The organism is Wolbachia endosymbiont (group B) of Xanthorhoe designata (assembly GCF_964028585.1).
Lineage (GTDB): Bacteria > Pseudomonadota > Alphaproteobacteria > Rickettsiales > Anaplasmataceae > Wolbachia.
The window spans coordinates 1,095,761-1,153,431 of sequence record NZ_OZ034794.1; the positions used below are offsets into that span (position 1 = coordinate 1,095,761).

Sequence of the window (57,671 nt, forward strand, 5' to 3'; positions counted from 1 at the left end):
CAATACTTTTTCTGCTTTAACATTGTTATAAGCAGTGGCACCCATAATATTATTTCCTCGATTATAATGAAAAATAAAATCTCCTTTACCTACGTCTGGATGATGTTTAATTACTGCGTTTAGCTGATTAACTAAACGAAATTTATTGAGGAAATAAGAAAAAATAGGGTTAAGAATTTCAGATGCTGTTGCATATAAAATCGCATAGTTATGATTTTGCTGTTCATAGTATCGATCAAAAAATGAGCATCTCCATGATGACTTAAATTCTTCTAAACCTAAATACTTTGCTACATATTCAATAACAGTAAGGCCATTGCTAAAAATCCTCCTTAATAAAAAGGGGCATTAAGTTTCACGTTTCTTACAAAGGATAAGTTATTAGAATTTCAATAATTACACCATTATCAGATAAACTATCACCCAGAACACAAAAATTTTTACACTTTGAATTAGAGTTATTATTTTTATTTGCCATAACATTCAATATCTAATCATACTGCTCTATGAAGCCTATAAAAAAGAAAAATAGGGTAAAATTATAGAACTTTGGCTGAATTTTACCTATTTTTTGAGCAGCCCTTCTGCCTTAAAAGAAACCTCTAAGTTTTTTAGCACGGCTTGGATGTTTCAACTTACGTAGTGCTTTTGCCTCTATTTGCCTAATTCTTTCACGTGTAACATTAAAAATTTTTCCTACTTCTTCTAAGGTATGCTCCTTTCCATCTTTACCAAGGCCAAAGCGCATCCTTAGAATTCTTTCTTCTTTTGGTGTTAAAGTTGCAAGAACATTGGTCGTAATGCCACGCAAGTCGGCAAGTATTGCAGCATCCTCTGGTTTAGAAACTCGCTTATCTTCTATACAATCACCGAAGGTACTACTATCATCCTTTCCTGTTGGAGCTTCAAGACTTACCGGATCTCTTGCTATCTTCATAACTTTGCGTATTCTTTCTAGCGGCATCGCCAATTCTATACTCAATTCCTCTAATGTAGGCTCTCTACCCATTCCATGAGTCATCTTTCTTAATGCTTTGTTGATTTTACTGATAATTTCCACCATATGTACTGGTATTCTAACTACTTTAGACTGTTCAGGTATTGCCCTAGTGATTGATTGTTTTACCCACCAAGTACCATAAGTCGAAAATTTATACCCACGTTTGTAATCAAACTTATCCACAGCCTTCATAAGACCAATATTACCTTCCTGTATCAAATCAAGCAGATCAAGGCCTCTTTTTGAATACTTTTTAGCAATCGAAACCACCAGCCTTAAATTAGCCTTAATCATTTCTTGCTTTGCTTGAGAGACTTCTTGTTCATGTTTCTGTATTCTCTTGATTAGCTTCTTAAACTCCTGAACTTTATCTCCTTGTACATAACTCTTAATATTGCTTAAGGCACTAGCTATATACTCATAGCTATCGTTTATAAACCCTAAGAATTTATTTTTTAATTCACCTGTAAAAAGAGATTGATTTTCATTAATCTTGAGAAAACTTATTTCACTAAACTCGTGCTCTAAAAGCACATCATCATAAACATTATAAAAACTTTCTCTATCAATATCGTACTTTCTAGCTTCAGTAATAAGATTAGCTTCTTCAAGCGTGATTAGTCTATTTATTTCGTAAAGTTTTTGTGTAATTCTGGTAATAGCAGCATCACTAAACTGAATTTGTAATGCTACAGACCATATTTGATTATATAAATTTTCTAGCTCATTAGAGAAATCTTTAGAATTTTTTTTCAATACCAATGCTTCATTTGTTAAAGCAATGATCTCATCCAATGCCGTGATAACCTTTGGCAATAAATCACTTTCCATTTCAAGAACAGAAATATTTAAGTTAGCTGAACTTATGTCTTCACTCTCATTTCCCTTTTCATCATTAATTTTTTCCTCATCATTAACACAATCTCTAACATCTTCAGCTTCACTTTCTTCTTTGTCTACCATATTGAAATCAGAGTTATAAATTGCATCCAGATTTATAATTTCTCTCAGTAAAAAAGTTCCACCACTTAAATCATCACGCCATATTTTGATCATGTTGAATGCCACTGATGTTTCAATTATTGCACGTAACATGTTATGCTTTTCAGATTCAATTTTTTTTGCTATCTTAATTTCATCTGCTCGCGACAAAAGCTTTACAGAGCTCATATCTTGTAAATAAATCCTTACTGGATCATCATTTTGCACTAAAGTTGTAGTAGTATTCAACGATGTCTCATCATCATCAAGCTTATTACCATCATCATTAGAAGGAGCTTCTTCCTCATCTTCACTACTTTCGAGTATGTTAATTCCAGAGTCTTGCAATAAAGCTATAGTATCATCTATAAAATCAGGTGGAAAACTTTCATCTGACAACTTATCATTTATATCATCAAAAGTGATAAAACCGCCCTTTCTTATACTTTTAGTTACAAGATCTTTGATGATCTTTTTCCTATCTTCCGTACCATTAATAGTTGACATCATTACCTTTACAGTTTATAATTTTATTTCTTATTTATCAAATAAACTTACAATTAGCAAGCTTATAGTTTTATTCTTAATTTATAGTTACTTGCTACTTCATATAGTTTAAGATACTGTCAATTTATTCACACTCTTCTTAATCAACTAATCTCTCCATTCTTACTACTATGGACAATCCAACTGAAAATGTTGCAATTCCAACCACTATAGCAGTAAGCATTAAGACGTGAGGTATAGGATTGGTATATAAGTGAAAATTTGAAGTCAATATAGGAGGTAAAGAACTTTTTACATACCCTAAAGATATGTAAAACAACAAAACAGATGCTTGTAAGACACTTAATCCCATCATTTTTTTGATTAAGTTTTTATCATTTACAATGATATAGAAACCTAGCACCATTAATATAGTAATGCCTACATAATTATATAGAGTCATTGTTTTTTCTTGCGAGCAAAATTTATATATATGATTAACATGGAAGAAGAGACGGTAAGCAATACACCCAGCTCCACTAAGAAAATACCCAATTTTTGACCTGTTCTACTATCAGCTGACAATATACTATAGGATAAAAAATTTTGGCCAAATAAAACTGTTATAATACCAGCTCCTCCATAGGTTAAAATACCTAGTACGTTAGTAAATTTGATAATAGAGTAAGGTATTGCTTTTAAAGTTGTAGGTATATCAAATAACATAGAATATAATATTATCCCAGAAGCAATAATTATTCCCGCCTGAAAACCTCCACCTGGAGTATAGTCACCATGAAACTGTATGTATAAACCAAACAAAATGATAAAAGGTATCATCAAAAATGTTACTGCACTTAATACCGGATCTTTAATCACTTTCTTTCTCTTCTAATATTAACATTATACAAAGTGCAGCAGTAAAAACTACTATAGTTTCTCCAAATGTGTCATAGCCACGAAAGCTTGCTAAAACAGCTGTCACTATATTAGGAATACCAATAGCTTTTTCAGTATTTTCGACATAATAAGGAGCAACGTGCAAGTGAATTGGAGCATTATGACTGCCAAAATCTGGTAATTGAATCATAAAGTATGATAAACATGCAGTCAAAAATAACATAAAAAAAAGTGTTGTGGGGCTATGAGATAAATTTGCTTTGTAATTCTTTACCAAAGAGAGTGCTGCAAACGTAAAGACTGTGCTCAATCCTGCACCAACAGAAGCTTCAGTAATTGCAACATCTGGCGCATTCATAATCAAGTACATAAGTGCAATAAGTGCACTAAATACACACATTAGAACAGCACTTACAACCAAATGTTTCGAAAGAACTATAAAAACTGTAACCGTGAGTAACAGCAAAAGTAATATTAGATTCAGTATTTCTAGCATCTTAACCTTCCTTAATAGTCTTTACTTTTATAATAAGTACGCGCTAAAATATAACTGTTAGTTGAATTGGCTATCCATATTATAAAAATCAATAATATAATTTTAATAGTATTGATTGAAAATTCATTTTGCCAAGCAAAACCAATCAACAACAACATTGCACCACTAGAATCTGCAATACCTGCAGCATGTAGTCTAGTATAGAAATCAGGAAATACTACTACTCCTATGCTTGAAATGACTATTAAACAAATACCTAAAGATATGAGAATGGATGCTACCATAAATTATCAAAACAACATTAATCTCATTAGTGCTATAGTTGATATAAAGCTGATGCTAGCATATAGCAATGCTATATCAATTAAAAAAAAATCATTCAGAATAATTGATATTGCTGCTATGAGTAAAACTACCTGTGTTGATAAATTATTGAATGCTAAAACCTTATTGTATACATCACTTGACCTAAACACTATACAACATAACATTACACTCATACAGAATAAAAGCGCATAGATAGCAATACTAATCATTTATAAGCTATTATAACCTCTGCAGATTTCTAAATCGGTACTTCTTCATCACTATCTTGATCATCTATTTCATCATCTTGACTTTCTTGACTTATATCCAGACTCGCGTTAAGTTGATGATCAGAAAAATTTAACAAATTCGCTAGCTTACTTGGACTACTACTATAAGCATTATCTGTGTTTCCTTTCATGTGCTCCTTGCACCTTTTCACCAAAAGGTTAAACAACTCATGAGTATTCACCTTCTTTTCTGCTATTTCATATAAAGAAACTATCGTATCCTTATGATCTTTAAACTTAACCATTTCAACGGGATCGCTTGCTCCTGTACTCAAATCATGTGTTCTTTGACTTGCTAGCAGAACCAATTTAAAACGATTGTGTACCCGTTCTACACACTTTTCTACAATAGACTCAACCATAAAATACTACCTTGATAAGCTTTATACTATATCACAAAAAACAAGATGTCAACTTCGGATCTATTGAGATCCAATTCTACATTCTACTTTTTCTTCTTTAGCTTTTACTGATTGATTTTCTGTTATTGTAATTGTTATCTCATGATCAAGCTTTTTCAAAAAACCCAACAGTCTCTCTAAAGAAAAACCACTTGTCTTACCACTTTTAATTTGTGACACCTTTGGTTGATCAATACCAAGTTTCTCAGCCGCACAAGCTTGAGTCCAAGTATTTTTTCCTATAATTTTACTTATTATACCAAGCAAATTTTTTTTTATTGCTTCACTATCCAGATTGTTTAATGATATTGTTTCCATAATTTTTACTCTCACATACCAACTAGCTTTATTAAATATTATATCATAATATTTAATATACCAATATATTAATACTATATAATTTGTCAATAACTATCTGATACTCAAAATTTTAAATTGACTATAATTTTTATCAACATACTAGTAATTTCAAACTATTATTTTGTAAAAAACTTACTATTAAAGAGAATAAGTTGAAATTGCAAAGTTTAAAACACAGAAATAATCATTTTACAAACTCGTTTTAGAGACTGTACATGATCTCAAGAAAGGAATAAAGCAGGAGATAGAGTATGTAAATTATGAAAACAGAGCAAGATGAGTAGGAGAAAAACTGAGTAGAGTTCTGTAGAAAGAAACAAAATCAAGAAGATTTAGGATGTATTTTACATAGTGCTACAGGTCCTAAAAAGTGGCTTCAGTGAATCAACAATGTTTTCAAAATGGCAAGATTATTTTAATAAATGAAGTAAAAAACATAGCAGAAGTAAAGAAAGTGTTTTGAAACATATATAAAAAAGTAGTTGCAAAGAAACAAATATAGAGGATGTAACTGTAGAGATCTTTGCCGTATTGTCAAAAGGTAAGTCTCTAATACTCTTAGAGCCTGTTCATAATCTTTTCAGAAGCAAAGCAGCGAAAGCAAGAACGACCATTTGCAGGCTAGTGTTGAGTTTCCGCTCGCAATTTTTCCACAATCGCCTACATTTTTGCAACCAAGCAAAAGATCTCTCAACAACCCATCTTTTCGGCAATACGACAAAGGTGTGTAATTCGCTTCACCTCAACAGTTGCACCAATAGTTACTTTCATCTGTGTTGCAAAATTTTCTCCTGTGTAGCCAGCATCAACTAGTATATTTTTAACTTCAGATAGGTTTTCTTTAGCATTTTTAACCATTCTCACAGCGCTACTACGATCAGTTATTTCTGCCGTTGTTATATAAATTGCGTGGGGTAAACCTTGTGTATCTACCGCAATATGGCGTTTTATTCCTGAAACCTTTTTGCCTGCATCATAGCCTTTTTCTTCAGCAGTATCTGCATTTTTTACGCTTTGTGCATCAATTATGCAGAAGCTGGTTTTTTCTTTCCGACCATTGTTTTGTCGGACCACGCCAACTATTTTTTTTAATACCAGCTCCAGAACACTTTCTTTATTTGCATCTGCTTTTTCACTCCACTTCTTAAAATAGTCGTAACAATTCCGCCATTTTGGAAACTCTTTTGGTAACATTCTCCACTGGCAGCCACTTTTTAAGACGTATAACACTCCACAAAATACATGATATAAATCAAGTGTTCTTGGCTTTGTCCTCTTCCTGCAAGACTCCAGATCTGCTACAATAATCTCAAACTTTTCTCGACTTATATCACTTGGATATAAACTTCGCATATCCTACTTTATATACTTTATCCTCTCATTCTATCCCTTTTTTGAGATCACGTACAGGCTCTTATAGAAAAGTGTAGACAATTGTGATAAGCAAATTCAATACTAGCTTACAAATCGTCTTCTTGCTTCCACCGCTTTGCTTCTAAAAAGATTATGAATAGACCCTTATATCCGAAATTTATACCTCTATATTTTAATATAGGGATTCATTTTAATTTTTAAAGTTTCTATTTAATGAGAATGCTATATCATATTCGTAATTTAATTCAAATATTTGTTGCTTCTGAAATACTATTTGGTTAGTAAATAAAATCATGTCTAATACAGAAAAAATGAAAAAGGATGTTGCTGTAATTATGGGAAGCGAGTCGGATTATGGCACTATGGTGCATGCTATTAACCTATTAAAAGAATTGGAAATTTCACATGATGTATTTATAATATCCGCACATAGAACACCAGAGAGACTCTTTAATTTTACTAAGTCTGCTCAAGAAAAAGGCTTTAAGGTTATTATAGCTGGTGCAGGAGGAGCGGCTCATTTACCCGGTATGACTGCATCGCTTACTTATTTACCTGTTATCGGTATTCCTGTTCATAGCAAGCAATTAAATGGGCTAGATAGTCTATTATCTATAGTGCAGATGCCAAAAGGTGTTCCAGTTGCAACAATGTCTATAGGAGAGAGTGGAGCATGCAATGCCGCTATTACTGCTGCATCTATATTATCGATTTCTAATAGTGAAATTGCAGATAGATTAAAAAAATGGAGAGAGGAGCAAACTAAAGCAGTAAAAGAAAAACCAACATTATAATGGCAATAGTTCTTTTAGATACAAAAACCATAAATCGTATAGCAGCAGGAGAGGTAATAGAAAGGCCTGCAAGTGTGGTAAAGGAATTAGTGGAAAATGCAATAGATGCAAAAAGCTCAGAGATAGAAATTAGAATAGAAAGTGGTGGGCGTAACCTCATTACTGTGATCGATAATGGTAGCGGAGTAAAAAGGATGATTTAGAACTTGCGTTTATGCGCCATGCTACTTCAAAATTGAGTGATAGTGAATTGATAGAGATTAAGCATCTTGGCTTTAGAGGAGAAGCTTTGTCTTCAATTGCAGCAGTAAGCAGAATAAAATTATCATCTAAGGCAAGCAAAGCAGATCAAGCATGGTCTATAAGATATGAGGGGGGAGAAAAAATAGAAGAGCTTGTTCCTTATCCTTTATCGACAGGAACATATATTGAAGTACGAGATTTATTTTTTGCCACACCAAATAGACTAAAATTTCTCAAAACCGAAAGGGCAGAAACACAAAGCATTGTTGATATTGTAAACAACTTAGCAATGATCAATTATGGAATTGAGTTTACTCTTATCTCCGATAATAAGAAGCTTCTTAAGTATACTAAGCAGACCTCATTATTTAGCAGGCTATGCGAAGTAGAAGAAGAATTTCATGAAAACTCTTTGCAAATTAGTGAAGAAGAAGATGGCATTAGACTTACAGGATACATCTGTAAACCTACTGTCAATCGTAGCAATTCAACTCAGATCTATACATTTGTTAATGGTAGACCAATTAAAGATAATCTACTTATTGGTGCAATTCGTTATGCGTATCACGACCTTATTCCAAGCAATAGATATCCTTTTGCAGCGCTGCACTTAGAGATACCGCATGATCAAGTTGATGTAAATGTGCATCCAAATAAATCAGAGGTAAGGTTTCAGAACAAGAGGCTAATATATGAAATAGTGAGAAGAGGGCTAATAAAAGTGCTATCAAAGAGAATAGATCTTGCAGAAACTGTATTGGCCCAGACTAGAACAACAACGAATCATCTATCATCAGATCCTTTTAGTAGGTCTAGTCTTAAAAATGAATTTTATGGAAGAAGGTCAGATCCTTTTGAAAACCAATTAATGAGAGAGTTTACTTCTCCAAATATAGAGACAAAAAGCTTATCAGAACATTCAAAATCGTTTGATTATACTGGTATGCAAAAATCTCCTCCACGAGCAAAAACTACAATTTTGGAAAGGAAACAAACCGATCTAATAAGGGATTATCCACTTGGGTTTGCACACTGTCAAATCTACAATACTTATATTATTGCTGAGGTAAGAGACAAACTAATTATAGTAGATCAGCATGCAGCCCATGAAAGACTAGTATACGAGTGCTTAAAGGAGAAATCAAGTATAAAAAGACAAAAACTTCTTTTGCCTGAAATGGTTGAAATCAAAAATCAAGCTGGAATGGAAATGATTAAAACTTATAAAGATAAACTTTTTGAGATGGGTTTTGAGATTGAAATTAAATCAGAAAATAAGATCATAGTAAAAGAAGTTCCTGCAATCTTAGGAGCAATAGACACAAAGAGAATGCTCATTGATATAGTGGATAGACTAACAGAAATAGAAGATACATTACCTATAGAGGATAAGGTGAATAAAATACTAGCCACAATTGCTTGTTATGGATCAATAAGAGCAGGCAGAAAGATGAAATTGGAGGAGATGAATGAATTATTGAGGCAAATGGAAAAGACACCTTATTCTGGACAATGTAATCACGGAAGGCCAACCTATATAGAAATGAAATTAAGCGATATTGAAAAGTTATTTGAGCGAAGGTGAGAAGTTATCACAAATATGTATAGATTATACAACTCTAGTTTCGTCATCTCAAAACTCAGATACACAATTGTTTGAACATTGCAATTTGCAGGTAATTTGCATAGTAGATAATGTCATTCCATCACTTGACAATGATTTATTATGCAGCTACTTGATTAAAATTAAGTTTCCTAAATCCCAGGCATTGTCTTTTATGTTAATAATTAATATACAACTAAAGATACTTATCAAAAACGACAATAAAGAATTCAAAAAAAGCTAGAAATTCTGTAGAATTGACCATAACATATAGAAAAAAAGGAAGTGTATGATCACATCCTTCACTCTGATCATTAATTTGTAAACAAAATAGTTTTGCATTTTTTGATAAGATTAAGTAATATCAGCGTATTAGTTATACAATTAATAATTTTTATGGATGAGCGTAATCCTTGGAATCTTGGAAAGAAACCGTCAGGTCCAGGTAATGAAGATATTTTAAGTAAAGCTGTGTCTGATATAAGATGCTTTTTTAATGGCTTAACCAGAAATAGAGGGAAAAAACCTTATTTCATCATTTTCATTGTTTTGTTGTTTTATTTTTGTACTGGTTTCTATATTGTCCATCCTAGTGAGGAAGGTATAGAACTTACTTTTGGCAAATATTCCAATACAGAAACATCTGGTTTGCGCTATCACTTTCCCTATCCTGTTGGTAAGGTTTTTAAAGTGAATGTTAAAGAAGTAAATCGTGAAGAAATTGGCATAAGCAGCTCTTATGGGCGAGATACAGATCGTGGTGAAGGAGTGATGCTCACCGGAGATGAGAACATAGTCAACGTTAACTTTGAGGTCCAATGGAGAGTCAGAGATGCTAAAGATTATTTATTCAAAGTGCGGGATTATAAACCTGGTTTTAGCGTTAAAAATGCTGCTGAAAGTGCTATGAGAGAAATAATAGGTAAGAATACGATCTCTTTTGCACTCGAAGGTCAAGGCAGGGCTGAAATTTCCAGAGATACTAGAATTTTATTGCAACAGATTCTTGATGGATATCAAATGGGTATAGAGATTTTATCCGTTCAAATGAAAAAAATTGATCCACCAGAAAAGGTGATTAGCTCATTTAGGGATGTACAAAGTGCTCGCGCAGATAAGGAGCGTACCATAAACGAAGCATACGCTTACAGTAATGATATTATACCTCGTGCAAAAGGTGAAGCAATAAAGATAAAATTAGATGCAGAAGCATACGAGAATGAAATAATAAATGAAGCAAAAGGTAATGCAAATCGCTTTTTATCTCTTCATGAAGAATATAGACAAAATCCTTCTCTTGTTAAGAATCGTATTTATCTTGAAACTATGGAAAATATTTTTAGCAAGGTAGATAAATTTGTTATAACAGACGATCTAAAAGGTATGTTCTCTTATTTACCTCTTACAAATCTAGGAAAATAGTCATGAGTAGTAATATTAAAATTGTTTTTGCTTTTGTATTTGTTGCATTATTGATTGCATTATCTAATTCAATCTTTGTTGTTCAAGAAACAAAACAAGCGATAGTTATACAATTAGGTAAAGTCGTCAGAGATGTTAAAGACAGTGGTTTATATTTTAAGCTACCATTTATAAATAACGTAGAATTTCTTGATAAGAGAATTTTAGATCTAAGTCCTGATAAAACTCCAAGGGAAGTGATAACTGCAGATCAAAAGCGTATTATAGTAGATGCTTATGCAAAATATAAAATAATAGATCCTATCACTTTTTACCAAACTGTGAAAAATGAATCAGGGCTAGTTAGAAGATTATATCCTGTCATAGAAGCTCACATAAGAGAGAATATAGGAAGATTTTCATTAATTAGTTTGTTGAATGAAAAGAGATCAGAAGTTATGCAATTAATTCAACGTGGAGTTTATTCTGAAGCTGGAAAATTTGGCATAGAAATAATAGATGTAAGAATTAAGAGAGCAGATCTACCAGAAGAAAATAGTTCTGCAATATTCCGCCGCATGCAAACTGAAAGGGAAAAGGAAGCAAAAGAAATTAGAGCAGAAGGAGAACAAGCCGGACAAGAAATTAGATCAAAAGCTGATAAATTAAAAAGGGGAATTGTCTCTAGTGCAGTAAAAGAATCACATGAAATAAGAGGCCGCGGTTATGCTGAAGCAACTAGAATCTATAATGAGGCATTCAAGGTTGATGAAGAGTTTTTTAACTTTTATCGCTCTATGAAAGCTTACAGTAAATCATTTGCTGAGGGTAATACTAAATTTGTGCTTTCACCAAATAATAATTTCTTAGATATTTTGAACAAGGGATGGAAATAGTTTATGAAAAGTAAAGCATTTATTTTATCTATATTTGCATATTTTTTAATTTCATTTTCTTCATATGCTAATCTGTTTGCAAAAACAGTTGCAGATCCTGTATGCAGTTGTAATAAAGGGCTTGCTGATATAGTGGAAGAACTTATTCCCGCAGTTGTAAATATTTCAAGTGAGCAAATAGTTAAGCAAGAAAATAACAGTAGAACTAAAATTCCCTTTACGCCAAGAAATAATTTCTTTGATGACTTTAGAGAATTTTTCGAGCATTTTGATCAATTTTTTGATAGAGCTCCTAGCATTAATAGAGAAGTGACGTTACTTGGGTCTGGATTTATTATAGATAAAAGTGGAACCATAGTAACCAACTATCACGTTATTAAAAATGCCCAAGATATTACGGTTACTATGAACGATAATACTTATTTCAAAGCAGAAGTTTTAGGCTATGATGCAAAAACTGATCTTGCTGTGCTTAAGATTAATTCTGATAAAGATCTTCCTTTTGTTGAATTTGGTAATTCTGATAAAGCAAGAGTTGGTGATACAGTTATTGCAATAGGCAACCCTTTTGGTTTAGGTGGCTCTGTAAGTACAGGAATTGTATCTGCAAGATCTAGAGACATTAGTATTGGTACTATGAATGAATTTATTCAAACTGATGCTGCAATTAATAGAGGTAACTCAGGGGGACCACTATTTCATCTAAATGGAAAAGTTATAGGTATTAATACTGCTATTTATTCTCCATCTGAGTCTGGCGGTAACGTGGGTATAGGCTTTGCTATACCATCTAATCTAGCTATTTCAATTATTGACACATTAAAAAGTGGTAAAAAAATAAAACATGGTTGGCTTGGCGTGCAAGTTCAGCCTATAACAAAAGAATTTGCTGAATCCTTGGGTTTAAAAGATATCAAAGGTGCATTAGTTGCAAGCGTAGTAAAGGGCAGTCCTGCAGAGAAAGGAGGAATCAAAGTAGGTGATATACTATTAGAGTTTGACGGCAAAAAAATTGATAGAATGACGCAATTACCTCATATGGTTTCACGAACTGAGCCCGGAAAGAAAGTACAGGTTAAATTACTTAGAAAAGGTAAAGAAGTCAATATCAAGGTTGCAATCGAGGAATCTACAAATGATGATTCAGGTAATAATCAAGAAGAAAATAAATCAACATCTAGTTATATAAGTGGTTTAACCGTTTCAAATTTGCCAAAAGAACTAAAAAATAATGCACCCACAAAGGGTGTAGTAGTTATTAGTGTAGATAGTAGTAGTAATTCTACACTACGTGTTATTAAGAAAGGTGATATAATTATCCAACTAGATGGAATCGATATTGAAAATACTAATGATTTTCAAAAACAAATTGATTCAGCAGTAAAAAAAGACGGCAAAGATTCAGTAATGCTGCTTATTTATCGCAACGGCAATCAATTTTTCACCTCAATCAAATTGAAGAAGTAGCTATTTATCTAGCTGGTCATGAAAAAATTGCTTGACAAATTTAACTAGCTTCTTTATCCTGGGGGTAGGGTTCTTTCTGTAAATTAATAAAAGTTTATCCCTATACTGAAGACGTTTCCAACGAGATTATGGAAGAACTAGATTTCAGTATTAAGCACAGGAACGACATCATCTATAAGGTGAAAGAGCTGGAGTGGTAAGAAATTCGATAATATAAAGCATTTTTATGCTCAGTTATAAAAGAAACAACTTTCTGTCATAAGTTAATTTATAATTAAATTAGTGTAAAATATAATTATATTTACTTATCATCATTATTAACCAATAATTAATACCCATAAATTAATTATATCTAATCGCAAAGGGAGGTGGAGATGCGTTTTAAACTAGAAAAGGAAGGTATTCTACAAAAAGATTGTAATAATAGAACTGGTCGTAGGGTACCTGCACAAATAAGATTAAATAACAAAACAACATTTAGCCTGAATAGTGCATCTTACATTATCACCGGAGATGATAATCAGCGTTTTAAAATTCTGGATTTGAATAACAGGGAAAGTACACTAGACGACTCATTCCAAGGGCTACAACTAAAGCTACAAAAGGTAGGAAATGATTACAAATTTGCTTTAGTTACTACTTCTGATCAACCTTATTATTATTACTATGATGGCAAAAATACTATCATAGATACTATTGATCATATACCTAAGAATTATACAAATGGTAACTATTTTCACACATATAATCCTAAGAGCCTGTACGTGATCTCAAAAAAGGGATAGAATGAGAGGATAAAGTATATAAAGTAGGATATGCGAAGTTTATATCCAAGTGATATAAGTCGAGAAAAGTTTGAGATTATTGTAGCAGATCTGGAGTCTTGCAGGAAGAGGACAAAGCCAAGAACACTTGATTTATATCATGTATTTTGTGGAGTGTTATACGTCTTAAAAAGTGGCTGCCAGTGGAGAATGTTACCAAAAGAGTTTCCAAAATGGCGGAATTGTTACGACTATTTTAAGAAGTGGAGTGAAAAAGCAGATGCAAATAAAGAAAGTGTTCTGGAGCTGGTATTAAAAAAAATAGTTGGCGTGGTCCGACAAAACAATGGTCGGAAAGAAAAAACCAGCTTCTGCATAATTGATGCACAAAGCGTAAAAAATGCAGATACTGCTGAAGAAAAAGGCTATGATGCAGGCAAAAAGGTTTCAGGAATAAAACGCCATATTGCGGTAGATACACAAGGTTTACCCCACGCAATTTATATAACAACGGCAGAAATAACTGATCGTAGTAGCGCTGTGAGAATGGTTAAAAATGCTAAAGAAAACCTATCTGAAGTTAAAAATATACTAGTTGATGCTGGCTACACAGGAGAAAATTTTGCAACACAGATGAAAGTAACTATTGGTGCAACTGTTGAGGTGAAGCGAATTACACACCTTTGTCGTATTGCCGAAAAGATGGGTTGTTGAGAGATCTTTTGCTTGGTTGCAAAAATGTAGGCGATTGTGGAAAAATTGCGAGCGGAAACTCAACACTAGCCTGCAAATGGTCGTTCTTGCTTTCGCTGCTTTGCTTCTGAAAAGATTATGAACAGGCTCTAACAGATGTAGTGCTGCTTATGAACCGCTAGAAAATAGCAAGGTTTTAATAGATCCAAAAGACATAATTAGTAGCAAAAATATCACCCTTACTGTTCAGGATCTTCAAAATTCACCTAATAAAAGATTGAAAATAGAAATAGGAGACTATTTTTTTAAGGAATCGCAATATATATACAGATACTATAAGAGTGCTAATGTATATGATTCAACTGGTAGAAAAGTTGGCATATTGAATCATATCTTTCCACAGTTCAGTCTTGCACGCAATACATTCGAGTTATTTCCTTTTTATGAAATTGAGAGCTTGGAAACGCAAGATAACTATTTCGCAGTAAAAAAGTTAGGCAATAATTATGTTGGTTGCATATCGTATGAAAATAGCACATGCAAAAATTTTCATGATTTTAACCCTAATTCTTTTGGGTATGAGCGCGACAATAGACCAGGTCCATATCCTTATTATTACAACTTAGAAAATTTTGATAACTTTTTGGAGGTTGATGTGAATATTCAAGAACATACAAATTTAGAAACAGAAATTGAACTTTTAAAACGCAGAATTGAAAGATTAGAACATACTGGTGTACAAGGTCCTAAAGGTGAGCCAGGTGTAAGGGGAGTAAAAGGTGATATGGGCTACTATGGATTGACTGGTCCTCAAGGTGACAAGGGGGATACTGGATCGTCAGGTGCGCATGGATCAAAAGGCGATCAAGGACCTAAAGGAGAAAAAGGGAATCAAGGCACTAATGGAATAACTCCAAGTATTAATCAAGTTGTTACCGAATTTTCTTCTAACAGAACCCATCTAAATCCTTTAGCAGTAGCTATAATGGAAAAAGATCAGCTTAATTCCATGGGATTTTCAGAAAGAATAGCACATTTTTTTGGTGAGCGTGTAAAGCGAGAAGATTCTTTAAAAGCGTTAGTTAAGGGCGTACAAGGTCCTCCAGGCCAAAAGGGTGAATCAGGCCGTAACGGTGAACCGGGGTTAAAGGGCGAGCAAGGTTCCAAAGGTAATAAGGGTGACCGAGGTTTTCTTGGTCCAGAAGGTTCTAAAGGAGATACTGGCTCTAAAGGTGACAAAGGAGAGCCAGGTGCACCTGGATCAAAAGGAGATATTGGATTACCAGGTCCTCAAGGTATACAAGGTCCTCCAGGTTTACGAGGTAATAAAGGTGATCAAGGTTCTCCAGGCATACAAGGACAAAAAGGTGATATTGGTCCTAAAGGAGTAGATGGAACTATGGGAATAAAAGGTGATATGGGTGAGAAAGGAGAGATAGGTATAAAAGGTAAACCAGGCCATTTGGGTCAAAGAGGCAACAAGGGAGAATCTGGTTCTCAAGGTCAACCTGGTTCTCAAGGCTCAAAAGGTGAGAAGGGAGATGCCTCAAGTGCTATAGAAATTGCAACTGAATTAGTTACCAGTAAAAAAGCTGAGTTAGGAGCAGCAGTTCTTAACGCAAATGGTATCAAAGGTGAAAATCTCGCAACTCAGATTGCCGGTAAAATTAATCTTAATTCGCAGGAACTTGTGAATAAAATTGATGTAGCAAAACTTACTGAAGGAGTAGTAAGTAAACTTTCTTTAGAGGAAGCAAAAAACATTATAAAAGATACTGTGAGTAAGATAACAAGCGATGCCACAAAGAAAAATAATCCCGATCCTATAGCCTTCCAAAAATATGAAAAATTTGCAGAAAAGCTTGCTAAACTACTTGTTGATAGAAGCAGTATGAGCGAGATAGAAGCTAACAATCTTATAAAAGATAAGGTGAGCGACTGGGCACTTGCTAAGTATCTTCTGCTTCATAGTGATTTAAATAAGCAGCCAAAGGCCCTAGAAATCGTGAAGCAAGAAATAGACAAGGAAAAATTAATTGAGTATTTGCTTGAGTATGCCAAATTAAAAGGCGATGTGAATGCAGCAAAAACAATAGTTGAAAATATTGTTCATCAGTTCTTTGACACTCAAAAAGTAGGTGAAATAGGAAAAGCAGTACTAGAAGCAAAAAATGATCAAGATAAAAAAGTGCTAGTAAATGATCCTGTCTTACGTGAAGGAATAGCAGAAGAATTGAGACAAAATCCAGGAAAGATAAAAGGTCCAAAAGGAGATACTGGGTCTAAAGGAGATACTGGAACAGATGGATTGTCAGGTGCACAAGGTCCAAAAGGTGACAAAGGTGAGCCAGGTCTAAGAGGCTTCAATGGTACACAAGGTCTTACAGGTAACAAGGGTGAGCCGGGTATAAACGGATTAAAAGGAGATATTGGTCCTCAAGGTATAAAAGGTGAGCCAGGTATTGATGGAACAAAGGGAGATATAGGTCCTAAAGGATTAGACGGAGCTATAGGAATAAAAGGTGATAGGGGTGAGAAAGGAGAGATAGGTTCTAAAGGTGACAAAGGTGATATAGGTCTTCAAGGGCCCAAAGGTCAGGTTGGTAGATCTGGTCTTAAGGGTATGCCAGGTCCACAAGGTCCAAAAGGAGATACCGGAGCTCCAGGTGCGAATGGATTGCCAGGTTCCAAGGGAGAAGATGGAATAGGTGCTGACGTTGCCAATCAATTTTTGCGTGAGATTAATCAGACAAGGACTGAAATTAGGGGTGCTAAAGAAGCAGCAGAGGCAGCTAAAAATGCTTCAGAAGGTTTTGCAAACAAAGTCGAAGAACTGCACAATAAAACAGCTAATTTAACAAAAAATGCTAAAAATTTTAACACTCAAGCTTTGCGATCGCAAAGAGACACAGAGGCGCTCTATAGTCAAACAAAAGATATATTTTGTAGAACAAATCCAGCAGATCAAATTTGTGGTGCACGTAGAAAAAGGAGGGAAATTAAAAAGTCATCAGTGACAAGCGGAGCAAGCAGACCAACTTCATTTATACCTCAAATAATAAATTTCTTTTATCCTGCGGTAGGAGGGGATGAATATAAAGTAAAAAATGAAATACAGGAAGTAGCAAAAATAATAAATGCAGCAGATATTGTAACAAAATTTGAAGAAGTATTAGGAGCAACAGCTGTGAAATGTGGCATTTCAAAGAAAAGTCTAAATTTTGATCCAGTAGAACTGCAGTCAACCATTATCAATAAGTCATTACTTAATGATGAAAATCATAACGAGTTGTTGAAGTTCTTGTGTGTAACTGCGAAAAAATCACTCCCTAATTACAAACAAACTAGTAAATGTTTGTTTACTTTTAAAGATCATATGGAAAAAAGATTAAATGAACAACAAAGAGCTTTCGTTAATACTGAAAAAATAATTGCAGATAATGAGCAGCCAAGGAGTTTTATGAGTTATGTTGCTCCTCCTAGTAGCTTCAGTGCCATTAATCAGCAAGTTGTTGGTTATTTAAGGCAATATCATGGAAAAACATATATTTAAAATAGACGATAAAAGTCCGCTTTATAAAAAATTGATTAAACTTCCCACTGCGTATTATATAGTAAAGGAAAATGGTAATGTTAATACTGTTTCTTCACACATTGGTGCAGTTGAAGTAGGGAATATTAATGATTTAAAGTTAAAGAAGTAGGGTAATGAGATAGTTTTATTTACAAATAACTCACCTCTGAAATTAAATGGCACGGACTTTATTATAGAACAAAAAGCTATCATAGGCGAGAATCAAGAGAATATTATAAAACAGCTTAAATTAGGAGAAGAAGCGTTAATTGCACGTAAGTACATAAAAGACAGTAATAATTTTAGTATTGAACTCATAATGAGTGATGATGAAGGAAATAATTTAATTGGAATGCTCAATTTTATCAATTTTTACGATGAAAGTGACCCAGTACTAGAAAAGATTAAAGAAGAAAAAGGTGGACTTTATTTTACAATAGAAGGTGATTATATCTATATATCAGATGAAGAAGGAAAATGTCTTCCAGTATGTAAAGATGGTAGTTGCTATAAGTATCAATACACAAAAAATGAACATGATATATTAGAAATTAGTGAGGTATCAACAATAATAAAAAACTTAACTAAGACTGAGCAGTGCAGTGCACCAGCTAAGGCAGGGCAGGATTTTACTTTGCAGAAGGGAAAAGAATTATCGGATGATATCTATCAAGCAAATATCATGTTGAATGGTAAGCTTGTAGCTACTTTACCAAAAATAGGTTACTGCATGCTCGATGACCAATTGGTCATACATAATCACGTTACAGAAGAAGAGATAAAAATTCCTAGAGACTTTCATTATCTTAAAGTAGTAAAGTCCAGTAATAATGATGATTATAAATTAACGTTTTGTAATTTCTTAGGTAATGAATTTTTTGAACATAAAAAATATGATCCTCAATACTCAAATATTCCAGATAAATATCAATATATAAGTTTAAACTGTATGAAAAAGGAATATAAGCCAAATTTCTGCAAGTTACTTAACGGTAAACCATCGTTTTTTATTGCGGAAGGAACTACTAATCCGAATTCTCCAGGTCACTGCCCAGTCAATGTATTTGAATTAGCAAAACGTGAGAAAATGGCTACATTCATTGATCAATTTGGCTTTTTCAATAAAGAGGGTGAGTTTCAATATTGTGATTACCATACAAAAGCAGATTACGATGTTTATGATTCTTATAAAATTAATAAAGAGTACAAAACAACAGATGAATTTCTCTTCAATGATGACATAGTTCTTTACACTATTCCAGAGCTATCTTAACCACGCACAAAGTATATGTATAATTGCTTTTTAAAAGTGAATTTAGTAGAATTCAAAGAAGTGTAGGGGTATATTTTTTTAGTATTTAATCTAAATAAAATTGTTCTCAGTTTAAAATCGATATAAGACAGTAAGATGAAAAAAATTGAAATCTCAGAATTACTCAAAAGAATTGCTATCTGTTTACTATGCATAGCAATTATGGTCTCTATTGCTCTTTTGTTTGCCTATATGCATACAATGTTTCTCAGCAAAGGATATGAGCTGGCTGCATATTATATTAGCGCAGCTATGCCTTTTGTGTTACTCATTGTTTTCTTTTTTATCGCTTGGTTTATATATGATCAAGTATTTAGTAAAATGAAGGAAGTAGAGCTGCCTATAGAAATAGAATTAGCTAATTCAGATAATAAAACAACATTTGCTAATGTTATAATTGACGATTCCTTAAAACAACGATTGCAGATTATTTGCTGTAACCAAATGACAGAAGAAATGCGTGAGATGTTTGGAAGTGAAAGCATTAACTCACTAAAAGGTTATATACTGCACGGCCCTCCTGGAAATGGTAAAACACTTATTGCCCGCGCAATTGCAGGTGAATCAAATATGAATTTTATAAGTATCTCAGGTCCAGAACTTATTGGAGTATATATTGGTCATGGTGCACATGCTGTACGCGAGCTTTTTAAAGTAGCGAGAAAATATTCTCCTTGTATAGTATTCATAGATGAAATAGATGCAGTTGCCCAAAAAAGAAGTACCGCTAATAACTCAGCTTACCACTGTCGAGAGAGCTTAACACAGTTACTAACTGAAATAGATGGATTTAAGAGCAGAAAAGATATAATAGTAATTGGTGCAACTAACCTGGTCAATGAGATAGATCCAGCACTTATTAGGCCTGGACGCTTAGGTCAAAGGGTTCATATACCTAATCCAAATGTGGAAACGAGACAAAAGATATTGGAGCTTTATACCAAAAATACAAAAACTGATGGAAGGCTAAATATTCAAGATATTGTAGAAAAAACAAAAGGCTATTCTGGAGCTGAGTTAGAACAATTAGTCAATGAAGCAAAAATATACGCTGCACTTGAAAGAAAGTCCAAGGTAGTGAGTAATGAAGATTTTAACCACGCGTTTCACAAGCTAAATCCAGGACAAGGAAGAGGGAGAATAACATTACCTTCATGTCAGACACAGACAGAAGCCTCTTTTGTACAATAAAAACTGGAAGTGTAGCAAGATGTGCCAAATTTCGTTATTGAAAATAAAATTTAAAACTTGGATTTGCTATCATTTTGCCACTCGTTAGTACCACGGTGGTTTTGTAATAGAACACAAGCTGCAAAAACTTAAGGAAAAAATGGTCAGTGCTTGACACTAGCATCTAGTTCTTTCCATCAAAAATGCTGTAAAGTGTTCACCAATTTAGTTGGATCCCAGTATCAAGTACTGGGATGACAAGAGAAAGAGGACACTGGGATGACATTATGAAGACCTAACAGTTTATGACGGTGTCATTCCAGTCTGGAATCCAGCTTTTTTGTAATTTTATTGAAAATATCGTATAGCTATTTGTTCACAATTAATTCTTCTGGATCCCAGTACTCGGATGATAAGAAAAGAAACACTGGTTTCAATATTTGCATGCATCTGAACAGATACAGATGGCTAAAATATTGAAGAAAGTATACGCGTCAAGTTAAGAGCAACTAGCCTTCTTTTACTTGTTAAAAAAGGTATTGTTTTCCCTAGATTCTATTATCACATGCTGAAATGACATCTCTTGCTTCTTCATGTGATTATGAAAAAAGCCCTTTGAATTTTTACAGCTTGAAAAATCTTTATAAAATTTACTTTCTTTAAATGCTTTAACCTTCTCTTCATTATTTAATGAGCCATGCTTAGAAAAATACTCATCTGTTACTTGAATATAAAAACTAATCAGCTCAGGAAAAGTGTAATCAGTTTTGTTGGAAGACTTTAAACACGTAATTGGCAATTTATGTATATCTTTATCAGCTTTTTTCGAATCAATACACTCATCATTTTTTCTTAATATTGTATGCTGCTTGAAAAATTCTTCATATTCTTCAAAACCTTCAAACACTTCTTTCTTTTGGTAATCTTTCCTTCTACCGCTTTGCTCTATTTTTTCTATTTTTGTTGCAAGTTGCGCTGGCTGTTTAATCGTCCTATCTCCTTCTTGATTGAAGTACATCGTGTAAGGAGTAATTGCATTAACAATTTTATATGTTTTCCAATGGGACCCAAAAACCTTTAGTACTAATTTTATTATCGGAGCAAGAAAAATTTTTAATTTCGCTATGAATCCAAAATAATAAAGAGAAGCTTGTTTGAGTGAACTAGCAGCCTTATTAACGATACATCTTAGATGTATATCCTTATCTTTAAAATTTTTATAAACTTCTGCTGCTACATGTCCACCTAAGCAGTTTCCGAACAATATGATATCATCTGGTTTTATGCCTTTTTCCAATAAATTAGTTACAACTGTTATACCTGATTCAACTCTATTACTACGTATCAATGAGTTATTTTTACTTAAGCCAAATCCAGAATAATTAAAAAGATGTACAGTAATCCCTTGATCTGTAGCCCAATCCCAGTTTTGGGAATAGTCTTTGCTAGGACTGAATGATTTATTTCCGCCAATAAAGTATATCAGATGTTTTTCACTTTGATTGTTTATACTTTTACTAGGAAGCGTAATTGTATGGATTTTCATCCCGTTTTGAGTTTTTATAAATTCTCTCTCAGTTTGCTCTCTTATTTCTTTCATATTTTAACCCTCACTATGCTGATTTAATTACACAACAAAATCTTAAAAAAATCAACAAACCTTAATTTATGAACAATATAAACCTTCTCAAATTCATTGAATTATGCTTTCAAACGGTAGTGCCGGGGTGTGAGTATAATGATTATCAATATATAAAAGTCATAGCAGATAGGCTTGAAGCAGCAAGTTCAGGTGAAGTGAAAAGAATAATATTCAATATGCCGCCACGTTCAATGAAGTCCATTTGTGTAAGTGTTGCATGGCCCGCATGGATACTTGGAAATCAGCCAACTGCAAGAATAATAGTTGCAAGTTACTCTCGGTTGCTTAGCGAGAAGTACTCACTCGATACAAGGTGCATAATGCAATCTGATTGGTATAGAGAGCTATTTCCGAAAGTAGAATTATGCAAAGATCAAAACACTAAATATAAATTTCAAACAGTGCAGAGAGGATGTCGAATTGCAACCTCAGTTGGAGGAACATTAACCGGTGAAGGTGGAGATTTCATTATCGTGGATGATCCACTAAGTCCCGCACAAGCTTTGAGCGAAACATTTAGAAAGCGTGCTGCAAACTGGTTTGATCAGGCTTTAGTAACCAGGCTCAACGACAGAAAAAAAGGAGTTATCGTTCTTGTGATGCACAGACTCCATTTAGAAGATTTAACTGGTCACCTCCTCTGTAAACCAAGAAACATATGGCATCATGTCTGTTTACCAATAATAGCTGAAGATAAGGAGATTATTTATTCAGTTAATAATCATATTCCAGAGCATGAACAGGAAATATACTCAAGAGAAGAAGGTCAATTGCTATATTCCCTCAATGAAGGAAAAGAAGAAATTGAGATGATAAAGGCTGAGCTTGGGAGTTATGGTTTTGCTGCTCAATACCAACAAAACCCTCTACCACTTTCAAGTGGTATAATTAAACGAGAGTGGTTGAAGCGCTATAAAAATTTTCCTGATAGCCTCTTGCGTGTAACACAAAGTTGGGATACTGCAATTTCAACAAACAATACAAGTGACTTTAGTGTCTGCACTACCTGGACAAAAGTAGATAATACATTCTATTTACTCGATGTATATCGCGCAAAACTTGAATATCCAAAACTTAAAGAGAAAGTTCTATCGCTGGCTGCAAGGTGGAAGCCACACGCAATTTTAATCGAAGCAAAAGCAAGCGGTCAGCAATTGGTTCAGGAGCTCAGGAAAAACAGTGATTTACCTATTATTCAAATAGTACCACATGATGACAAATTAACTCGATTTCACCGAATTGTCCCAATTATAGAATCTGAGCGGGTTTTTCTCCCTAACCAAGCAGTATGGCTTAGCGACTTTGAGTATGAGATTTTAATGTTTCCAGAAATCCGTCACGACGATCAAGTAGACAGTACCGTGCAATATCTTCAGTGGGTGAGAAACAATATTGCTAGAGTGGTAGCTATACGTTCATTGTAGCTTGAAAGGGTTCCTCGGAATTGTGTATATTTTTTTTAACTGAGCTTATTTAACTTATCCATTTTCTGAATGATATTTTAGGGTTTATTGAAATAAATACTACGCAAAAATTCTATCTCTGGGTGCTTAGATGAATATCTTTATATTAGACGAAAATCCTGTAACTGCAGCACAAATGTTATGCGATAAGCACATAGTAAAAATGCCGCTAGAAACTGCTCAATTGCTTAGCAGTGTTTTTTCAATAGCATTAAAAGAGCCAAATCCTTTAGTCAGCATTACAAGCCAGAATATAGAAGTTCCATATAAACTTACTCACAAAAACCATCCTTGTTCTTTATGGGCTAGACAATCAAAAGGAAACTTTGATTGGTTAATAAAACATGGAAAAGAATTGTGTATAGAATATAGCTTGCGATACAAAAGAACGCATAAATCCGAAGAAGTTATAGATTGGTGCGATAATAACAAGGATTTGCTAATATTTCGATCAGCTGATATACAAGCTTTTACACAAGCGTTACCTGATCGATATAAATGTAGTAACCCAATAGAAGCATATAGAGAATATTACCTAAAAGAAAAGATGAGATTTGCTAAGTGGGAAAAAGGTAGAGAAGCACCAGATTGGTTGCTAGACAAAATGCTATAGGTTATAAAATTATCCAAATCGGTCATAAAAAAGGTAAATTGAAGCTACAAAAGCAATGCTGGCTGATAATGTTGATGTTTATCAAGTTTATTGATCTTTCTATTTGTGAGATTAAAGAATTTAGTGAACTGTTATTTCCAATACATGATGGGCTGCTTGCACTGTAGAGTATCATGTACATATCTGTACTAACAAGTAGAGGCAAATCTAAGTCAGTTTAGACATAACACTTACTTTAAAAAACTTTATTTTACTCTGATATTCTAGCGCTTTTCTGTGGTATTTTGTAGGAGTATAATTCGCAAAACTATCTTCCTTATAGATTAAAGAGTTACACTGCTTTATATGTAACTCTATCCACTCTGCATAATCTTGATGATCAGTTGCAATAAATATTTCCCCTGTGACAAGTATTTTTTTTGCTAATAAATTTAAAAATTCCGTATTAATTAACCGTCTTTTGTTGTGACTTCTTTTTGGCCATGGATCTGGAAAGAGAATAAAGAATTTTTCAACACTGTTGTCAGGAAAATTGGCAATTAATTCTCTTGCATCTTCTGTCCATATTAAAATATTTTTTATGCTGCGTGCTTCTATGCTTTTTAGCAAGGAAGAAACCCCCTTTAAATAAGGCTCACATCCTATAAATAATAGATCAGATTCATTGAATGCCTGATGGAGCATATTTTCACCATTACCGAAACCTATTTCTACCCGTATTCTTTTTTGTAAGTCTACGATCTTTTTTATAGATTCCTTGCTGTTTTTAATAGAATACTTCTCCAAAACATTCAACTTCAACCTAGATCTTCTGGAAAATGATCTAATCCATTTATTATTCCTAGATAGCATATCTTACATAACTTAATCTTTTATAGCTTAAACAATTCTCAAAATGAATTAATGAGAATTTACTTGTCACTAATTATTAATATTATATAATATATGAGTTCTAATGAAGTTAAAGTTAAAAGGTATGAAAAATACAGTTGCTATCAGGAGACTATTATCAAATAGGTTCATAGAAGAGATATTTCAAGATCAATTTGATAATCAAGATAATGATTTTTGTGAAGATTCTTTTGCTAACAAAATCAAAGAAGGAGATGTGGTAGAAGGTATAATCACAAGAAGAAATTCTAATGATATTGTGGTTGATGTTGGTTTAAAGTCAGACGGAAGGATTCTGATTAAGGAGCTCAGTTGTAATGATGATATCACTGTTGGCTCGAAAATTAGAGTTTATGTTGAAAGAATTGAAGATTACCATGGTAATGTTGTTCTTAGTCGTGAGAAAGCAATCAGAGACGAAAAATGGAATAAATTGGAAGAAAGCGCAGTTACAAAAGATGAAGTAACAGGAATCATTAAACGCTCAATTAAATGCGGTTTTATTGTTGATCTTGGTGATGGAATAAGTGCGTTTTTACCGCTGAGTCATGTGGATTTGAAGCAAATAAAAGATGCTAATCACCTTATTGAAACTGAACAAAAATTCATCGTTCTTAAAATGGATAAGAAGCAGGGGAATATTGTAGTATCAAGGAAGCTGGTATTAGAGAAGTTGCATGCTGGTGAAAAAATTAAGTTTTTAGAATCTTTAAATGAAGGTGATGTAGTAGAAGGCAAAATAAAAAGCATCACTCACTACGGTGCATTTGTTGGCATTCATGAATCAGATACAGTAGGAGTTATAGATGGACTGCTACATATTACAGATATCTCTTGGAGTAATGTAAGTCATCCATCTGCAATTTTTTCTTGTGGTCAGCATATAAAAACTAAAATTATAAAAATAGATAGAGAAAATGGAAAAATCTCCCTAGGTGTAAAACAATTAGGAGACAATCCTTGGCAAGATCTAGAGTCAAAATGTCCAATTAACAGCGTACACAAAGGATGTGTAACGGGTATAAAAGATTGTGGATTCATTGTTGAGATTAAACCTGGGATTGCGGGTTTGGTACACTCATCAGAAATAACTTGGAGCAAGAGTAATTTACCAATTAGTAGTTTTGTAACAATAGGACAAGAAGTGGATGTAAAAATTCTCGGTATTGACATTATTAAAAATAAGATGAGTTTAAGCACAAAAAGGTGCGTAGAGAATCCTTGGCAAGTATTTATTGATAAATATCCTCTTGGTTCTATTGTTTCTGGTAAAGTTAAAAGCAACAATGGTTCACAAATATCTGTGACTTTTGATAATTCTGAGATATCTGAGGACGTAGAAGGAACAATTTATATGCAAAATCTAAGTTGGTCGAAAAACAATTCAGATGAGATAAAAAAGTATAATGTAGGTGATGAAATAGAAGCAAAAGTGATAAGGGCTAACGTAGATCGGACAAGAATTTATCTTGGAGTAAAACAAATAGAGTATGATCCTCTTGAAGAACTGATAGAGAAAGTTAAAGTAGGGGATAAAATTCAGGTTACTGTAAGTAAGAGAGAGGAAAATGGTCTAATCGTTGAAATTGAGAACAATGTAACCCTTTTAGTAGATCAAGAGCATTTACCAGAAAATAAAAAGTTTTCTATATCAGAAAAAATACAAGTTGAAGTAGTAGGTGTTGAAAAATATAATATAATATTATCTGCCAAATAACTTCTTGTGCTTCATATAAATGGCAACGAAATCTGATATAATAGCAAAAGTGGCAAAAAAACACCTTTTGTTAAATAAGGTCATTATAGCAGCCATAGTTGATAGTTTTTTTCGAGTGTTTTCAAACGCGTTGAAATATCATAATAGAGTTGAAATCAGGGGATTTGGTTCTTTTTCAATTAGAAGCTATAACTTGAAAGAAGCAAGTAATTTGACGTCACAGAAGGTTGCAAAACATCAATACTTTAAAACTTATTTTCGTAGCAGTAAAAAGTTATCCCTCTTGATAAATGAATGAAAATCTATATTGTAAATTTGAAAGTTGTACAATATAGCATCATATGCAAGTAGTAGAAATAGTTATACATAATAACACATATAAAATATCTTGCGAAAGTAAAAAGAAGGACCATTTATTACAACTTGCTAATAGCTTCAACAAGCTAGTTAGCTCCATATCTCAAAGAACTGGAGGTAAGGGCTCAGATGCATTAAATTTCTTACTTGCAGCATTGACTCTCGAAGACAAAATTTTAGAATTAACAAAGCGATTAGACGAAATAAATCAAGAATGCAAAAAGTATAGGGAGGAAAAAAGAGTAGAATATGCTGAAGTATTAGATAGGGTAAACAAGATTATTGGGTGCATAAGTGATTAAAGCAAGCAATCAAATCGACTACCTCACTACTCAAATCAGGGGGGAGAAGTTTCTTACGAGTTATGTAACAATATAATTCACAATCATCAAGATCAACTATTTTTTCGTATTCAATTAGTTCACTTAAGGAAAATTTATCAAGATATTTCAATGCAAAATGCCCTAAAAGTATATCAGTTTCTTTACAACCCCTATGCCAACTCCTATACATCAGTTTTCTTCTTAATAAGGAGATATCTATCATTATCATTAAACTTTTTTTTAATTTAAAGACTAAACTAAATACTTGTCAAGCAAGGCGCATTTTAATATACTCAACGTTTGATTAAGATTTAAAACATAGGTGGAATTAATTTCTCATCAACTTAGCGCTGGAATATATTATTTTTTATCGTTTTCTTTAATAATTTCTATCATAGTATTCGTGCATGAATGTGGGCATTATATTATCGCTAAAGCATGCAAGGTTAAAGTTGAATCTTTTTCTATAGGCTTTGGTCCTGAAATTTTTGGTTTTAACGACAAGTCTGGAACTAGATGGAAATTAAGTGCCTTTCCATTGGGTGGCTACGTTAAAATGCTAGGGGATACTAATGCAGCAAGCGTTCCTGTTGATCAACAAAAATTAACTGAAGAAGAAAAATTACACTCATTCCATACAAAACCTCGATATCAAAAAGCAGCAATAGTTTTTGCAGGGCCTTTTGCAAACATGATATTTACCGTTATAGCCTTCACAATATTTTTCAGCGTGGCAGGTTATTATCGTACTCCACCAGTAATTGGTAATGTAATTGAAGAAAGTGCAGCAAAGCAAGCTGGCCTATTACCAGGTGACACTATTACACAGATCAATGAGTACAAAATAAAATACTTTGAAGATATTTCACGCGTGATAATGTCCAACCCTGAAACAAGAATAGAAATTAAGTATAGCAGAAATAACGAAGAGTACAGAACTATTCTAACTCCGTTTACAGTTGAGGATAGAGATGTCTTTGGTAACATAATAGAAAGAAAAACTATAGGAATTACCTCAATTAATATGATAGGGTTAAAACAGTCATCTTTTCTTGGAGCTGCTAGCCTATCAGTGAATGAAACCTACCACACTATGTGTTTAACAATCAAAGCACTCTTTCAAATTGTTGTTGGTAAAAGGAGTATAAATGAAATAGGTGGGCCAATAAAAATTGCAAAATATTCAGGGCAATCAGCTAAAAAGGGACTTATTATGGTTCTATATTTTATGGCAATTATTTCAGCTAATTTAGCTGCAATTAACTTGCTGCCAATACCACTACTAGATGGTGGGCATTTATTTCATTATATTATAGAAGCAGTTATACGTAGAGATTTGAGTTTGAAATATCAAAAATATGCAGCCACTTTTGGTGCTACCATACTGTTTTTGTTGATGGCAGTTGCAATCACAAATGATATTAGGCATCTTTTTTAAGATACATATGAAAAAGTTATTTCACATACTAATAATAATATTTATTTCTTTTCCCACTCTACTTGTTGCTCTAGAAAATAAGGAAAAAGTACAGATAAAAAATATTAAGTATATTGGCAATGAGCGAGTAAGTGATCAAACAATAAGGTTTTATACAAAATTAGAACCAGGTAGTCATATAAATGATGATGATGTAGATTCAGTTATAAAAGATTTATATAAAACAAAGTTATTTGCTAGTATTAACGCCTATATCGATGATGAAAAAAACTTAGTAGTAAAAATTCATGAGAATCCATTGATTAACAAAGTAATATTGAAAGGCAATAAGTTATTTAACAGTAAAGAGTTGCTAAATAACGTTATCCAGTCAAAATCACTAACTATTTTCACTGAAACAAAATTACAAAACGATTTAATAAATCTAGCTACTCTTTATAGGAACAGTGGTAAAATTGGTGTTAAAATTGCATATGAGCTAGATAAGCTTGGTAGCAATAGGATAAACCTAATTTTTAAGATAAAAGAAGGAAGAACGTCTAAAATTAAGGGTTTACGATTTATAGGTAATAAAAACTTTTCAGCAAATGAGTTAGAGCAAGTTATCAAAAGGCATAGCAATGATATATTTAGTAAGTTATTTAGAGCCATTTTTAAAAGCGGAACTCATTATTCACCTCAATATCTACTGATTAACACAGAACTGCTTGATCGCTTCTATTCATCTAAGGGATATATTCAAAATAATATCCAACCAATTGTTGAGGTTGATAATAACAACCAAATAGAGTTAACTTTTTTGATTGATGAAAAGCAGCAATACTTATTTGGAAATAATGAAGTTGATATTGAAACTGAGATTCAGGATTTAAGTTTAAGGGAAGAAATATTAGAATTTATCAAAGAGGAAAATAATCAAATATTTAATAGAGTTAAAATTAACAATACAGCAGAAAAAATAAGTAAACATTTAAGCGAAAAAGGATATATATTTGCAAAAGTTAATCCAGAATATACACAACATAACAATATTGTGGATGTAACTTACAAAGTGCTACCAGGTAAAAAGATTTATATAAACCAAATTACTATTGATGGCAATGACCGCACTTTAGATAAAGTAATTAGAAGAAAACTTAGCATGGCAGAAGGTGACGCATATAACACATCTGAGATCCAAAAATCACGTAGAAAATTGATATATAGTGATTTCTTTGAAACAGTAAAAATAAATAGTTATACAGTGGATGACAATGCAGTGAATCTTGATTTAAATGTTAAAGAAAAAAGAACTGCCTCGTTATCTTTAACAGGTGGCATGTCTCTTCCTGGTGGAGTATTTGTTAAAACCGATTTCACAGATCGTAATTTATTTGGTAGTGGTAAAGAGGTATCTTTTGCTCTTGAAAAAAGTCAATATGTTCTTTCTACTAGTATAGACGCTGTTGAAAATAATTTTAATGACTCTGATACTTCACTAGGCATGGGTGTTTTTTATGAAAAACAAGACAAACCAAACACTACTTTCGATACCTGCAACTGGGGAGGAATAGCAAAAGTATCATATAAAATCTCAGAAAATCTAACCAATTCCTTTCAATATTCTTATAAGTATAATCACATACACATGGACAATAAGGGTGGAAAAGATGAGGATATCTCTGAGATAATAAGAGATCAAGAAGGTGAGTATCAGGTTTCATCAGTGGGATATACGTTATCATACAATAAACTGGATAACCTCTATACTCCTAAAGAGGGATATTTATTGCGCTTAAATCAGGATATTTCAGGATTGGGAGGAAATGTAAATTTCCTAAAATCTGAATTCTTATCTTTTTATACACACCCCATATTAAGCAAAATTGATGATGATATAACACTGCGCTTTAAAGTAGCAGCAGGTCATATTTTTTCTTATACCGATGAAGATCTAAACATTGGCCAGCACTTTTTTAAAGGGGGTAATGAGATTAGAGGATTTGACCTTTCCGGCATTGGACCAAGAGCAGAAGACAAAAATAAAAGCTCATTGGGAGGCAAAACTTATTTTAATTTAACACAGCAAGTAGATTTTCCACTATCTAAATTATACGACTATGCTGGTATCAAAGGCTCACTATTTGTTGACTATGCAACACTTTTTGGTTTAGATGAAAAGGAGGGATATAGTGGGAAATATTACGATAGTAAGCTTATAAGAGTATCACCAGGTTTTGGCTTTTCAATGCCTTCTCCTTTTGGTAGGCTGAGATTAGATTTTGGGTTTCCTTTAGTAAAGGAAGCTTATGACATAATACCATCGACAAACGTTAAAATTTCTATTGAAGCGGGGATTTAAATGAAATATATACAGTTATTTACATCAGTTATTGCCTTAATTATTTCCTTATTTGTGGGGTATAAGTTTGTAGGGTATCAACCTCAGAGCACGCTCAATACAAAGGCTGCCATTATTGATAGTGATAAGGTTATCAATGAATCTCTGGCTCTGCAAAATATACAACAACAAATAAAGGAGCAGAATTCTAGATTACAGAAGGAATTTGAAAATGAGTTAGAAAAATTTAAGCCATCGAAAGAAGAATTTGACCTTTTGTCAGAAGAAGCAAAAAAAGAAAAGACAGAACAATTCAGTAAGCATACTGTAAGTGTTAGGGATAATTACGCTAAGAAAATGTCACATTTAGAAGAAAATTATAGAGAAGCAGTAGAAAGTATCTTTAACAAGATAAAAGAAGTTGCTAAAAAAACAGCAGAAAAAAAACATAGATTTGGTACTATTTATTTCAAAAAAGAATCAAGTTTTATACTCTATGGATGAAGTAGATTTATCGGATGTAGTATTAAAAAATGTAAACAAGGAAATACCCGAATTTGCTTTGCAAAACACTGAATAGGCTTATGCAATGTAATATCAATGATATTATAAAAATACTACCACATTCTTATCCTTTTCTCTTAGTAGATAGGGTTATAGAATGCGATCCTGGTATGAGTATAAAAGCAATTAAAAACGTGACTTTCAATGAGCAATTTTTTATTGGTCATTTTCCTGGCCATCCGATAATGCCAGGAGTTTTGATAATTGAATCTTTAGCTCAGGCATCTGCAATATGTGTTCTCGGTAAAAAGGTAATGGAAAATAAAGTTGTTTACTTGAGATCAATTGAAAATGCAAAATTCACAAAGCCAGTTACTCCAGGAGACGCATTGATTCTTCAAGCTAATATTCAAAGTGTGCGTTTAGGTCTACACAAATTTGAGTGTGTTGCATATGTTAAGGAAGAAAAGGTTGCAGAAGCAATAATCTCAGCAGCATTAAAAAATAAATAAAATCTTCATCTGTAAGAAACAGTATGTACGCTGTATAGTATAAAGATGCAACTGAATTTCAAAATCTCATTTTCAAACTTATACACTCGTAGTGAATTAATAAAGTTAGATGAGGCGTTTTTAGATTACATAAAATCGTCCGATGAAAGCTTGTTTTGTTCATTAATTGAAGCAAGAGAAAAAGCAGCTTCTTCTTCGATGTCATCCCAGTGCTTGACACTGGGATCTAGAAAACAAGAAGGATGGATTCCAGTATCAGCTACTTGGATGACAGATGATTGTAATAGCCAGTTAATAATAGACCTTTCATATTTACTTGATGAATTCATTGCAAAACTTTTCAACATTGAAAAAGAAATAGAGGAACTAAAGAAAAAACACAACGACTTTGCTGTAATATACAGATGCAAAAGGTTTTTTGTTCAGCGCTATGCATTGAAGAAATACACTGATGTAGTAAATATTGATTATGTAACCAACAGGTTAAATAGTTTCCTTACTTTACCAACAACAGAAAAAAACTTTTCTGAGCAGGTAATGAATTGGCTTGAAAATAAAGAGGATCACAAAGAAGAAATAGAACTTGCGGCTCAATATGCAGTTTGGAGAGTGAAAAACAAACAGAGTATACTATTTAGCATACATAAGAAAATTGATTACGAAAATCTCGTATCATTCTTGAAAAAAGAAGTAGACGAGGTTGAGGTTCTGTATTCAAATGAGGTGAAAAGAAGATATGGTTTTGATCTAACAAGCAAAAAGGTGAGTTTGAATAAAGCACTAGATAATGCTCACTACTGCATATTTTGTCATAAGCAAAGTAAGGACAGCTGCTCAAAGGGGCTAATCAATGATGACAACACTTTCAAAAAGTCTCCACTTAGAGTTGAGCTGCACGGCTGCCCACTAGAGCAGAAAATATCAGAAATGAATCTGGTAAAAAGCGAAGGATATAGCATAGCAAGTCTTGCAATTGTGATGATAGATAACCCATTATGTGCAGCTACTGGGAATAGAATATGCAATGATTGCATGAACTCATGCATATATCAGAAACAAGAGCCTGTAAATGTGCCAGTGGTTGAAACAAGGATTTTGGACGACGTACTCAATTTGCCGTACGGATTTGAAATATATTCTCTGCTTAGCCGTTGGAATCCTTTAAATTTTCAGCGTCCATTGCCAAAAGAAAATACTGGAAAAAACGTTCTAGTTGTAGGACTTGGTCCTGCGGGTTTTAATTTAGCTCATCATTTGTTAAATGATGGACATAACGTTATCGCCATCGATGGATTAAAGATAGAACCTTTGATTGATCATTTCCAGTTAATTAAAGATTTCGAGCATGAAAAACTAAGTGAACGCATAGCTGGCGGATTTGGTGGAGTAGCAGAGTATGGCATAACTTCCAGATGGGATAAAAATTACCTAAAAATTATCAGACTGTTACTGGAAAGACGTGAGAATTTCGCACTTTATGGAGGAATTCGTTTTGGAGGTACGATAACTGTTGATGACTCGTTCAACTTGGGTTTTGATCACATTTCCTTGGCACTTGGCTCTGGTAAGCCACGAATGATTAAAATAAAAAACATACTAGCTCGTGGAGTGCGCATGGCATCCGACTTTCTCATGTCGTTACAACTAACAGGTGCTCTTAAGTGTGATTCTATAGCAAATCTGCAAGTTCGCATGCCGATAGTTGTCATAGGTGCAGGACTCACTGCAATTGATACTGCTACTGAAGCTTTAGCTTACTATCCTATTCAAGTGGAAAAATTTCTTCTTCGTTATGAAATATTGGTTGATAAGTATGGAAAGAAATATGTCGAAAAAGATTGGACAGAAGAAGAATATGAAATTGCAAATGAGCTCATATCACACGCAAAATTGATCCAAGCAGAGCAAGCGCTAGCAAAAAAAGAAAACAGAGAAATAAAAATATTAGAGTTAATGCAGAGTCTTGGGGGAGTAAAAATTGTATATAGAAAAGATCTAAAAAATTCACCAAGTTATCGATTAAATAGCGAAGAGGTGCAAAATGCACTATCAGAAGGGATTTACTTTATTGAAAACTTAGAGCCAGTTGAAGTTGTGACGGATAAATATAACCATGCTGAATCAATAAAACTAATAGACACAAAATCCGGCGAAATCAAATGCATGAAAGCACGTTCTATTTTTATAGCAGCAGGTACTGAGCCAAATACAGTTATTGCAACAGAAGATAAAAAGCATTTTAAATTAAGCAATGGGTATTTTACTCATTTGAATTCATCAGAAAAAGAAATAGACCCAATATTTTCTCCTAAAATGCAGGATAAAGATAGAATATTAGTGCATAAGCAAAGCAATAAAACAATTAGCTTTTTTGGTGACCTTCATCCTTCGTATAGCGGCAGCGTCGTGAAAGCTATGGCAAGCGCTAAGAATGGTTACCCTATCATTTCTCAGCTTTTGAGCCGAGTAGCTAATCAACGTGCTTCAAAACACCTGGCCAATGAAGAATTCTTTAATAAAATTAAAGAAAAATTCACTGCAAAGGTTATAAAAGTTCAATATTTAACAAACAAAGTTGTGGAAATAGTGATCAAAGCACCTCTTGCGGCAAAGAATTTTAAACCTGGACAATTCTTTAGGTTGCAAAATTTTGAAACCAATAACAGAAAAGCCAATAATACAAACCTTGCTATGGAAGGTATAGCTGTAACCGGCACTGAAGTAGACAAAAAAAAAGGAATTATTTCCACTATTGTACTTGAAACTGGTGGCTCCACTAATTTGTGCGGAGGCTTAAGAGAAGGAGAGCAAATAATCCTTATGGGTCCAACTGGTAAACCTACTGAGGTTGATTAAATCCCCTTCGTACTAATTATACTACAGTATATATTATTTATTAATAGATCTATGCTACAATAGCATTTTTTATTAAGGTAGCATTATGACACATCAGTTAATATTCACACTTCCAAAAGAAAGCTACTCTATAGCTATAGGACCGTGTTCTGCAAAAAGTAGAAAGTGTAAGGAGTTTGTAGCAAAAAACGAAGACGTAAGTATGAAATTTCTTATTTCTACTAAAGATGATACTGGCAAAACAGGAAAAATGTCCCTTTGTAAAGATAATAACGGTCAAGATGAGTGTACAACATCCTACACAGTTCAATTTCCAGTAATTTATAATGATCTTTTTAATGATAGCTTGAGCTACGTAAGTGTTCTTTTGGATCATGATAAAGGACATTTAACTAGGATGCGCAATGAATTCGATAAATATAATATTGATTACACAGTTATGGATAATAATACAACACAGAATGTGCTGTCAGAGGATTTTATAATCTAATTTTCATTATACAGCTACTCAAGAGCTTTCTGAGTTCCAGTATCTGCTGCTCAAATTCCTTAATTACAACGCTTGATACAGGCTAAAAACAATTTAATATTCAGCGACTTGTTAGCGGAATTTATACTAAAACACCACAACGGTATCTAAAAAAACGTTAAAGACTATATTAACAAAGTTCTTTAATAGAATCAAACATTGCAAAAGTTATAAAAGTCGAATGAGTAAATTAAAAATTGGCAGCTTCATTTGACTTATGCAAATACTTAAAAGAAAGGGAATAAATAACTCTCAACTGGCAGACTTAATAAAGTTCTGGATATTAAAGTGATGCAAAATTTTATCTCAAAAAGTAAATAATTTACTAACGCTCGTGCACAAATTAAAAATAAATTATGCACGAGTGTAGCACTATGAATTAGGAGTGCTATATTAAAGCTTACCTCACTATTAAAGCTATCGGTCAGATTAGATTTTTAATCTAATCTGACCGATTTCTCTATAACCCTCTAAATCCTGATATAATTATATGGTAATTAGTTTAATTAGTGGTTAATATGCAATTTGCTTTTATTCGTATATTGAGGTAGCATAAACCATACTGGTTTACATCACTGTGCAACTTTATAAATCGTCACTGTTACTTCTACTAACTGCATTAATAGTGATAGTCCTAACATTACCTGAAAATTTAGGTGCTATACTGAATTGGTCTCATCCAGTTCTAAATTTTGATTTATCTTTTCGTATCGTACTAATATCTTTTTTGTCAGTTGCATTTTTAGCTGTTCTACCAACACAAAATTTGACTTTTTCAGAGATGCTATCTTTTGCTGCTTACACTACCTGTTCACTCTGTGCAATTTTATCCAAGCAGATGATATTGGTTATAATATTCTTTGAATTAATGACCATCAGTGCATTTTTTATTATCGTAGCTAGCTGTAGAGATAGTGGACCTGCAATAAGGTACGCTTGTGTACACTTTTTCGTTGGAGTTATATTAACAGCAGGATTGGCACTGCAAAGTACTAACCTGATAATTTTAGGTTTATTGATAAACTGTGCTTGCTTTCCTTTTTCGTTTTGGATTGTTGATGCATATCCCGCTTCATCACTACATGGCACTACATATCTCTCTTTATTTACCACTAAAGTCTCTTTTTTAGTGATGCTTTTACACACTTATAACCTATGGCAAGATTGTACTGAAATATTAGCGCTTGTAGGCGCCATCACTGTAATTTACAGCATTATATTTGCTTCTCTTGAGCAAAATATTCGTAGATTTCTATGCTATAATGTTGTAGGACAAATGGGCTTGCTGATTATTGCAGGAGGTTTACTCAGCCCTTCGGAAAAGGCAATACCAATTTTGATACTGCATATAATCTTCTCTCTTGTTTATCAATCATTATTGTTTGTAGTTAGTAATTCGATTATTTCACGAACAAAAACAATTAGTTTTAATGGAGTAGGTAAACTGATGTCAGTGGAAGGCATGTGTGCTATAATCGCAATACTTACAATGGCTGCATTTCCTGGAACTGCTGGATTTATCAGTAAATCATATATCACAGCTGAAATTGAAATGAACACTGTTGCCTTAAAAGGGTATAAAAATTTATATAAGGTTCTAAATTTGCTGCTTCATTTAAGTGTGGGACTCAAATTTCTTTACTACATATTTATTGCAAAAAGTAAGTCAAAACCTTTAGCAGAGAGGGAAGGCAAAATATCCATAATTATTTTGGCATTTATATGTGTAATCGCTAGCAATCCTTACTTGCCTATTTACAATAAACATTCAATTTTCGATTTTGTGTACAACACAAAAAATATTTTGTCGCAATTTAATTTGTTATTATGTACCACTTTACTGTTTATTCCTTTACGCAGGTTATTTTACCCAAGAATAAATTTTAAAATGGATGTTGATTGGATTTTTAGAGCTTTCATACCCTATATTGTCTTGCTGTTCAATCAACTGGTCCTTAAAGTGAGAGAAATGTCTGCCAATCTACTGCAAAACTTGACTAATTCACTTACTAGTTTATACTTTAATAATGTTACTAAACTTAAAGAAGTGCTGAGTTATAACTCAGTGAGTTTCGTTTCATCTTCTTCTCTCTTTTTAATGAGCATTCTACTAATTTTATTATGTTTAAATCGTTAACTGAAAGTTTAAATTCTGTATTTAATAAACTGAGAGGAAAGTCAATCATTTCTGAAGATGATTTTAATCTTGCCATGCGAGAAATACGCATGGCCTTAATTGAAGCTGACGTTTCACTTGAAGTTGCAAAAAAATTCATCAATGACATTAAAGATAAAGTGATTGGAGAAAAAGTCATAAAAAGTGTCTCTCCAGCACAAATGATAATTAAAATTGTGCAGGATAATTTAGTTGCAGTTCTCGGATCAGAGAAAAGTGACTTAAATCTAGCAGTTAAACCCCCTGCTGTGATTATGATGGTGGGCTTACAAGGTGCAGGTAAAACAACTACCTCAGGAAAGCTTGCTTTAAAGCTAAAAAAGCAAAAGAAAAAAGTGATGCTTGCCTCTTTAGACATTTATAGGCCAGCTGCTCAGAAACAACTTGAGGTACTGGGTAAACAAATAGACGTACAAACTTTATCTATAGTGATAAATGAGAGGCCTATTGCAATTACAAAAAGGGCATTGGCAACAGCAAAGAGCGATAGTTGTGATGTATTAATACTAGATACCGCAGGCAGGCTTCATATTGACAATAATATGATGAATGAGTTGAAATCCGTAAAGGAAATAGTTTCACCCGCAGAAGTTATTTTAGTAGCAGATGCAATGATAGGCCAGGATGCAGTCAATATTGCCAAATCATTCAATGAGGCAATAGGTGTAACCGGCATTATTCTTACCCGTGTTGATGGTGATGCACGTGGTGGTGCTGCTCTTTCTATGAAAATGATCACCGATTGTCCAATTAAATTTATTGCTTGTGGTGAAAAATTAAGTGACCTCGATGATTTTTATCCCGATAGAATTGCAAAAAGGATACTTAGCATGGGTGATGTTGTATCATTGGTTGAAAAAGCTGCTGAGATTGTTGGTCAGGAAGAAATTGATAAGTTACAAAAGAAAGTAAAAAAGGGTAAATTCGACCTAAACGACCTAGTGGGAATGTTAAAAACTCTGAGTAAAATGGATGGCATTAGCAACATAATGAAATTCATCCCTAGTTCATTCACAAAAAAGCTAAGTAGCAGCGTGCCAGATGACAATAAAGTGAAAAAATATATAGCCATCATAAACTCAATGACTGAAAAAGAAAGGCAAAATCCAGATATTTTAAATGGCAAAAGAAGACTTAGAATTTCTAAGGGTTCTGGAACAAGTGTAACTGACGTTAATCTTCTAATTAAGCAGTATAATCAAATGAGCTCTATGGTGAATAAGTTCAGTAAAGTTGACCATAGTAAACTCAAAGAATCTGATTTGATGGATATGCTAAGCAGAAAGTAAGTCAGCAGGTAGTGGAATGAAATAAAATCATCAGTTGTAATTGCTGTTGAATAGTAAAGTATATTATTTTAGCGTGAAGTAATAAATTCAATAAATTTCTTCAGTTGGAATTGGCATGATAATAAAAATTGATACAAGTTACTTTATCTATATTTAATGCGCTGTTTTATAGCTAACACACTATACCACCGTAGCACTACACTAGTAACAGACCGAAGGTTGTCGATATCTCAAGTTAGGCTAGTTATAGCATCCACAATATCGTTTGTAAACCTGTAGCTATATACAATAAATGAACTTTTTTATATATTCGTTGTTAGTATTTTGTATTTCCTGAACAGTTCCGTGAGAAATGATCTCCCCTTCATATAATACTGCTATTTTGTCAGCTATTTTAAATGCACTATGAATATCATGTGTAATCGTGATAATTGTAGGACGAAGATCTTGAGATAATTTTATTATTATCTCGTTTACTACATCTGACATGATTGGGTCTAATCCTGAAGTTGGCTCATCCAATACAATAATTTCTGGGTTGTGTGCAATTGCTCTTGCAAGTGCCACTCTTTTCTTCATTCCACCTGATAGCTCTACTGGAAACATGTCTGCTATGTTTTCTTCCAGTCCAACGTCATTTAACTTCTCGATTGCTAGGCGTTTTGCCTCCTTTATACTGATATTAAAGCGTTTTTTATAATTAAAAGATATATTTTCCCACACTGTAACATAGTCAAACAAAGCGGAATTTTGAAATAAGACTCCAAATTTATTTTTGCTTTTGCTATTTATTTTAATAGACCCTGAGTCTGGTGTCAATAATCCAATAATTATTTTCGTTAATACAGATTTACCACTTCCTGAGCCGCCAAGTATGACTAATGATTCTCCTTTCGATATATTGAAAGTTATGTTGTTTAATATCGTTCTATCATCAAAGGATAAGCTTAGATTCAATATTGATATTATGGGGCTATGCATGTATTAAAGTAATCAAGTAATTTGCTAAAATTATCAATATAGAGGATATAACAACAGTTGATGTTGTTGCAATACCTACTCCTCGTGCACCTTCCCTACAATGGTAACCGTAATAACAACTTGAAACAGAAATTATGGCGCCAAAAGCAGTCGCTTTCATCAGCCCAACAATAAAATCGTACATATTAAAGAATTGAGCTGTATATTTTATGTATATATTTAAATTGTGGTTAAATTCAAAGACTGCGGTGACATACCCTCCAAATATTCCTATTAGATCTGCACATACTGTAAGTATTGGAAATACTATAACTGACGCTAGAATTCTTGGTACAATTAAATATTTGAAAGGATTGATGTCCAAAGTTGTAAGTGCATCTATTTGTTCAGTGATGCGCATCGTGCCAATTTCTGCTGCAATTGAGGACCCAACCTTTCCTACCATTATTAAGCTGATCAAAACTGGCCCTAACTCTTTAATGATAGTGATCGTAACAAGTTTAGGTACTACTTGTTCTTGATTAATCAATATACCACTTAAGCTACTCTGTAAAACTATCACTGCTCCTATAAAAACTCCAGTGAGCCCAACAATTGGCAAAGAGAAAAAGCCTATCTCTATAATTTGTCTTGCCACATTGCTAAAATAATATGGAGGAATAAAGCAGTGGTATAGAGATTGAATAAAAAATACAAATGTGTTACCAATCCTCAACAGAAAGTTCATAAAGCATCTACCGATTATTCTAACGCTGTCTATATTAAAGGAACTCACTTTACATTTATCTTAGCTAAAATTAGTTTTACTGATTTTATTAAAATTTTTATTAACTTCGCCAGAGTATAGTCAAGATATGTCTTAAGTTCAATATACTTTGATCAAAATGCTTGAGTTTAAGTTTATAAGACTGAATTGTATAAGAAAACCTTACTTATTTCGCTATTTACTTCTTGTAAAAAACATGCTACTAATAAATTGTGTTATATAATTGAATTGGAGTAAGTTTTGGCAGTTCCGAAGAGAAAAAAGTCAAAGTCAAGGCGTAATATGCATCGTTCTCATCATGCTATTAAGCCTAAGAATATTGTGGTATGTGCAACAACTGGAGAATTCATGTTGCCTCACAACATAGCAGTTGACAATAGTTACAAAGGAAAACGTGTTTTCATTAAACAAAAGGCGGAGTAACTCATGATATGTTACCCACGGTTAACAACAACATAGTTATCGCACTTGATGCTATGGGAGGGGATTTTGCACCTCTTTCCGTAATTCAGGGTGCTAGTTTTTTCTTGGATAATCTTGTTGACCCAGGTGTTGAAGTTTTTTTTCATATTTATGGAGATCAGGAAGAAATATCTCCTTTGCTTTCAAAATACAAAAAAGTAAGCGATAACTCCGAATTTACCCATTGCTCTGATAATGTTCTTCCAAATGATAAACCCTCTTTTGCACTGAGACATCGCAAAGATTCAAGTATGAAGGCAGCTGTTGAAGCAGTGAAAAAAGGTAAAGCCTTTGGAATGGTGTCTTCAGGCAACACTGGAGCATTGATGGCTATCTCCAGATTTATTTTAGGAACATTACCCAATATCTATCGTCCTGCTATTGCATCTATCTGTCCAACTAAGACAAAAAGCTTTGCATTGCTTGATCTTGGTGCAAATGTTGACTGTAATACTGACTCATTATTTCAATTTGCATTAATGGGGAGTATATTTGCAAAAATAGCATTAAAAGTTGAAAATCCTGAAGTCGCTTTGCTAAACATTGGTACAGAAGAAGTGAAAGGTACTGACTCAGTAAGAGGAGCTTTTGAGTTACTCAAAAATGCTCCAAGTATTAACTTCAAAGGATATATAGAGGCAAGTGAATTTTTAGATGGTAATATAGACGTAATTGTTGCTGATGGTTTTGTTGGTAATGTAATGCTCAAGACAGCTGAGGCAACTGCTGGTACTTTTATCAGTCTAATAAAACAGGAAGTATTTAATTCATGGATGACAAAAATGCTTGTCGGCATATTGTTGAAACCCAAGCTAAATAAAGCATTAGAGCGTTTTAATCCTAAAATTAGAAGTGGAGCTATGTTTTTAGGGCTAAATGGTATCATTATAAAGAGCCATGGAAATTCTGATGCTATTTCTTTTGCTCACGCTATAAAATTTGCAGTAAATGCAATCAGTGAAAATTTAAACCAGAAGATAATTAACGGGGTAAGTCATATTGAATAAAAGTTTCATATTGAGCACTGGTTCTTACCTACCAAAAAAAATTTTGAGTAATAACGAAATTGCATCGATAGTTGAAACAAACGATGAATGGATAAGGCAAAGAACAGGAATAGTTCAAAGACATATAGCAGATGAAGGAGAACTAACGTCAGATTTAGCTGTTAATGCAGCGAAAAATGCTATAGAAAAAGCGAAAATTTCAATAGATGAAATTGGTTTGATCATAGTTGCAACAACAACACCTGACAAAACTTTTCCTAGCTGTGCAACGATTATACAAAGTAAATTAAAATGTAAAAACGCATTTGCTTTTGATGTACAGGCAGCATGCTCTGGTTTTATATATGCAGTTACAGTTGCTGATTCACTTGTAAAGTCTAACGATAGAATTAAATACGCGCTTGTTATTGGTGCTGAAATAATGTCTAGGATTGTTGATTGGGAAGATAGGTCAACTTGTGTACTCTTTGGTGATGGTGCTGGTGCAGTGATAATGAAATCAGAAATGAGTAGCAGTAGCATTATATCAACAAACTTACACTCTGATGGCAATGTGGACTTATTATGTACAAACGGAGGAATATCCTCTACTCGTGATTCTGGAAAGATACTTATGAATGGAAGAGAAGTGTTTAAACATGCAGTAGAGAAATTAACAGCCTCAGTAGAGGAAGCTCTAAAATGCAATAGTTTGAAGATTACTGATATTGACTGGTTAATTCCCCATCAAGCAAACATTCGCATTATTGAAGCAGTAGTAAAGAAATTAGATTTTCCTATAGAAAAAGTAATTAATACAGTTGATAAGCATGCAAACACCTCAGCAGCGTCAATTCCACTAGCCTTAGACTATGCAGTACAAGAATCAAAAATAAAGTCAGGAAATCTGATATTGCTGATTTCAATAGGTGCAGGTTTAGCCTGGGGTTCTGTGTTACTGCGCTATTAGACTTCCTATTACCCACGTTTCTTTTTTCTCAGTTTTATCGTTACATGCTGTACTGACAAAGTTTTGAGATATTATCACAAACATTATATTCACAAGAAATACTTGACTTCACGTGTACTAAGAAGCATTTTATATATGATGTGTGCCCGTAGCTCAGTTGGATAGAGCAACAGCCTTCTAAGCTGTGGGTCGTAGGTTCGAATCCTACCGGGCACATTCTTCTATCAATGCTTTCTATAAATTTTCAAGTATTCTGGTACCACATTTTCAATTGCTAGTGGTCTAATTTTCATTGTTCCGAGATCATCTGACTTTTCGATTGAACTATTCATCATAACTTTCACCTGATCTCGAGTAAGTATAGGGCTTGCATCTCCGGTTATAGGTTTTAACAGCACAGAAACAACTTTACTTTCTAAGAAAAAGGCTATCAATCTTGCCATTGGAAAAGGTACATTGATCAGTAGACACTTTCTGTTAGTCACATTCAGAATAAACTTTAATAAGCTTTTAAAAGAGTAAACTTTTGGTCCACCTATATTATAAATTTTTTTATCTTGCTTATTAAAGCTGATAATACGATATACCACTTCAGCTAAGTTTGTTACACATATCGGCTGAAATTTCGTTATTCCACTACCGATTAACGGCAAAAAAGGAAGAATTGTTGCTAATCTTGCAAATTTATTGAAGAAACTATCTTCTTTACCGAATACAAGACTTGGCTTAATTATTATTGCTCCCTGAAATGCTGAAGTTACAGCTTTTTCACCTTCTAATTTACTTTGGGCGTATCTTGACAGCTTACTATTTTCTATTCCCATGGCAGAAAAATGTATCATCATGTATACACTTTTTATTTGCGCAGCTTTTGCTATTCTTTCAGCTACTCCAACATGAACGTCATAGAAATCGTATTTTCTTTTTTCATATAATATTCCTACTAAATTTATAACAACATCACACCCCTCCATACTTTCTAAAATTGATTTTTCATTAAAAAAATCTCCTTCAATTATTGATATTTGTCCTAAATTTCCACATAACTTCAGACAAGCAGCTTTTTCCTGATCACGAGTAAATATTCTTATTAAATACCCCGCCGCTGCCAAGCGTCTTACGATGTGTTTTCCTATAAATCCCGTTCCACCAAAAATAACTATACGTTTTATCACAGTTAAAACTTCCAATAACTTAACTTTAAATTAATACAATAGTTTTATTTAATATTCTATTGTGAATTCCTGCACTATAAGGTCCATTCTCATTCCATGAGAACCTTTAACTAAAATTACATCATTATCTTGAACAATATTAGCTAAATTACTTTTCAATTTGTTAGAATCATCGAAATGCATGCCTTTTATATTCTCCGGTAAAAGTTTATTCAATTCTAACATAAATTTACCAACCGTATGAACTTTATTCACATTTTGTTCTACTATAGAGTCAAGCAATTCTGTATGAAATACTATGCTTTCATTACCAAGTTCTAACATATCGCCAAGTAGTGCCGCTTTTCTTAAATTAGAATATGTACCTAAAGTTCTTATTGCAGCCTTCATTGAAGTAGGGTTAGCATTATAGGAGTCGTTAATCAAATGTACTAATTTTCCATTGTATTTAGCTTGATGAACATTACCTCTACCTTCTGTTACAGTAAAATTCTCAAGCACTAGTGGTAATTTAGATAAATCAAGTTCGAGACTTTGCAAAACTGCTGTAACAACTAATGCAGAGTATGCAAAATGTTCGCCTTTTACAGGTAAATTACAGTTCATAATTTGACCATTGTTCAGTTTGATTTTTAAATTTAGACCGTTATCGTCTCTTATTAGGTCTAACAAACAAATAGTAGCACTTTCATTCTTACCAAAGCTTACTACATTTCTGTTAGCATTTGATAAGAGATAATCATAATGTTCATTATCCTTATTCAAAACCAAAGTACCATTATTTTTCATACCATGTAGAATTTCTAATTTCGCTTGCGCAATATCAAGTAGAGATGAAAAATTTTCAACATGCGCAGGTTCAATGTTGGTAATAACTGCAATATCCGGATTGCTAATCTCCGATAACTCTTTTATTTCACCAGCTCTACTCATTCCTATTTCAAGGATTAAGTACTGGCAATCTTCTGGCGCTTTTAGAATCGTAAAAGGCAATCCTATATTATTATTCAAGTTACCTTCATTTACATGAGATACTCCATAATGCAACAAAACAGTGTTAAGCATATCTTTTGTAGTGGTTTTCCCAACACTACCTGTAATTGTGATAACTTTAGCATTAACAAGAATATTTCTAATGTAATATGATGCCATATTATGCAAAGCTTTTAGAGTATCTTGCACAATAATTAGAGGAAAATTTCTATATTTATCTTCGCTTACTACCGCAGCAACAGCTCCTTTTAAAAATGCTTCATGTAGAAAATCATGCCCATCAAATTTCTTTCCCTTGAGAGCAATAAATAAATCACCTTTTTTTATGCTTCTTGTATCCGTTGAAATATTTGAGCTATATACCGAATTACAAACACCCTCCCCTCTTCCGCCAGTAGCATCGATAATATTATTTGCGTTCCATTTTAACATAATTTATCTTTAAAGGTAATTTGAACAAGAAAAGCAGCAAAAATACTACATACTTTGGTAATGTACAAATAATGATTGCTATTTCTATAATTTCATCTTACAATAGATATACAAGCTTAAATATTTTCGTCTATAATTAGGTGTATTTTACCATCTGATTGTAGAAAGTGATTTGGAGGTATGTATGGCAAAAGATGAGTCAAATAAAAAGTCTATTTTGGCTAAGATAAAAGGCGTGTTTTTTCTTGTGCCTAAAGCACTTATTTATCCTATAAAGAAACCGTTTGCTTCAATTGATGAAATGAAGCATGATGCTAAAGTTTCATTAAAAAACGCTGTGAGTGATGTACCTAAAGAAGAAGAGAAATATGACCCACCTATAAAAACCACAGAAGCTAGTAAGTACCTTGGCATACAAATAATAAAACAAGAAAAAGGTAAGGTAAGTTTTTTAGCGTCAAGAACTTTAACGGGGGATATACCTTACTTGAGTCCAGAGAAATTAGATGAAATAAGGGAAGATCTGCCCAATATAACTATTTTTAGAGAAGAAAACAAAATTGTAATTGAAGTTGATGTTGAAAAGATTATCCAAGAAATAAAAGATAAAAATCTAGGTATGGATGAAAAAGTAATGAAAAAGTACGCTCTTGAAGGAATTTATAATAAGATTGATTGTGATCTTAAAAATTTGGCAAAAATTACTGGTGGAGAGTTTAAAGTTCACACAGATCGGAAATTGCTGTATGGTATTGCAGAAAAGTTGTATAGTGGATATGATAGTAAAAAGCAGAAGTCACAGGAAGTTGTAAGGCCTATGGATAAAGAAAAATCATCAGAGAAAATTTTAAATAATTGGCAAAAAGCTATTAAACAAGATTTTGAAAGTTGCGAAAGCATAAGAGGTAGGGGGAAATAAATTATGGAGAGTGTTATGAAAGAAGTTCAAATAGAGGAAAGTTATCATAGCCTAACTGTTCCTGGAGATATGTATCATTTACAACCAGAAGTTATTGCTGCAAGAAGGGCAAATAGAATAGAAACGTTTTCAAAAAGACACCAAATGGACTATGGGTCAGTTTTGCGTGGACAAGATATACAGCTAAAAGACGTTTCAAGTCTTGAAGATGCTTCTAGCGAAGCAGCAATAAGCCCACCTTCTACACCAAATCATAAGCAAAATAGAAGAGGACCAGGAATTTAATAAAGTATGGGTAGTACAGCTTATGATGACACTAATATCTTTGCTAAGATATTAAGAGGTGAGTTGTCTTATGAGGAAATACATAAAAATGAAAATGTGCTAGCTTTTCGTGATAAGTATCCTGATGCACCAGTTCATATTCTAGTTATACCAAAAGCTCAATACGTTTCATACGATGATTTTGTTCTGAAAGCTTCCGAAGAGGAAATAGTAAGTTTTTTTAAAACTGTTAGAGAAATAGCACATAAATATAACTTAGAAAAAACAGGATATAGATTAGTTACTAATCACGGTAAAGATGGAGAGCAAGTTATACCGCACTTTCACATACATATTTTAGGTGGTAAAAGATTAGGAAAGCATGTAAATTCATAGTGTTATATGTTTTTTAAATGAGTGAATATTTAACTATATTAATTTTTATCTGTGTATCAATTGTATTATCCTTTACTTTAGGTGTATTACCTATGTTTCTTGCAGTCAGTAACCCAGATGGTGAAAAGCTTTCTACATATGAGTGTGGCTTTAATCCTTTATCAAGAGCCAGAAAAAGTTTCGACATAAAATTTTACTTAGTTGCAATATTGTTCATAATATTCGATTTAGAAATTGCTTTTCTTTTTCCTTGGGCCGTTTCTTTATCTAAAATAAGCTATTACGGATTTTGGTCTATGATGATATTCCTTGCAATACTTACTATAGGCTTTATTTATGAGTGGTGTAAAGGTGCGTTGGAATGGGAGTAAATTTATCTAATGGCGACTGGAATCGTTACAAAAAAGAAGGTTTTCTTATCACTAAATTTGGTGATTTAATAGATTATATAATGAACTGGGCAAGGTCTGGTTCATTGTGGCCAATGACATTTGGTCTTGCATGTTGCGCAGTAGAGATGATGCACACTGCATCCAGTCGTTATGATCTTGATAGATATGGCATAATCTTTCGTGCAAGCCCAAGGCAAGCAGATGTTATGATTGTTGCTGGCACGTTAACTAATAAAATGGCAGCAGCATTGCGTAAAGTTTATGATCAAATGGCAGATCCCAAATACGTCGTTTCTATGGGAAGTTGTGCAAATGGCGGTGGCTATTATCATTATTCTTACTCAGTAGTCCGTGGTTGCGATAGAATTGTGCCAGTTGATGTGTATGTTCCTGGATGCCCTCCAACTGCTGAGGCGTTGCTATATGGAATGCTATGTCTACAAAATAAAATAAAACGAACTAAAAATATATAGCATGGATAAAACTGCAAAATACATACAAAAAAAGACTAAATGTGAATGTATTCAGAAAAATGATGGCACTATTGTAATATATTCAGCTTTGAATGACATTGAAAATCACTTACTCTTTCTACGTGATGATGAAAAGTGTAGGCTTGAATTATTAGTTGACGTTTTTGGAGTTGATTACCCAGATAGAGAAAAACGTTTCGAGCTAATATACAATTTGCTCAGCGTTGTACACAATATCAGAGTGCACATAAAGCTTCAGTTATGTGAAGGTGATATACCTCTAAGTGTAGCAAAGATATTTAACGCAGCTTCGTGGTTTGAGCGTGAAGTATTTGATATGTATGGAATAGAGTTTTCTGATCACCCAGATTTACGTAGGATTTTAACGGATTATGGATTCAAAGGTCATCCAATGTTAAAAGATTTTCCTCTCACTGGCTACGAGGAAGTAAGATACGATATAGAGGCAAAAAAGGTTGTATATAATCCTATAGACTTACCGCAAGATTTTCGTATGTTTGACAGCTTATCCCCTTGGGAAGGTAGGAAAGCCACAAAAGTAAATATAAAGGAGTAGAAAATGACAGCACAAAGAAAAAAAATATCTTTGATTGGCGCAGGAAATATCGGTGGAACGCTTGCCCATATGATTGCACTAAGAGAGCTAGGAGATATTGTTTTGCTTGATGTCAGCGATGGAATACCACAAGGTAAAGCGCTTGACATTACAGAATCATCTCCTATTGATCGATCTAATGTCAATATTACTGGTACAAATAGGTATGAAGATATAAAAAACTCTGACGCAATTATAATAACTGCTGGCATTGCCAGAAAACCTGGAATGAGCAGAGATGACCTTCTGCAAACTAATGCTGCAGTAATGAAAGAGGTTGGGGAAAATATTAAAAAACATTCTCCAAACGCATTTGTAATAGTGGTTACCAATCCTTTAGATGCTATGGTTTCAGTAGTACACAAATCTTCAAGTCTGCCAACTAATATGATTGTTGGTATGGCAGGAGTGCTTGACTCTGCTCGTTTTCGTTATTTTCTTGCAAGTGAGTTAAATATTTCTGTCGAAGATGTATCTGCTTTTGTGCTTGGAGGACATGGTGATACTATGGTACCACTAATCAATTATGCTTCAATTGCTGGCATTCCACTTACCCAAATCATTGAGATGGGTTTGATTACGCGAGGAAAAGTTGATGAAATAGTTGAGCGCACTCGTAATGGTGGAAAAGAAATAGTTGATCTACTTAAATCTGGATCTGCATACTATGCTCCTGCATCTTCAGCCATAAGCATGCTAGAATCATACTTAAAAGATAAAAGGCGTATATTACCATGCGCTGCTTATCTTAATGGTGAATATGGTGTGAAAGACTTATTCATTGGTGTTCCTACTATTATTGGCAAAAATGGAGTTGAGAAAATTCTAGAAGTTAAGATGGATGATAGTGAACAAGAGATGTTCAATAAATCTGTAAATGCAGTGGAAGAGCTTTGTCGGCTAAATTAATTGTCCTATATAATTTCTTTGAGCTCAAGTTTTGTAAACAGCTTAAAAAAATTATTTGTAGTTATTTTTGCTACTTGTTCCGGCGATTCATTCCATAATTCTGCTAAACAATTCACAACATATTTCACCATTGCCGGTTCATTTTTTCTTCCTCTGTAAGGCTCAGGAGATAGATAAGGTGCATCGGTTTCAACTAAAACACGTTCACGTGGTACATTTTGTGCAATTTCTCTGAGTAAGCTCGCATTTTTAAAAGTAATAATTCCAGAAAATGAAATGTATAATCCCAAGTCCATAGCTTTATAAGCAAGCTCCTTAGAAGAAGCAAAGCAATGCATTACTCCACTAAAAGCGTCTTTCTTCATTTCTGAATTTAACATATCAATCATCTCACTATCAGCATTTCTAGTGTGAATAACTAAAGGTAATCCCGTTACTCTTACTGTTTCTATGTGTGATACAAAACTTTCTTTCTGATAGCTTTTGTTATCAGATTTATAAAAATCTAATCCGGTTTCACCGATACTAATTACCTTTTTGCCCTTAGTAAATTCAATCAATTCATCAGCATTTATACACTCACCTTTTTCCACAGTAGTATTAAGCGGATGTATACCAACGGAGCAGTAGACTTGATCATAGGATGAAGAGATTTTTAATAATTTAGGGATATCATTAATGCTTATACATATGTTATGCAAAATTCTCACACCATTTTGCTCTGCTCTTGAAATTACCTTTGGTATTTCATCACCAGAAAAATAAATTAGATGACAATGAGAATCAATTATCATAAATAGATCCTTTTATGATAGAAGAAAACTCTTCTATCACTTTTTTATAAACTTCTTTTTTGAACGGTATGGCACTGGCTACCAAATCATCTACATTTTGCCAACGCCACTCTTTGAACTCTGGATGATCAGTATAGTTAATATTAATATCCTTATCCTTCCCACAAAATTTCATTAAGAACCACCTTTGCTTTTGGCCAGAATACTTCCCATTCCAGCATGTTGGTATAACTTCCTCGGGTAAGTTGTAGTATATCCAATCTTTATTTTGGGCCACAACTTCTGCTTTATCAGTACCAGCTTCCTCCAATAGCTCACGTAGCGCTGCCTGCTCTAGCTCTTCACCATCATCAATTCCACCTTGTGGCATCTGCCAATAAGAGTCACTATCAAAGCGTTTTCCAATAAAAATATTTCCTTGTTTGTTAAATAACATTATGCCAACACAAGGGCGATACTCTTTCTCTTCACTAATCACAAATGCTCTCTGCTGCTAAATTATCTATCATAGAAGTTCCAACTACTTTTTTACTATTCATTTTTTCAACAATTTTTTTTGCAACTTCTTTTGCGCTTAAGTTTGAGTTATCAATTTTAAGTGAACCTTGAGGCACAAATAGTTTCTTTTCTTTAATTCTTCTCATAGCAAAATCTGAATCAGTAATTTTTCTCTCCCGCTCTCTTCCCTTTGATTGAACGCGCTTTACTAGTTCTCCACTATTACAATATAACACCACAGGGAGAATCTCCACATTCATTTTTTTACTTAAATTCACCACTGATTTGTATACTCTTTGATCATAGTAATCACCTTTTATCAATTCGTTTGTAAATATATAATGCTTTGATTCTATATGGTGTTTTTCCAATATTGCTAACATATTCTCTCTAATCACAAAAATTTTTTCCCATATTTCACTTGTAACCTCAGCATTTCTGAAGTCAATCATATCAAATATAATATTATTAAACAGGTTATTGTCTACTATCACCCCATCAATAATATTACACAGCTCTTTTGCAATCGTAAGTTTGCCACTACCTGGAAATCCGATTAAGTAAATGATCATACCATCAGAAAACTATCATATATTACAAATATATGTATTATAAACGTTACACTAGAAGCATATCAAAATAATTCATATTCAGAAATTTTGAGTGTATAATTACAGATAAATTATATAATTTAGAATAATGAATGGTGATACAGAATCAATAAAAAATACAATTGTAGATTTAATAGATCAAAACAAAGGTCAAGATATAGTTACTTTTGATTTGCAGAATAAAACTGTCATTGCAAAATATATGATCATTGCATCCGGTGATTCGAGCCGCCATGTAAAAGCATTAGCTGAGCACGTGATGAAAAATCTCAAGCAATACGATAAAATAGATGTAGAAGGTATGGATGAAGGTAACTGGGTGATTGTGAATTTTCAAGGTATAATGGTTCACCTATTCAGGCCAGAAGTAAGAGAATATTATAAGATAGAAGAGTTATGGAATTGATTATTCAGGTAGCTGTTATACAATTGCTCAAATGTTGTAGTTTTGAAGGCAACTCTTATGAAGTTGGTGGTGTCATTCCAGTGCTTGACACTGGAATCTAGAAAACTTAATCATAAACGAGCACACTATACAACATTTTTGATGAAATTTCATAATAAACTGGATTCCAGCGTCAAGCACTGGAATGACGCCATCGTTAACAACACCGTTTACACACAAAATAACATATTATGAAACATAAATCCGAGTTTTTAAACTTCATTCAAGAAAGAGGATACCTATATCAATGTACAAACATTGATAGGTTAGACCAGCTATTATCACAAGATAATTATATAATTGCATACATTGGGTTTGATTGTACGGCACCAAGTTTGCATATTGGCAGTCTCATTCAAATCATGATGCTCCGTCACCTACAAAAATTCGGTTATAAGCCAATAGTTCTACTTGGAGGTGGCACAACAAAAATTGGCGACCCATCTGGTAAAGACAAAGCAAGAAGCGTCTTGCCGATAGAAGATATCAATCAAAATATACTTGGTATAAAGAAAACCCTCGAGAAGATGATATCTTTCGATTATGGAAAAACTGGTGCAATCATAGTAAACAACGCAGATTGGTTAGATAACATAAAATATATAGACTTTTTGCGTGATATAGGGACACATTTTTCTGTAAATCGCATGTTAGGCTTTGATAGTGTGAAAATTAGGCTAGATAGGGAGCAAAATCTAAGCTTTCTCGAGTTTAATTACATGTTGTTACAAGCCTATGATTTTGTCGAGTTGAATAAAAAATATGGCTGTTGTCTGCAAATTGGAGGGTCGGACCAATGGGGAAATATAGTAAACGGAATTGAACTTGGCAAAAAGTTAAATTTACCTGAGCTGTTTGGTCTTACCACACCTCTTTTATTAAACGCACAAGGAAAAAAGATGGGCAAAACTGAAAGTGGGGCAGTATGGCTTGATGGCAGTATGCTAAATTCTTATGACTACTGGCAATATTTTCGCGATGTTGATGATCAAGATGTTGGTCATTTCTTGAGACTTTTTACTGATTTACCAATTGATGAAATTAAAAAATTAGAGTCCTTGAAGGATCAAGAAATAAATGAAGCAAAAAAGGTCTTGGCAACAGAGGTAACAAGAATATGTCATGGTGATAAAGAAGCAGAAGTTGCACGACTTACTGCAATCTCTGCTTTTGAAAATCAAGACAGTTCATTGCTTTCTGGTTACACTATCACAAGAGAACAAGTTACAAATGGCATACTCCTGATAGACTTGCTGCATGACACCGGTTTTGAACCTTCAAAAGGTGCAGCAAAGCGTTTAATACAGGGAAATGGATGTAAAGTTAATGATAATACTATAAATGATATTAACTATATAATAAACTCTGAAAGCTTTAAAGGTCAGCCATTTATCAAATTATCTGCAGGAAAGAAACGTCATATTAGAGTTATGGTGGGTGAAGTAAGAAAGTAAATTTGTCTCTGTTCAGCAGAGTGGTAAAGTAAGGTAGGCGAGAAAAGACAATTATAGGGACAAATGGATATCATTGAAACAGCTGACACTGTGGCAGAATCGCTAGGTAACCCTACTATTGCTAGCAGTTTCTTGTGCTAAGATTGGTTTATCAACTTGAGTATCAGGCTTTGACAATTTATATATAGCATTGCCAACTATTAGTGCTGTTGCTGTAATTGCAACTACTGCTATAACTATAGGTATTAACTCAGCTGTAATTGCTCCGGCCGTAAAAAGTGCTATAGATATAGCAGTACCTAATAATGCAGTTACTCCACCGGCAATCCACCCTTTCTTAATTGCTGAACGATTAAGATAGTGTAAAGGAGTCTCTCCCCATATATCTACTGAATTAACATCGGCACCTTTTTTTATTAGAGCATCTACCATGACCATATTGCCACGTAAAGCAGCCCAATGTAAAGGAGCCCTTCTCAATATATCTACTACATTAACATCGGCACCTTCTTTTATTAGAGCATCTACCATGACCATGTTGTCACATAAAACAGCACCACATAAAGGAGTCTTTCCTCCCGCACCTTTTTCATTAACATTTGCACCTTTTTCTATGAGAGCGTTCACTATATTTTCTAGGTTACAGAAAGCAGCTAAATGCAAAAGAGTCACTTTTTCACCATCTTTAAACACATAATTTATATCAAAGCCAGACTTTTCCCACTTTTCATATTCCTTTGAATATCTTTTCAGCTCATTTTGTATTTTTTCAATTACGTTATCTTTGCTTAAATCTTTGTCAACATTAACTAAACTCAATAATTCGTGCCAATTTGAAATTTCCATTGCCACAACCTTACCTTTAATTTTCAATAATATATTTAATTATATGATAAGAAGTCAATTTAAATAAATTACACATACATGGAACTTATCAGATAAATATATAATATGAACTAGATTTCAGCGGGCTTTGTTGCATCACTATCTATAAAAGGCTAACTATACAAGCAACTTATTGAAAATCTTATTTTTTGCAATCAATCCGATCAAATTTAAGAATAGTAATTTATTGTTTGTACTAGTAAATTTAATTCTACTTAAAATAGCTAAAGCATTGAAATTCTTGAATTCTAGCTAGATTAGTGAATGATAGTAAAACTTCTTTTACTTAAATTTAGATATTTACTGACTGTCCTTACTATAAATGCTAGAATAATAAGCTATTGATATTCAACATTTTTATCTTTTATCCACCGTAGATAGCGATGCAACAAAGCCCAATGGCGTCAACTTAAGGAAAGATGTTAAGGAGTAAAATACTGTAAAAAATAGGACCTTTGGTTTCTATTTTATTTCAATAAAGAAGATATCAGTAAAGCTTGTCTATTAAGGTGTCACATAGAGGAGTGCTATAAACGACTCAAAGTAGAAGCAGAATTAGAGAATTTTTCTGGGATAAATTTAGAAACAAGAATTTTGTGCAAACTTGGTCATGTGCAATACTTCATATGCGTGATGCACAAGAACCTTGGAACCCAGATCAAATTGCTGAGTATCGTTTAAATTTTTCAGTTTTATTTGGTGTAATGAGACAGAAACTTTATCAGGTGCTTATTAGCACCAAAAAACTTTCAAACCCTTTTTAAAATACGCACTAAAGTTAACGTGAAGATTGTATAGCCGCAATAAAGTAGATAAGCCTAAACGCCATAATGTCTTTAGGAGAGCTTGCTAATTTATTCTCTTAAGTTAACGCCATTGCCTGAATAGATACATAAAAAAGTAGTACTTGCAAGAAAGAGTTACTTAAGAAATTAATTAACTTTGCTATTTTCTCTAACATACCTAGAAGAAATAGATACATTATCTAATGCAGTCCTAATACTAGCATTGTTCTCATTAACAACTACAGCTAGCTCACAAGCATTCAAAGTATATCTACCATATGGAAACAGTACAGTTCAGTAAATGCACCTTGTAGCATGCTACTATTTTTAGCTCGTATTAAAATAGAATTGACACATTCATTATTACCTTTATATATAGCAAAGGCAAATGGTTTAATGACATACGTCACGCCTGGAAGCTGCACAATATCTTTAGAAGTAAGGATATTTCGTAGTGTATCACTATTTTGAACTCGTATTAAAATAGAATTGATACATTCGTTATTGCCTTTATATATAGCAAAGTTAAGTGGCGTTAAAGTATACGCTATAATATTTAAATACTGTGCAATATTTCTAGAAGCAAGAATATCTTGTAATATACCATTTTCTTGGGCTTTTGTTAAAATAACATTAATATACCTTCCCTTATTATGATGTATGGCAAAGCCAAGCGATGTTAAGGTGTACATCAAACCATTTTGATAGTTTATAATATTTGCAGTAGTAAGAATATCTTGTAGTATACCATTGTTTTGAGCTTGTTCTAAAATAGAATTAACACATTCATTATTGTCTCTATGTATAGCTAGGCTAAGCAGTGTTAAAGTGCGTCCTCCATCTGTTGGAAATCGTGTAGTATATCAAGTGATATAGAACTTTTAGTAAATCATTTCTTGAAGCTGCTTTCAAGATATTACTGATGCTCCTTCCATTCCATATGGATCTTTTTAGCTAAAAATACAAATCTTTTTGTTTTCATGTTAAATTTTGATGATTTAGCATATTTTTGTAACCTCGCTTTAAAGTCAATGTAGTTTAATTATTAAAATTAATGTGTCAATATACACCAGAGTGATATTAAAGGATTTTTGATGAGTAGAAGTAACCTCTGTGCAAAAAGTTCCTTATGAACCTGAGCGTTCAGGAAGGACAAGGTAATCAGAAAGTAATTCTATTTACTTGTAGTCTAGGAGGAATAGATACATTATCTAATGCACTACTAATCCTAGTATTCCTTTCATTAATCGCTGCAGTTGGTTGAAAAGTGGCACAGATATATCGTGGTATGTCATTAATTCGTACTATAATAGAATTAATACATTCAATATTACCTTTATGTATAGCGATGCCAAGTGGCGTTAAGCTGTACGTCTGATCAGTTGGAGATATTACAGCATTGTGATTAGCAAGAATATCTTGCAATATACCACTATTTTGAGCATGAGTTAAAATCGAATTAATATGTGCATGATTACCCTCATGTATAGCAAAGCCAAGTGATGTTAAGCTATACGTCCAACCATCTGGAGAATACAAAGTATTTTTAGCAGTAAGAACTTCTTGCAGCTTACCATTATTTTGAGCTTGTCTTAAAATAGAATTAACATATTCATTGTTATTTCTATATATAGCAAGGCCAAGCAATGTTAAAATGTATGTCCAACTATTCAGAATATCTTGCGATACAACATTATTTTGAATCATTGTTGAAATGTAGTTACAAAATTCCTTATTATTTTCATATATGGCAAAGCTAATTGGTGTTAAAATATGCGTCAGACCATCTGAAAATTGTAAAATATTTTCAGCAATAAAAACGCCTTGCAGCATATCATTATTTTGAGCTTTTTCTAAAATAGAACTGATACATTCTTTATTACCTTTATATATAGAGAAACTGAGTGGTGTTAAAGCATACTCCATAGTATTGAAATACTGTACAATATTTCTAGCAGCAAGAATATCTTGTAGTATTCCACTGTCCTGGGCTTTTGTTAAAATATCATTAATATATCTTGGCTTATTGTGATTTATAGCAAAGCCAAGCGATGTTAAGGTGTACATCAGACCATCTTGATAGTTTATAATATTTTCAGTATTAATAATCTCTTGCAGTGTACCGTTATTTTGAGAATGTATTAAAATAGAATTAACGCATTCGTCATTACATTTGAATATGGCGAGGCTAAGTAGTGTTAAAGTGCGTTCCCCACCTCTTGGAAATCGTGTAGTATATCCTATTGTAAGAACTTTTAGTAAATCATTCTCTGAGGCTACTTTCAAGATATTATTAATTCCCCCACCATTTGATATTACCTTTT

At 33.2% G+C, this 57,671-nt stretch carries 56 protein-coding genes, 1 tRNA gene and 5 pseudogenes (1 of these 62 cut by a window edge); 40 read left to right on the top strand and 22 right to left on the bottom strand.

What is annotated here, in order from left to right; all coding sequences use genetic code 11:
* Nucleotides 1-589: 589 nt before the first annotated feature.
* The 9 genes and pseudogenes from rpoD to ABWU64_RS05375 all read right to left on the bottom strand — a co-directional run bounded on the left by rpoD (nucleotide 590) and on the right by ABWU64_RS05375 (nucleotide 6,573).
* On the bottom strand, nucleotides 590-2,488 hold the full coding sequence (gene rpoD / locus ABWU64_RS05335) for an RNA polymerase sigma factor RpoD (RefSeq protein WP_353279863.1): 1,899 nt from the start codon (nucleotides 2,486-2,488) through the stop codon (nucleotides 590-592).
* A gap of 139 nt (nucleotides 2,489-2,627) precedes the next feature.
* Complete coding sequence (locus ABWU64_RS05340; protein WP_010404276.1) at nucleotides 2,628-2,930, bottom strand: cation:proton antiporter subunit C; 303 nt, start codon at nucleotides 2,928-2,930, stop codon at nucleotides 2,628-2,630.
* Nucleotides 2,927-3,346, bottom strand: coding sequence for a Na(+)/H(+) antiporter subunit B (locus tag ABWU64_RS05345; protein ID WP_010404274.1), 420 nt, complete (start codon nucleotides 3,344-3,346; stop codon nucleotides 2,927-2,929). The genes ABWU64_RS05340 and ABWU64_RS05345 overlap by 4 nt, the downstream gene beginning before the upstream one ends.
* Nucleotides 3,339-3,863 (bottom strand): DUF4040 domain-containing protein, encoded by a 525-nt coding sequence (locus ABWU64_RS05350; protein ID WP_341815706.1) that lies wholly within the window; start codon nucleotides 3,861-3,863, stop codon nucleotides 3,339-3,341. Before ABWU64_RS05350 ends, ABWU64_RS05345 begins: the two co-directional genes overlap by 8 nt.
* Before the next feature lie 11 nt (nucleotides 3,864-3,874).
* Nucleotides 3,875-4,147 (bottom strand): monovalent cation/H(+) antiporter subunit G, encoded by a 273-nt coding sequence (gene mnhG, locus ABWU64_RS05355; protein ID WP_135352936.1) that lies wholly within the window; start codon nucleotides 4,145-4,147, stop codon nucleotides 3,875-3,877.
* 6 nt (nucleotides 4,148-4,153) lie between these two features.
* Nucleotides 4,154-4,399 carry a monovalent cation/H+ antiporter complex subunit F gene (locus ABWU64_RS05360; RefSeq protein WP_015588179.1) on the bottom strand — a complete coding sequence of 82 codons (246 nt, stop codon included), beginning with the start codon at nucleotides 4,397-4,399 and terminating at the stop codon, nucleotides 4,154-4,156.
* A 29-nt stretch (nucleotides 4,400-4,428) separates the two neighbouring features.
* Nucleotides 4,429-4,821, bottom strand: a complete 393-nt coding sequence (gene rpoZ / locus ABWU64_RS05365; protein WP_015588178.1) for a DNA-directed RNA polymerase subunit omega — start codon at nucleotides 4,819-4,821, stop codon at nucleotides 4,429-4,431.
* A 60-nt stretch (nucleotides 4,822-4,881) separates the two neighbouring features.
* A complete protein-coding gene (locus ABWU64_RS05370; protein WP_015588177.1) occupies nucleotides 4,882-5,178 on the bottom strand; it encodes a helix-turn-helix domain-containing protein in 297 nt (98 codons plus the stop codon).
* Between the two features lie 611 nt (nucleotides 5,179-5,789).
* Nucleotides 5,790-6,573: pseudogene (locus tag ABWU64_RS05375) on the bottom strand (IS5 family transposase).
* Between the two features lie 314 nt (nucleotides 6,574-6,887).
* Here ABWU64_RS05375 and purE point away from each other — a divergent pair.
* The 12 genes and pseudogenes from purE to ABWU64_RS05435 all read left to right on the top strand — a co-directional run bounded on the left by purE (nucleotide 6,888) and on the right by ABWU64_RS05435 (nucleotide 20,532).
* Nucleotides 6,888-7,388 (top strand): 5-(carboxyamino)imidazole ribonucleotide mutase, encoded by a 501-nt coding sequence (gene purE, locus ABWU64_RS05380; protein ID WP_015588176.1) that lies wholly within the window; start codon nucleotides 6,888-6,890, stop codon nucleotides 7,386-7,388.
* Nucleotides 7,388-9,216: pseudogene (mutL, locus tag ABWU64_RS05385) on the top strand (DNA mismatch repair endonuclease MutL). The gene purE and the pseudogene mutL overlap by 1 nt, the downstream one beginning before the upstream one ends.
* On the top strand, nucleotides 9,191-9,478 hold the full coding sequence (locus ABWU64_RS05390) for a hypothetical protein (protein ID WP_051063879.1): 288 nt from the start codon (nucleotides 9,191-9,193) through the stop codon (nucleotides 9,476-9,478). Before mutL ends, ABWU64_RS05390 begins: the two are co-directional and overlap by 26 nt.
* A 152-nt stretch (nucleotides 9,479-9,630) precedes the next feature.
* Nucleotides 9,631-10,656, top strand: coding sequence for an FtsH protease activity modulator HflK (hflK, locus tag ABWU64_RS05395; RefSeq protein WP_341815703.1), 1,026 nt, complete (start codon nucleotides 9,631-9,633; stop codon nucleotides 10,654-10,656).
* A gap of 2 nt (nucleotides 10,657-10,658) precedes the next feature.
* Complete coding sequence (gene hflC, locus ABWU64_RS05400) at nucleotides 10,659-11,531, top strand: protease modulator HflC (RefSeq protein ID WP_341815702.1); 873 nt, start codon at nucleotides 10,659-10,661, stop codon at nucleotides 11,529-11,531.
* Between the two features lie 3 nt (nucleotides 11,532-11,534).
* On the top strand, nucleotides 11,535-12,998 hold the full coding sequence (locus ABWU64_RS05405) for a DegQ family serine endoprotease (protein WP_341815701.1): 1,464 nt from the start codon (nucleotides 11,535-11,537) through the stop codon (nucleotides 12,996-12,998).
* A 374-nt stretch (nucleotides 12,999-13,372) separates the two neighbouring features.
* Entirely contained in the window at nucleotides 13,373-13,783 is a 411-nt protein-coding gene (locus tag ABWU64_RS05410; protein ID WP_353279477.1) for a hypothetical protein, read from the top strand.
* A 30-nt stretch (nucleotides 13,784-13,813) separates the two neighbouring features.
* Nucleotides 13,814-14,597, top strand: a pseudogene (locus ABWU64_RS05415) (IS5 family transposase).
* Nucleotides 14,598-14,732: 135 nt separating this feature from the next.
* On the top strand, nucleotides 14,733-18,008 hold the full coding sequence (locus ABWU64_RS05420) for a collagen-like protein (RefSeq protein ID WP_353279478.1): 3,276 nt from the start codon (nucleotides 14,733-14,735) through the stop codon (nucleotides 18,006-18,008).
* Nucleotides 17,989-18,159: a hypothetical protein gene (locus tag ABWU64_RS05425; RefSeq protein WP_353279479.1), complete on the top strand. Its 171-nt coding sequence runs from the start codon at nucleotides 17,989-17,991 to the stop codon at nucleotides 18,157-18,159. The genes ABWU64_RS05420 and ABWU64_RS05425 overlap by 20 nt, the downstream gene beginning before the upstream one ends.
* 189 nt (nucleotides 18,160-18,348) lie before the next feature.
* Nucleotides 18,349-19,302 carry a hypothetical protein gene (locus ABWU64_RS05430; RefSeq protein WP_353279480.1) on the top strand — a complete coding sequence of 318 codons (954 nt, stop codon included), beginning with the start codon at nucleotides 18,349-18,351 and terminating at the stop codon, nucleotides 19,300-19,302.
* Between the two features lie 231 nt (nucleotides 19,303-19,533).
* Nucleotides 19,534-20,532, top strand: coding sequence for an AAA family ATPase (locus ABWU64_RS05435; protein WP_353279481.1), 999 nt, complete (start codon nucleotides 19,534-19,536; stop codon nucleotides 20,530-20,532).
* 499 nt (nucleotides 20,533-21,031) lie between these two features.
* On the opposite strand, the gene ABWU64_RS05440 is transcribed toward ABWU64_RS05435, so the two are convergent.
* Nucleotides 21,032-22,111 carry an alpha/beta hydrolase gene (locus ABWU64_RS05440; protein WP_341815697.1) on the bottom strand — a complete coding sequence of 360 codons (1,080 nt, stop codon included), beginning with the start codon at nucleotides 22,109-22,111 and terminating at the stop codon, nucleotides 21,032-21,034.
* Between the two features lie 68 nt (nucleotides 22,112-22,179).
* Between ABWU64_RS05440 and terL the strand changes: the two genes are divergently transcribed.
* The 3 genes from terL to ABWU64_RS05455 all read left to right on the top strand — a co-directional run bounded on the left by terL (nucleotide 22,180) and on the right by ABWU64_RS05455 (nucleotide 24,396).
* Complete coding sequence (gene terL, locus ABWU64_RS05445; protein ID WP_353279482.1) at nucleotides 22,180-23,577, top strand: phage terminase large subunit; 1,398 nt, start codon at nucleotides 22,180-22,182, stop codon at nucleotides 23,575-23,577.
* Between the two features lie 130 nt (nucleotides 23,578-23,707).
* The gene (locus ABWU64_RS05450; protein ID WP_341815695.1) at nucleotides 23,708-24,229 is read left to right on the top strand and encodes a pyrimidine dimer DNA glycosylase/endonuclease V; all 522 of its coding nucleotides are present in this window, start codon (nucleotides 23,708-23,710) and stop codon (nucleotides 24,227-24,229) included.
* Nucleotides 24,205-24,396: a hypothetical protein gene (locus ABWU64_RS05455; protein WP_167470134.1), complete on the top strand. Its 192-nt coding sequence runs from the start codon at nucleotides 24,205-24,207 to the stop codon at nucleotides 24,394-24,396. Before ABWU64_RS05450 ends, ABWU64_RS05455 begins: the two co-directional genes overlap by 25 nt.
* A gap of 40 nt (nucleotides 24,397-24,436) precedes the next feature.
* On the opposite strand, the gene trmB is transcribed toward ABWU64_RS05455, so the two are convergent.
* Nucleotides 24,437-25,081 (bottom strand): tRNA (guanosine(46)-N7)-methyltransferase TrmB, encoded by a 645-nt coding sequence (gene trmB, locus ABWU64_RS05460; RefSeq protein WP_353279483.1) that lies wholly within the window; start codon nucleotides 25,079-25,081, stop codon nucleotides 24,437-24,439.
* A gap of 103 nt (nucleotides 25,082-25,184) precedes the next feature.
* On the opposite strand from trmB, the gene ABWU64_RS05465 reads away from it, so the two are divergent.
* From ABWU64_RS05465 to ABWU64_RS05475, 3 genes are read left to right on the top strand one after another with little or no spacing between them, the layout of a single operon-like run.
* Nucleotides 25,185-26,837, top strand: coding sequence for a 30S ribosomal protein S1 (locus ABWU64_RS05465; RefSeq protein WP_353279484.1), 1,653 nt, complete (start codon nucleotides 25,185-25,187; stop codon nucleotides 26,835-26,837).
* Between the two features lie 19 nt (nucleotides 26,838-26,856).
* Complete coding sequence (locus tag ABWU64_RS05470; protein ID WP_353279485.1) at nucleotides 26,857-27,135, top strand: HU family DNA-binding protein; 279 nt, start codon at nucleotides 26,857-26,859, stop codon at nucleotides 27,133-27,135.
* 43 nt (nucleotides 27,136-27,178) lie between these two features.
* Nucleotides 27,179-27,496, top strand: a complete 318-nt coding sequence (locus ABWU64_RS05475) for a cell division protein ZapA (protein WP_010404232.1) — start codon at nucleotides 27,179-27,181, stop codon at nucleotides 27,494-27,496.
* Here ABWU64_RS05475 and ABWU64_RS05480 read toward each other — a convergent pair.
* Nucleotides 27,474-27,740 carry a succinate dehydrogenase assembly factor 2 gene (locus ABWU64_RS05480; RefSeq protein WP_010404229.1) on the bottom strand — a complete coding sequence of 89 codons (267 nt, stop codon included), beginning with the start codon at nucleotides 27,738-27,740 and terminating at the stop codon, nucleotides 27,474-27,476. The two genes, ABWU64_RS05475 and ABWU64_RS05480, sit on opposite strands and share 23 nt — an antisense overlap.
* Before the next feature lie 99 nt (nucleotides 27,741-27,839).
* Here ABWU64_RS05480 and rseP point away from each other — a divergent pair, with 99 nt between their 5' ends.
* From rseP to ffh, 8 genes and pseudogenes are all read left to right on the top strand, one after another.
* On the top strand, nucleotides 27,840-28,955 hold the full coding sequence (rseP, locus tag ABWU64_RS05485; protein ID WP_341815693.1) for an RIP metalloprotease RseP: 1,116 nt from the start codon (nucleotides 27,840-27,842) through the stop codon (nucleotides 28,953-28,955).
* A gap of 7 nt (nucleotides 28,956-28,962) precedes the next feature.
* The gene (gene bamA, locus ABWU64_RS05490) at nucleotides 28,963-31,296 is read left to right on the top strand and encodes an outer membrane protein assembly factor BamA (protein WP_353274532.1); all 2,334 of its coding nucleotides are present in this window, start codon (nucleotides 28,963-28,965) and stop codon (nucleotides 31,294-31,296) included.
* A pseudogene (locus ABWU64_RS05495) lies at nucleotides 31,297-31,855 on the top strand (OmpH family outer membrane protein). It abuts the gene before it with no gap.
* Nucleotides 31,856-31,859: 4 nt separating this feature from the next.
* A complete protein-coding gene (gene fabZ, locus ABWU64_RS05500) occupies nucleotides 31,860-32,291 on the top strand; it encodes a 3-hydroxyacyl-ACP dehydratase FabZ (protein WP_214241899.1) in 432 nt (143 codons plus the stop codon).
* A 45-nt stretch (nucleotides 32,292-32,336) separates the two neighbouring features.
* A complete protein-coding gene (locus ABWU64_RS05505; protein WP_341815689.1) occupies nucleotides 32,337-35,147 on the top strand; it encodes an FAD-dependent oxidoreductase in 2,811 nt (936 codons plus the stop codon).
* 85 nt (nucleotides 35,148-35,232) lie between these two features.
* A complete protein-coding gene (locus ABWU64_RS05510) occupies nucleotides 35,233-35,637 on the top strand; it encodes a hypothetical protein (protein WP_341815688.1) in 405 nt (134 codons plus the stop codon).
* 616 nt (nucleotides 35,638-36,253) lie between these two features.
* Complete coding sequence (locus ABWU64_RS05515) at nucleotides 36,254-37,813, top strand: proton-conducting transporter membrane subunit (RefSeq protein ID WP_341815687.1); 1,560 nt, start codon at nucleotides 36,254-36,256, stop codon at nucleotides 37,811-37,813.
* A complete protein-coding gene (gene ffh / locus ABWU64_RS05520; RefSeq protein ID WP_341815686.1) occupies nucleotides 37,798-39,141 on the top strand; it encodes a signal recognition particle protein in 1,344 nt (447 codons plus the stop codon). The genes ABWU64_RS05515 and ffh overlap by 16 nt, the downstream gene beginning before the upstream one ends.
* A 279-nt stretch (nucleotides 39,142-39,420) precedes the next feature.
* Here ffh and ABWU64_RS05525 read toward each other — a convergent pair whose 3' ends face one another.
* On the bottom strand, nucleotides 39,421-40,122 hold the full coding sequence (locus ABWU64_RS05525; protein ID WP_015588287.1) for an ABC transporter ATP-binding protein: 702 nt from the start codon (nucleotides 40,120-40,122) through the stop codon (nucleotides 39,421-39,423).
* Nucleotides 40,115-40,897 carry an MlaE family ABC transporter permease gene (locus tag ABWU64_RS05530; protein ID WP_353279486.1) on the bottom strand — a complete coding sequence of 261 codons (783 nt, stop codon included), beginning with the start codon at nucleotides 40,895-40,897 and terminating at the stop codon, nucleotides 40,115-40,117. Before ABWU64_RS05530 ends, ABWU64_RS05525 begins: the two co-directional genes overlap by 8 nt.
* A 231-nt stretch (nucleotides 40,898-41,128) precedes the next feature.
* On the opposite strand from ABWU64_RS05530, the gene rpmF reads away from it, so the two are divergent.
* From rpmF to ABWU64_RS05550, 4 genes are all read left to right on the top strand, one after another.
* The gene (rpmF, locus tag ABWU64_RS05535; protein ID WP_006014434.1) at nucleotides 41,129-41,311 is read left to right on the top strand and encodes a 50S ribosomal protein L32; all 183 of its coding nucleotides are present in this window, start codon (nucleotides 41,129-41,131) and stop codon (nucleotides 41,309-41,311) included.
* Nucleotides 41,312-41,319: 8 nt separating this feature from the next.
* Nucleotides 41,320-42,357 carry a phosphate acyltransferase PlsX gene (plsX, locus tag ABWU64_RS05540; RefSeq protein WP_015588286.1) on the top strand — a complete coding sequence of 346 codons (1,038 nt, stop codon included), beginning with the start codon at nucleotides 41,320-41,322 and terminating at the stop codon, nucleotides 42,355-42,357.
* Nucleotides 42,350-43,306, top strand: coding sequence for a beta-ketoacyl-ACP synthase III (locus tag ABWU64_RS05545; protein ID WP_353279487.1), 957 nt, complete (start codon nucleotides 42,350-42,352; stop codon nucleotides 43,304-43,306). Before plsX ends, ABWU64_RS05545 begins: the two co-directional genes overlap by 8 nt.
* A 142-nt stretch (nucleotides 43,307-43,448) precedes the next feature.
* Nucleotides 43,449-43,522: transfer RNA gene (locus ABWU64_RS05550), tRNA-Arg, on the top strand.
* 8 nt (nucleotides 43,523-43,530) lie between these two features.
* On the opposite strand, the gene ABWU64_RS05555 is transcribed toward ABWU64_RS05550, so the two are convergent.
* Both ABWU64_RS05555 and ABWU64_RS05560 read right to left on the bottom strand, forming a co-directional pair.
* Nucleotides 43,531-44,481, bottom strand: a complete 951-nt coding sequence (locus ABWU64_RS05555; RefSeq protein ID WP_015588284.1) for a complex I NDUFA9 subunit family protein — start codon at nucleotides 44,479-44,481, stop codon at nucleotides 43,531-43,533.
* 48 nt (nucleotides 44,482-44,529) lie between these two features.
* Nucleotides 44,530-45,906 (bottom strand): UDP-N-acetylmuramoyl-tripeptide--D-alanyl-D-alanine ligase, encoded by a 1,377-nt coding sequence (locus ABWU64_RS05560; protein WP_353279488.1) that lies wholly within the window; start codon nucleotides 45,904-45,906, stop codon nucleotides 44,530-44,532.
* 184 nt (nucleotides 45,907-46,090) lie between these two features.
* Between ABWU64_RS05560 and ABWU64_RS05565 the strand changes: the two genes are divergently transcribed.
* From ABWU64_RS05565 to mdh, 7 genes are read left to right on the top strand one after another with little or no spacing between them, the layout of a single operon-like run.
* The gene (locus ABWU64_RS05565; RefSeq protein ID WP_015588282.1) at nucleotides 46,091-46,825 is read left to right on the top strand and encodes a hypothetical protein; all 735 of its coding nucleotides are present in this window, start codon (nucleotides 46,091-46,093) and stop codon (nucleotides 46,823-46,825) included.
* Between the two features lie 3 nt (nucleotides 46,826-46,828).
* The gene (locus ABWU64_RS05570) at nucleotides 46,829-47,110 is read left to right on the top strand and encodes a hypothetical protein (protein WP_341815684.1); all 282 of its coding nucleotides are present in this window, start codon (nucleotides 46,829-46,831) and stop codon (nucleotides 47,108-47,110) included.
* Nucleotides 47,111-47,116: 6 nt separating this feature from the next.
* Nucleotides 47,117-47,485 (top strand): HIT domain-containing protein, encoded by a 369-nt coding sequence (locus ABWU64_RS05575; protein ID WP_006014413.1) that lies wholly within the window; start codon nucleotides 47,117-47,119, stop codon nucleotides 47,483-47,485.
* A gap of 17 nt (nucleotides 47,486-47,502) precedes the next feature.
* A complete protein-coding gene (locus tag ABWU64_RS05580; RefSeq protein WP_015588279.1) occupies nucleotides 47,503-47,856 on the top strand; it encodes an NADH-quinone oxidoreductase subunit A in 354 nt (117 codons plus the stop codon).
* Nucleotides 47,847-48,350, top strand: a complete 504-nt coding sequence (locus tag ABWU64_RS05585; protein ID WP_015588278.1) for a NuoB/complex I 20 kDa subunit family protein — start codon at nucleotides 47,847-47,849, stop codon at nucleotides 48,348-48,350. The genes ABWU64_RS05580 and ABWU64_RS05585 overlap by 10 nt, the downstream gene beginning before the upstream one ends.
* Before the next feature lies 1 nt (nucleotide 48,351).
* Nucleotides 48,352-48,927, top strand: a complete 576-nt coding sequence (locus tag ABWU64_RS05590) for an NADH-quinone oxidoreductase subunit C (protein ID WP_264374529.1) — start codon at nucleotides 48,352-48,354, stop codon at nucleotides 48,925-48,927.
* A gap of 3 nt (nucleotides 48,928-48,930) precedes the next feature.
* Complete coding sequence (gene mdh, locus ABWU64_RS05595) at nucleotides 48,931-49,875, top strand: malate dehydrogenase (protein WP_341815683.1); 945 nt, start codon at nucleotides 48,931-48,933, stop codon at nucleotides 49,873-49,875.
* A gap of 5 nt (nucleotides 49,876-49,880) precedes the next feature.
* On the opposite strand, the gene ABWU64_RS05600 is transcribed toward mdh, so the two are convergent.
* Genes ABWU64_RS05600 through ABWU64_RS05610 form a run of 3 tightly spaced genes read right to left on the bottom strand, consistent with a single transcriptional unit; the run spans nucleotide 49,881 to nucleotide 51,739 of the window.
* Nucleotides 49,881-50,669 (bottom strand): TatD family hydrolase, encoded by a 789-nt coding sequence (locus ABWU64_RS05600; protein WP_353279489.1) that lies wholly within the window; start codon nucleotides 50,667-50,669, stop codon nucleotides 49,881-49,883.
* Complete coding sequence (locus tag ABWU64_RS05605; protein WP_015588274.1) at nucleotides 50,659-51,147, bottom strand: RNA pyrophosphohydrolase; 489 nt, start codon at nucleotides 51,145-51,147, stop codon at nucleotides 50,659-50,661. The genes ABWU64_RS05600 and ABWU64_RS05605 overlap by 11 nt, the downstream gene beginning before the upstream one ends.
* Nucleotides 51,140-51,739, bottom strand: a complete 600-nt coding sequence (locus ABWU64_RS05610) for an AAA family ATPase (RefSeq protein WP_353279490.1) — start codon at nucleotides 51,737-51,739, stop codon at nucleotides 51,140-51,142. The genes ABWU64_RS05605 and ABWU64_RS05610 overlap by 8 nt, the downstream gene beginning before the upstream one ends.
* A 127-nt stretch (nucleotides 51,740-51,866) precedes the next feature.
* On the opposite strand from ABWU64_RS05610, the gene rsfS reads away from it, so the two are divergent.
* Nucleotides 51,867-52,184, top strand: a complete 318-nt coding sequence (gene rsfS, locus ABWU64_RS05615) for a ribosome silencing factor (protein ID WP_015588220.1) — start codon at nucleotides 51,867-51,869, stop codon at nucleotides 52,182-52,184.
* A gap of 230 nt (nucleotides 52,185-52,414) precedes the next feature.
* On the top strand, nucleotides 52,415-53,677 hold the full coding sequence (gene tyrS / locus ABWU64_RS05620) for a tyrosine--tRNA ligase (RefSeq protein WP_353279491.1): 1,263 nt from the start codon (nucleotides 52,415-52,417) through the stop codon (nucleotides 53,675-53,677).
* Nucleotides 53,678-53,779: 102 nt separating this feature from the next.
* Here tyrS and ABWU64_RS05625 read toward each other — a convergent pair whose 3' ends face one another.
* Nucleotides 53,780-54,523 (bottom strand): ankyrin repeat domain-containing protein, encoded by a 744-nt coding sequence (locus tag ABWU64_RS05625; RefSeq protein ID WP_041581520.1) that lies wholly within the window; start codon nucleotides 54,521-54,523, stop codon nucleotides 53,780-53,782.
* A gap of 510 nt (nucleotides 54,524-55,033) precedes the next feature.
* On the opposite strand from ABWU64_RS05625, the pseudogene ABWU64_RS05630 reads away from it, so the two are divergent.
* Nucleotides 55,034-55,415, top strand: a pseudogene (locus tag ABWU64_RS05630) (IS4 family transposase); the annotation flags it as partial.
* 192 nt (nucleotides 55,416-55,607) lie between these two features.
* Here ABWU64_RS05630 and ABWU64_RS05635 read toward each other — a convergent pair.
* Complete coding sequence (locus ABWU64_RS05635; RefSeq protein ID WP_353279492.1) at nucleotides 55,608-56,039, bottom strand: hypothetical protein; 432 nt, start codon at nucleotides 56,037-56,039, stop codon at nucleotides 55,608-55,610.
* A gap of 469 nt (nucleotides 56,040-56,508) precedes the next feature.
* On the bottom strand, nucleotides 56,509-57,671 hold the 3' portion of the coding sequence (locus tag ABWU64_RS05640; protein ID WP_353279493.1) for a hypothetical protein. 55 nt of this gene lie beyond the right edge of the window; the window shows 1,163 of its 1,218 coding nt (coding positions 56-1,218); its start codon lies off the right edge, out of view; its stop codon occupies nucleotides 56,509-56,511.

Excerpts from the sequence above, each read along its gene's own strand:
- mdh (WP_341815683.1), top strand. The coding sequence starts at position 48,931 with ATGACAGCACAAAGAAAAAAAATATCTTTGATTGGCGCAGGAAATATC.
- ABWU64_RS05575 (WP_006014413.1), top strand. The coding sequence starts at position 47,117 with ATGGGTAGTACAGCTTATGATGACACTAATATCTTTGCTAAGATATTA.
- ABWU64_RS05405 (WP_341815701.1), top strand. The coding sequence starts at position 11,535 with ATGAAAAGTAAAGCATTTATTTTATCTATATTTGCATATTTTTTAATT.
- ABWU64_RS05475 (WP_010404232.1), top strand. The coding sequence starts at position 27,179 with ATGCAAGTAGTAGAAATAGTTATACATAATAACACATATAAAATATCT.
- tyrS (WP_353279491.1), top strand. The coding sequence starts at position 52,415 with ATGAAACATAAATCCGAGTTTTTAAACTTCATTCAAGAAAGAGGATAC.
- ABWU64_RS05505 (WP_341815689.1), top strand. The coding sequence starts at position 32,337 with ATGCAACTGAATTTCAAAATCTCATTTTCAAACTTATACACTCGTAGT.
- purE (WP_015588176.1), top strand. The coding sequence starts at position 6,888 with ATGTCTAATACAGAAAAAATGAAAAAGGATGTTGCTGTAATTATGGGA.
- ffh (WP_341815686.1), top strand. The coding sequence starts at position 37,798 with ATGTTTAAATCGTTAACTGAAAGTTTAAATTCTGTATTTAATAAACTG.
- ABWU64_RS05560 (WP_353279488.1), bottom strand. The coding sequence starts at position 45,906 with ATGTTAAAATGGAACGCAAATAATATTATCGATGCTACTGGCGGAAGA.
- ABWU64_RS05350 (WP_341815706.1), bottom strand. The coding sequence starts at position 3,863 with ATGCTAGAAATACTGAATCTAATATTACTTTTGCTGTTACTCACGGTT.
- ABWU64_RS05370 (WP_015588177.1), bottom strand. The coding sequence starts at position 5,178 with ATGGAAACAATATCATTAAACAATCTGGATAGTGAAGCAATAAAAAAA.
- ABWU64_RS05340 (WP_010404276.1), bottom strand. The coding sequence starts at position 2,930 with ATGACTCTATATAATTATGTAGGCATTACTATATTAATGGTGCTAGGT.
- ABWU64_RS05525 (WP_015588287.1), bottom strand. The coding sequence starts at position 40,122 with ATGCATAGCCCCATAATATCAATATTGAATCTAAGCTTATCCTTTGAT.
- fabZ (WP_214241899.1), top strand. The coding sequence starts at position 31,860 with ATGCAATGTAATATCAATGATATTATAAAAATACTACCACATTCTTAT.
- bamA (WP_353274532.1), top strand. The coding sequence starts at position 28,963 with ATGAAAAAGTTATTTCACATACTAATAATAATATTTATTTCTTTTCCC.
- rpoZ (WP_015588178.1), bottom strand. The coding sequence starts at position 4,821 with ATGGTTGAGTCTATTGTAGAAAAGTGTGTAGAACGGGTACACAATCGT.
- ABWU64_RS05600 (WP_353279489.1), bottom strand. The coding sequence starts at position 50,669 with ATGATAATTGATTCTCATTGTCATCTAATTTATTTTTCTGGTGATGAA.
- hflK (WP_341815703.1), top strand. The coding sequence starts at position 9,631 with ATGGATGAGCGTAATCCTTGGAATCTTGGAAAGAAACCGTCAGGTCCA.
- ABWU64_RS05610 (WP_353279490.1), bottom strand. The coding sequence starts at position 51,739 with ATGATCATTTACTTAATCGGATTTCCAGGTAGTGGCAAACTTACGATT.
- ABWU64_RS05360 (WP_015588179.1), bottom strand. The coding sequence starts at position 4,399 with ATGATTAGTATTGCTATCTATGCGCTTTTATTCTGTATGAGTGTAATG.
- ABWU64_RS05465 (WP_353279484.1), top strand. The coding sequence starts at position 25,185 with ATGAAGTTAAAGTTAAAAGGTATGAAAAATACAGTTGCTATCAGGAGA.
- terL (WP_353279482.1), top strand. The coding sequence starts at position 22,180 with ATGAACAATATAAACCTTCTCAAATTCATTGAATTATGCTTTCAAACG.
- ABWU64_RS05440 (WP_341815697.1), bottom strand. The coding sequence starts at position 22,111 with ATGAAAGAAATAAGAGAGCAAACTGAGAGAGAATTTATAAAAACTCAA.
- ABWU64_RS05565 (WP_015588282.1), top strand. The coding sequence starts at position 46,091 with ATGGCAAAAGATGAGTCAAATAAAAAGTCTATTTTGGCTAAGATAAAA.
- ABWU64_RS05450 (WP_341815695.1), top strand. The coding sequence starts at position 23,708 with ATGAATATCTTTATATTAGACGAAAATCCTGTAACTGCAGCACAAATG.
- ABWU64_RS05590 (WP_264374529.1), top strand. The coding sequence starts at position 48,352 with ATGGATAAAACTGCAAAATACATACAAAAAAAGACTAAATGTGAATGT.
- ABWU64_RS05435 (WP_353279481.1), top strand. The coding sequence starts at position 19,534 with ATGCATACAATGTTTCTCAGCAAAGGATATGAGCTGGCTGCATATTAT.
- ABWU64_RS05580 (WP_015588279.1), top strand. The coding sequence starts at position 47,503 with ATGAGTGAATATTTAACTATATTAATTTTTATCTGTGTATCAATTGTA.
- plsX (WP_015588286.1), top strand. The coding sequence starts at position 41,320 with ATGTTACCCACGGTTAACAACAACATAGTTATCGCACTTGATGCTATG.
- ABWU64_RS05410 (WP_353279477.1), top strand. The coding sequence starts at position 13,373 with ATGCGTTTTAAACTAGAAAAGGAAGGTATTCTACAAAAAGATTGTAAT.
- ABWU64_RS05425 (WP_353279479.1), top strand. The coding sequence starts at position 17,989 with ATGGAAAAACATATATTTAAAATAGACGATAAAAGTCCGCTTTATAAA.
- ABWU64_RS05585 (WP_015588278.1), top strand. The coding sequence starts at position 47,847 with ATGGGAGTAAATTTATCTAATGGCGACTGGAATCGTTACAAAAAAGAA.
- mnhG (WP_135352936.1), bottom strand. The coding sequence starts at position 4,147 with ATGGTAGCATCCATTCTCATATCTTTAGGTATTTGTTTAATAGTCATT.
- hflC (WP_341815702.1), top strand. The coding sequence starts at position 10,659 with ATGAGTAGTAATATTAAAATTGTTTTTGCTTTTGTATTTGTTGCATTA.
- rsfS (WP_015588220.1), top strand. The coding sequence starts at position 51,867 with ATGAATGGTGATACAGAATCAATAAAAAATACAATTGTAGATTTAATA.
- trmB (WP_353279483.1), bottom strand. The coding sequence starts at position 25,081 with ATGCTATCTAGGAATAATAAATGGATTAGATCATTTTCCAGAAGATCT.
- ABWU64_RS05480 (WP_010404229.1), bottom strand. The coding sequence starts at position 27,740 with ATGATAGATATCTCCTTATTAAGAAGAAAACTGATGTATAGGAGTTGG.
- ABWU64_RS05510 (WP_341815688.1), top strand. The coding sequence starts at position 35,233 with ATGACACATCAGTTAATATTCACACTTCCAAAAGAAAGCTACTCTATA.
- ABWU64_RS05625 (WP_041581520.1), bottom strand. The coding sequence starts at position 54,523 with ATGGAAATTTCAAATTGGCACGAATTATTGAGTTTAGTTAATGTTGAC.
- ABWU64_RS05470 (WP_353279485.1), top strand. The coding sequence starts at position 26,857 with ATGGCAACGAAATCTGATATAATAGCAAAAGTGGCAAAAAAACACCTT.
- ABWU64_RS05635 (WP_353279492.1), bottom strand. The coding sequence starts at position 56,039 with ATGTACACCTTAACATCGCTTGGCTTTGCCATACATCATAATAAGGGA.
- rpoD (WP_353279863.1), bottom strand. The coding sequence starts at position 2,488 with ATGTCAACTATTAATGGTACGGAAGATAGGAAAAAGATCATCAAAGAT.
- ABWU64_RS05430 (WP_353279480.1), top strand. The coding sequence starts at position 18,349 with ATGAGTGATGATGAAGGAAATAATTTAATTGGAATGCTCAATTTTATC.
- ABWU64_RS05570 (WP_341815684.1), top strand. The coding sequence starts at position 46,829 with ATGGAGAGTGTTATGAAAGAAGTTCAAATAGAGGAAAGTTATCATAGC.